Here is a 57,671-nt window from a genome sequence, read left to right on the forward strand (position 1 = left end):
AAATTTTTATCAACCGGCCAATCAACTTTTCGAAAAATATATTTATCGAAATTAAAGTTGAGATTTCCACATACTCCCGGTTTTGGCCTCAAATAAGAAAAACTTTGAAAAGTTGTCGGGTCGAACTGCTGATAAAACAACAGGAAAATGTAGCTCTGTGCGTGTGGGCTATCAATTATTATCTGATCATATTTATCCTGAATACTCTCCAAATAAGGCATACCTTCTTTATATCCACCCGGCTGGTATGTACCATTATTTTCATAGGATGAATACAGCAGCTCATTATTAATTGTATATATTATTGATACCGCTATTATCGTAACAAAGCCAACCAACAACCCTTTTTTAACATTAGGGGACTCTACTATACTATTTATGCTCCTAAATACCTGATACACCCCTAGGGCAACAATAATCTCCAGAGCAGGATAAATATTTAAAGACCGCAACGGGTGGTACCAATTCCATGTCGCCGCCGCCGGAGCAATCCCGGCTACTATCCAGTAAATTAAAAATCGTAAATTGAAAGATCTTAAAATTCTTTTTATTAAATACAGAAAACCAAAAATAAAAAATATGCCCTCTAACCAACCAAGCATCCCCATACCCACAATAAACATTGGTGACATTTCCACCCACTTAAAAATCCTCTCATTTAGATTAATAGGGGAAACATATGAAAAAATATGACCACTTATGATCCCGCCCAAATAATATAGGGAGCTTATCGGATTGGTTATCTCATTCGGTGCATATGGATAAAACCTGGAGAAAACATTTTCTTGCTTAAATCTTGTTAATACATTTCCACCGGTGTTGGCCAATAAAATAGGGACACAAAGAATTACCAGGCCGACAAGTGGTAACACTTTTTGATAATTTTTATTTATGTATTTCGATAACTCTTTTAATAAATTCTTTTTTAAAACTAGTTTTATGGGGTCCAGTGCCCAAAAGACCAAAAACATCGGCGCGCTAAGCCGGGCGGAGTGGTAACTATAAATAGAAAGTGCAAAAAACACCGTCGACCAAAAAACTTTAATTTTACTTTTTGTATTAATTAAAAACCAGCATCCGGCAATAAAAAAAGCTGCCGACAAATTAGCCTCAAAAGCAGTTCGGGAAAAATGAATTCGCCAAGGTTGAAAAGACAATATTGCAAAAGTCAACAACAATAAATTTTTATTCCGAATAAATGTTTTCAAAAACAGAAACAAAAATACCAAAGATACTACGCCTACCACTGCCGATACCATCCTTACCGCAGAATCATTTAACTCACCAAAATATATAAATGGAATTGTTAGATAAGAGTATAAAGCCGGTTTAAAATCATTAAATGACCTCAAAGACAATGGTAGTAGATTCCCATACTCATCCTTACCGGTCTTCAGCAAACTATAAGCGTTGTACCCCAAAGCCGCTTCATCATAACCCAATGATGCCGGAGATTTATCTAGACCGACAAATCGAACAAACGCTGCCGCTAGTAGAATAATTGACACAAAAATAATTAAAAAAGATTTTCGGCTTATCACTACCTGATGGCTAAACCTATATCATTGCCATACTGATTAGCAATCGTGTCCCTCAATCGTTTATGCGCCATAAAACTCCACCCCTGGTTCTGAGCAATTTCTTTCCAATTCTCATCAATATCATTGTTAAATTTCGGCCCGACGAACTCACCTGCAAATCCGGCATAAATACTATTCCCAACCAAAATATCGCTTTTCGCATTAAAATTATTAAAGATAATATTTGGTTGATCGCACTTCTCTCCCAGATAAAACCGACAATAAGCTTTCGTGTTTCCGATTAGTGTAGTAACCTGAATCCTCGAGTACAAAGATATATCCACTGCTCGTAAATTTTCAAACCAAAATTGATATGCCAAAGGTCTGTTGTCAAACCAATACTCTCTCCTGACCGTCATATCATAAAAATTAATCCCAAAACTGTATATGGTTAAAATACCGAATGCTATCAAAAAAAATCCCGCCAATCCGTATCCTTTTATTCTCGAACTATCCAAATTAACCACCGCTTCCGATAATGTAATAGATATTGGCAACATTATAAATACCATTCTCAGCCCCTTGTCGCCCGAATAACTCAAATAATCAATCAGAGAAATAATAAGACAAATAATCAAAAATTTTGTAGTCTGTTTATTCTTTATTTTCATCAAAAAATAAATTCCGAAAATGCACAAATATATTTCCGGCCAATAAAACATTACGATCGATTTTTGTTCCATCGGGTGAACTTCCTGAAAAAAAAGTGTTTCTACATCAAAAAATGGTAATATTTCTTTTATCACATTCCTGTAAATAAAAAAATATTTGTTGTAGCTCACTCGACGCAACCAAAGTGGCGTCATTATTCGAGGAGATAGGGTATCTTCACTCGATATCCTGATAGTAACTTCATCCTGCGCTCCCCCGAGAGACAGTTTTGATAATATCGTAGGCCGATTGTTGAAAAGAATCAGATTGGCACCTAAAACCAATACAATTAGGCCCAGACCAATCGCTACAAATCTAACATTTTTTAGATATACGAAGAAAACATATAACGAGCCGATAATTACAAATAACTTTGCTACAATCAGCGGATGTATTAACCATAAAGCAAAAAAGGTTGGCGAAATCAGTACAAATATGCACGACCACAAAACCACATTTTTAGAAATATATTTTGAGGCCAACTTATACCAAATCCAAAGATAACCACACGAGACTAAAAAAGTCCCAAACCGTAGCCCCCACAAGGACAAATCCCCGCCGATATTAAAAATATTTAATATTTTGAGCTGCTCTTCACCGGGGGGATAACTAATTTCTCTCGCTACAATAAACTCGATCACCGTAATCAAAAGAAAAATAACCACTACCAACCATTTTTTCATTAGCTTTAGTATAAAATATATGGTGTCAAATGGAAACTAGGCGCCTTTATCTTATATTTATCATTGTTTTAGCTTCATTTTTACGATTTGGGAAGCTCACCTCCCTTCCACCTTCATTATTCTCCGACGAAGTCGATGCCGGTTATCAGGCATTAACTTTCACCCAAAAACAAACTGACTATTTTGGTAACAAATTTCCTACTCATTTTCACTCGTTCTCTGACTGGCGCACCTCACTCCAAATATATTCAATCTCTATTTTTCAGAATATTACTAAAAACCACGAAATTTCAGTCCGCCTGCCCTCAGCATTTTTTGGAATTTTTTCAGTTTTTGTACTTTATTTGATAACCAAGTCACTAATTCCGACGCTACTGCTTGCAATTTCGCCGTGGGCTATTCACTACAGCCGCACTGGTTTTGAAGTTTCCGGCATGGTTTTGGTAATTTTATTGGGAATTTATTTTTGGCAACAGTTTCTAAAAACAAATAAATATGTTTTCATTTTTCTTTCGGCCTTTTCTTTTTGTTTATCGCCATATTATTACAGCACGGCAAAACTTTTTTTACCAATCCTGGCCATTTTGATCTTCTTAATCTGGAAAAAAGAAATAATGAGAATCGGCGTTAAAAAATTATTTCCCGTGGTGTGTTTTTGTCTTCTGATTCTATCCCCGTTAATTTCTGACACTGTCTCCGGCCGTTCCGGATTTCGTTTCTCATACATCAGCATTTTTACGCAACCCCATCGGGAACAGGTTGTTGACTCACTCCGGTATCAGGACATTCTCATGGATCACCCAAACCAAATCGGCGTAAAAACACCCCTCCTGTCTTATGTCTTTCATAACAAATTACAGATTCCGGCTAAACGATTTATGGAAAATTATATCTCCTCGTTTTCCACTGAATTTCTGATAATCAGGGGAGATGCTAATTCCCGTCATGGCTTCGGAGGCCACGGACTTATATACCTAATTGATTATTTCCTAATTTTAATCGGGATTTTCGCCACCTTTATCCCTAAAAATAAATTATCTCTCCTCTTCCTGGGATTATTGCTGACCTCTCCAATCCCCTATGCCCTGACGCGGGATTCAAATTCTCCTCATGCCACCAGACTAATTCTTATGCTGCCATCGATCATCTATTTTACCTATCTTGGGATAAACCATTTACGTTCTCAAAACCGACATGTCTTCTACCTCCTGCTAACTTTATATCTACTATCCCTTATAAACTTTGGACATTATTATTACTACCACTATCCTCAGGATAGCGCCCGATATTGGCACACCGGCATGAAAGAAGCCATTCTTGCTTCCAATTTTTACTGGGATAACCCCATTGTATTTTCCGACAGCTACGAACCTTTTCTTCCATTTTTTCTTTTTTACAAACCCCACGAGCTTGACTCAACATCTCTCACTACAAATTTGGTAGAAATTAACAACCCCTCTTTTTCCGGTCAAAGCTTGGACAATACATATTATTTTGGGCATATAAATTGGTCAAATTTATCACAATTCCCAAGTAATTCAGTTTTTGTTGTACCAAAATCAGAATATGATGGACAAAATATTCAGAACACCGTTATTAAACAAGTTATAAATAAGCGATATCTAAACCAGGAAGAATTCTATTTAATCACCTTTAACCAATGAAAAACCCGCTACCTTTCTTTAAAAATTATTTTTGGATTATCCTGGTAATTTCCATTAGTTTTTTTTCTTTTAATTCATTGCTAAAAAGTGGCTATATTCCCATGTATGACGACATGCAACCAATCAGACTTCAGCAACTTGATAAATGTATAAAGGATGGGCAAATACCTTGTCGCTGGACACCAGATCTGGGTTATGGCTACGGTTATCCGCTCTTTATTTTCTATTCTCCCTTTGTGTATTATGTCATGGAGATTTTCCACCTTGTTGGGTTTTCAATCCTTACTTCAATCAAAATTGGCTTTTTGCTTAGTTTTGTTTTTTCTGCTCTCACCATGTTTCTTTTGGGAAAAATACTTTGGGGAAACCTGGGCGGTCTTGTCTCTTCCGCTTTTTACATATACGCCCCTTTTCGGGCAACCGATGTTTATAGTCGTGGCGCGGTCAGTGAATTTTGGGCACTTGGATTTTTCCCTTTAATTCTTTGGTCAATTTTGAACTTTATTCAAAATCCCACCAAAAAAAGAAATAGCCTTTATCTTTCACTTTCGCTTGCCGGTCTTTTACTTACTCATAATTTATCCTCAATTGCTTTTGCCCCGGTAGCGATAACCTGGACCCTTGTCCTTCTTTCCTATTACAAAAAATGGCAAATTGTCCCTCGGTTGTTTTTAAGTGTTTTTATTGGCGCTTTATTGTCGGCGTTCTACATCGTCCCTCTGATAGTGGAAAAATCCCTTGTTCACCTTGACAGTATGACGTCGGGATACTTTAATTATCTAGCCCATTTTACTTCGATAAGACAACTATTTTTCCGGGGCCACTGGGGTTTTGGCAGCAGCGAACTTGGTCCGTACGACGATGCCTCTTTTGGCATCGGAATTATCCACTATCTTTCCCTAATCGTCACTATCGTGTTGTCTCTTAAAAATCAAATTTTTTCTAAAAACAATTTAGTTAAAATTACCCTTCTTTTTTTTACTTTTATTTTCGCGTCTTCAATTTTTCTTACTCATTCAAAATCTTCTTTTGTCTGGCAAACATTCACTTTCTTAAAATATTTTCAATTCCCTTGGCGCTTTCTGACCCTCTCGATCCTCTCGGGTTCAATTCTCGCCGGTTTCCCTATTTTTCTACTAAGAAAAAACAGTAAATCTGCCGTTTTCTACACAATATTTTTTATTTTTGTTGTAATCTATTTCAATGTTGGTTTTTTCAGACCATCAGAATATATCAAAATTGACGATCAACAAAAATTGTCGGGAAAAAGTTTAGAACGACAAGTTACCGCCAGTATCTACGATTACCTTCCGATTTTTGCCCAAGCGCCTCCCTCAACCCCAGCTCCAAACCTACCCCAGATCATAAGTGGCAGTGCCCAAATAATTAGTTACACCAAAGGCACTGATTGGCAAAAGGGAAGTATCATTTCCAATGAAAAAAGTACCATTCAACTTCCGGTATTTTACTATCCTGGCTTTAAATTATGGCTCAATGGTCAACAAACAGACATTTCTTATGGTAATAATCTTGGGCTAATTACTTTTAATGTTCCGGCAGGGGAGAGCCAATTTTATCTCAAACTAACTCGAACTCCGGATAGAATAATTGGCGATATTTTAACCATTATTGGTATACTAATCCTAATCTTTTATGTCTAAAATTAGACTAGTACTCTTTTTTTCCACCTTGTTTATCATAGGATTTCATCTTCAATTTTCGGCCCCTTCACCCCAAATACTCCAACAAACCGAACAATGTTTCCAAGACGGCCAAATCCCTTGCCGTTTCCTCCCGAATGTGAACAATGGCTATGGTTATCCCTATTTTACAAGAGAGTCACCCTTTCCTTATTATTTATCCCTAGTCTTTCGAATTTTTGGATTAAATTATTCATTGAGTCTGGTTATCTCAACCGTTATCGTTTTAGCCGGAACCACCTACCTTCTCAAAAAAATATTGTTTCAAAAAAATCATCTCTTATCAATCCTGGCCCCATTAGGTATCAGCCTATTGTTTTTTTACTTTTCAAATGTTTACTTTCTTTTGCCATTTTGTTTATTAATTATTTTCAATACTTCAAATCCTTTTCTAACCGCCTTAATGTTCGCCTTATTAATTATTTCTAGTTCAAAATTGACACTTGTTCCCTTAATTGTTTTTATAATTATTGTTTTAACACTTTTGTTTACCCAAAAAAAATCATTTTTGTTGTTGTCAATTTTTTTTGGGCTATTGCTTTCTTCTTTCCATTTGGGCCCAATGCTATTTGACAGATTACCACCACTGTCCGGACTTACTTTCTTAAAAAGCTATTATCTTGAACCGTCTGTAGTTTACGGCCGGGCAAATATTTCCCAATACAAAAAAAGGACCAATTTTTGGCGATTTACGATAAATGTCCCCGCAAACCAATCTTCTGTTATCTCAGTTCCTATCGCTTATTATGATGGTTGGACCGTTCTGCTAAATCAAAAAAAAATAAACCCTAACAATCCGGTACTGCTCCAACCCATTGAGTTAACTATTCCCCCGGGAAATCATACTGTAGCTGCCTTTCTTGAAGAAAGCAAAAACCATCTCTTTTTTAACTCTTTAAGTATAATCTCTTTTATCTCCATTTTTATTTTTACCTTTCCCAAGCATGATCCAAAAAATTCTTAAAAACCACATATTTTGGATTATAATTTTTATTGCTGCCCTTTGGCAGGGAAAATATCTTTTTAATTCGGGGTTTTATACTTTTTCAGACGAATCTCATATCGCCAATCTCCATCAAATGGTTCAAGCCTTAAAATCCGGCCAATTCCCTCCTCGTTGGGCCCCAAACTTCAGTTATAACTTCGGTCATCCATTTTTCATTTTTTATTATTTACTTCCGTCTTATTTCGGTAGCTTTTTAAATATATTCTTAGGCCTAAGTCTAATTTGGTCACTGAAAATTACCTTTTTTATATCAACTTTGGGTTCAGGACTTGCTATGTATTTTCTTTCCCGCCAATTTTTTACCAAAACCGTCTCAACCGCCGTGGCCCTAATTTATCTTTTTACCCCGTATCGGGCAGTAGACCTCTATGCCAGAGGTGCTGTCGGGGAATTGTTTGGCTTTCTTTTTATGCCTTTGGTTTTTTTAAGTTTTATTCTTCTGATAAAAAATAAAGATAAAAAATATTTTGCTTTTGCTGTATTTTCACTTTTCTTTCTTATTATTTCCCACCAGTTAACATTGATTATATTTTTTCCGTTTCTTCTATTTTTGTCTATTACTTACATCTATTTTTACTACCCACCCCAAAAAGCAAAATTTCCTTTTTTAAGAATATTTTGGGCCATTTTGCTCTCCTTTTGTCTCGCAACATATTACTTAATCCCGGCTATTTTTGAAAAAAAATACATGCAGGGGGGGACTCCTTTTAACCCCATAGATCATTTTCCATTCATAAAACAGTTAATAATTCCTTACTGGGGATACGGTGCCTCAGTTTGGGGCCCTACCGATCAACTTTCGTTTAATATCGGTATCGCCAATCTCATTGGAGTAATTTTAATTATTCCTTTTGCTATTTTCTCTCGCAATATTAAATACAAGAGTGTCATCGTCAGTCTTTTATTATGTTTTTCTATCGCCGTTTTTATGATGAATATTCGTTCTTGGCCTCTTTGGCAGATTGTCCCCATTGCCTCGTACATCCAATTTCCCTGGCGATTCCTAATTCTAACTACTTTTACCACTCCTCTACTAATTGGCTTCCTTTCTCTCAAAAAAAACTTCTCCTGGCTACCGATAGTTCTGGCTGTGGTAGCTACAATCAGTACCGCAAACTATTTTCGGCCTCACAAAATTTTGAATGTTGACGATAACTATTTTTTAAATCGATTTTTTATAAATCAAAACACTCAACGCGATCCGTCTCTTATTTCCAGTGAATATCAATTAAACTCCGAAGATTACCTGCCATTGACCAACTGGACGATCAAGCGACCAACAAGTCTTCTCTCAAAAATTGATGTTGCCCCCGAAGTCACTGTTTCAAATATAAAATATCTTTCAGAAATCTCGCTTAGTTTTACTGCCAAATCAGCAGCACCAACAATAATTAAAATAAGTAACTACTATTATCCCGGTTGGCAAGCAAAAATTGATGGTCAGATTACTCCGGTTTTCCCGGTTGATGATACCGGTAGAATTGGTATTAATATGTCTGCCGGTGAACACCAGGTTTTTCTCGAATTTAAAAACACACCTCTTCGTACTATCGCCGACGCGATTTCTCTTTTAACTATAGTATTTTTTGCTATCTATCTTGTCTATGAAAAACATTCATAAGATAATATTCAGTCTAATAATTCTATTCTCCATATTTTTTCGCCTTTGGCATTTAGACTCTCTACCTTCCAGTCTAAACTGGGACGAAATATCCCATGGATATAATGCCTACTCACTTTTAAATACCGGAAAAGACCAGTGGGGGACTTCCTGGCCGATTTTTAATTTTCGTGCTTACGGTGATTACCCCACCACCCTAAACATGTACTTAACCATACCGTTTGTCGCCCTACTTGACCCAAACGAATGGAGCGTCCGACTTCCCTGTGCTATCGCCGGAATAATTTTCGTAATTCTTTCCTATTATCTCGGGTTGCTAATTTTCAAAGACAAAAACAAAGCTCTTTTACTAATGTTTTTGGTCGCCATCAGCCCTTGGACATTATTTCCCTCAAGAGCGGTTTTTCAATCCACTATCGCTTCAACTATAATGCTTGCCGGAATTGTTTTAATCATGTCCAAGTTCTCGATATGGGGTTTTGCTTTATTAATCCTCTCGATGTTTGCCTATCACAACACCAGAATTATAGCCCTACCACTGGGGTTGTCGGCCATATATCTCTACGGCTTTAAAAATAAAAACAAGAAAAGCATCCTTTATCTAGCCATTTTTATCGCCGCGGCTATACCCTCCCTTGTTAATTTACTATCGCCGGGTTCCCGCGCCCGCAGTCAATGGGTGGGGATTCTTTCTCCGGCCGCGATCAATCAAATCAACGAAAATCGCCGGCTCTTCACCGGTCATCCGCCGCTAAACAGAATTATCAACAATAAAATTACCTATTTTGTTCCCCGGTTTTTTCAAAATTACCTCAATCTCTTTAACCCCGTCCCTTTATTTTTCACCGGGTCAAATCAATTTCAATTTAATGTAGCCAACCACGGTTTACTCTTCACTGTTAGTCTGCCTTTTTTCTATCTTGGGTTAATAAAATTTTCAAAAAAAATAAAAGCCAATCGGCATTTTCAATTTATGGCTATTTGGTACCTTTTGGCCCTTCTCCCGGCTGCTTTAACTACCGGAGATTTTCCCACCATCCGAGCCGTCACCGTTTTACCCCTGCCCTTCATTTTAATAATCCTCGGGCTTGAATACCTTCCGAATATTATCCCGGTATTTACGATAATTATTATCATTCAATTTGCTCTCTATTGGCAAAAATATCAACAATATAATGTAAATTATTCGTCCTCTTGGCAATACGGTTATAAACAAGTCGTCGAATTTATCAAAGACAAATATCCTGAATATCAACAAATTATTTTAACCAAAAAATATGGCGAACCACACGAATTTATCCTTTTTTACTGGCCATGGGATCCCGCGAATTTTCAAGATAGAAACCCGGTATGGAACTACCATTCCTCGTGGTACTGGGTCGATGCTTTTGACAAATTTGTATTCATAAACGACTGGGAAATCAAAGAAAAAACCTCGAAATTAACCCAAAAAACTTTACTTATCACCTCACCCGGAAACTACTATCCCGAAAACAGCCAAAAACTATCCACCATTAATTTTCTCAATGGTCAACCGGCGTTTGACATCATCACCTATGAATCTGAAAACTAAAATAATTCTAAGCATAATCACTGTCATCGCCTTTGTTCTCCGTTTTTATCAAAGCGGCAACTACCCACCCCTACTTTGGGACGAAGCTGCCATTGGCTACAACGCCTATTCCCTTACCGAAACGGGAAAAGATGAATATGGAGTTACTCTACCACTCATCTTTAAATCTTTCGGAGATTTTAAACCGGGTTTATATATTTATTTAGCCGCCCCTTTCATCAAACTTTTTGGGTTAAACGAAATCGCGGTCAGACTACCATCAATAATCATCGGCTCATTGTTACCACTTCTTCTTTTTTTTACCATTAAAACAATCTATCCGAAATCAAATAATCGTGCTTTAATTGCTACCACTATTCTTGCACTCAATCCGTTCAACATTCATTATTCCCGTATGGCCTGGGAAACGAATGTCCTAACCTTTGAGCTTCTGCTTGCCGCTCTATTTTTCATAAAAAATCGACATCTTCTCTCTGCCTTCATTTTTGGGCTTACCCTCTACACCTACCAAGCCGGAAAAATGACGAGCATTTTAGTAATCATCGCCTTATTCTTTACTCATCTCAGTTTAATAAAACAGCAAATAAACAAATTGACACTAAAATTTATCCTGCCTCTGGGATTAATGGCCATTCCAATTTTATTTGGCCTAATATTTAACCAAAACAGTAACCGGTTGGAAGTAATCAGCCTAACCTCGTACCCCAGATCAGATGAAGAAACGGCTCAAATTATCAACGAGTCCGGTTTAATCGATTACACAATTTTTCATAGCCAACCGTCTTTTTTTATCCGAAGTTTTTTGGGGCGTTACTTTAACCATTTTTCCCCCCGCTTTCTTTTGTTCGAAGGGGATTGGCAAAACCCCCGCCACTCAGCTCCCTATGTCGGCGTAATTCTCTATCCCTCAATCATTTTCCTGCTAATCGGCCTGTTTTCAAAACCAAATAAATTCTTTCTCCTCTGGCTTCTTCTGGCCCCAATTCCTGCCGCCCTCACCAGAGACCAGCTTACTGCCACCCGATCCATGTCCATGTCAATTCCTTTGGTCTTCTTTGTCGCCAGCGGAATTATAATTACAGTTCAAAAATATAATTCCAAACTGATTAATCTCGCCATATTATCTGCTTATTTACTCTCCTTTATTTACTACTCTGATCTGTATTTAAACCACATGGTCAAAAAATCACCCAATGATTTTCTCTACGGATACAAACAAGCCGCTCAATACATTTCGAAAAACCAATCAAAGTTCGACCAAATTTATTTTACAGACTTTTACGGTCAACCATATATCTACTATCTTTTTTACTCACATTATTCCCCAGTTTCATACCAATCAAAAGCAAACTTAACCCAAACCGGGCCTGATATCGGAAAAGTAGAAAAAATAGATAACATATTATTCAAAGGCCCCGACTACAACGGCGTTAAAAGCATTCCGCACACCCTCAGTATCTTCTCCCACGATGAAATTTTAAGGCAGGGGATAGATCTGAAACCCGACTTTAATAATTTTTTCAAACTTAGCCCTATCAATAATATTTCCACCTTTTATGCCTACGAAACACCATAATTATCTTCTAATCACCATATTATTAATGGCCACTATTCTTCGTTTCTACAAAATTGGTTCCTACCCCAGCCTAAATCCGGACGAAGCCGCCCTGGGATACAACGCCTATTCACTGCTTGAAACCGGAAAAGACGAGCACGGTGCCTCCTGGCCTCTTCATTTCAAATCATTTGGTGACTACAAACCCGGCGGGTATGTTTATCTTGCCTTGCCTTTTATAAAAATACTCGGTCTCACCCCACTTGCAGTTCGATTACCAAACCTTATCCTTTCTATTCTCGCCATTTATTATTTATCCAAACTCGTTTTCCTTCTATTCGAGTCTAAAGGTCCGAGGTTGAATCGTTCAAAAGCTCAAAACCTATCGCTTTTGAGCTCTGCTGTTCTGGCTCTCTCCCCCTGGCATATTCACTTTAGCAGGGGAGCCTGGGAGGCCTATAGTGCCCTAAGTCTGATCATTATCGGTATCTATTTTTTCTACTCACATCTTAAAAATCTCAAAAACTTCCATCTCTATCTATCCGTTATCCTTATTTCTCTTTCGCTATATTTCTACCACTCGGCAAGAATTTTAGCTCCTCTAATCGGGCTGTCTCTGGTGACAATTAACTTCAAAAGACTAACTCGATCAGGTATCAGAAAATTATTAATACCAATAATTATTACCATTTTATTGGCTCTACCGGTACTATTTTCCTTTGTCAGAAACGGCGGCGCCGCCCGATTTGGCGGTGTCGGACTAACCGCCGATCAGGGACCAATTTGGCGGTCAAACGAGCTACTGAATCAACACAACAATGTTAAGTTAATTAATCGGGCCATGCACAATAAGCGGATTCTTTATTTCCTCTCCTGGGCACAAAAATATACTTCCCACTTCGATTTAAATTTCCTATTTTTAAATGGTGATGAAGTTCCCCGATCAAAGGTACCGGAAATGGGCCAACTTTATCTTTTTGAATTACCCTTTTTAATTATTGGAATCTTTTTCTTCCTCAAATCCAGGGCAATTAACAAAAAGACAAAAACCCTTATTCTCTCATTTTTACTTTTCGCTCCTCTGGCCTCATCTTTAACCTTTCAGGCTCCTTCCGCCCTCCGGTCTCTCCCGATGACTATTCCGTTATCAATCTTAATTGCCTACGGCCTTTATCATTTTTTTAAATGTCGTCCGCTTCTCATATTAATTGCTTTCTGCTCGCTACTTTCTATCTTCTATTACCTCGATGCCTATTTTGTTCACTCACAAAAACGTTATCCATATGCCTGGAATCTCGGTTTTGACCAAATAGTCTCCCTGGTAGAGTCACAAAAGAATAATTATCAAAACATATTTTTTACCTCTCGGTATGACCAACCGTATATTCTTTACTTATTTTTTTCCAAATACCCACCGCAAAAACTGCAATCTCAAATTAAATTAACCCCAAAAGACCAATACGGTTTTTCTACCGTCGATAGAATTGACAACATTACCTTTATAATTCCCACCGAAATTCCCTCCTCGTCTATGGTCATCGAAGCTTCTGATTTCCAATTAACCGGCCAAAGCTTTAAAATATACACTAAATGAAAAGACAAGCTACCATATCCGTCACTCTGGCAACCTATAACGAAGAAAAAAAAATTGGCAAGTTTCTCGACTCAGTTTTCAGCTGGGCCAACGAAATAATCCTAGTTGACGGCCACTCCCAGGACAAAACCCTCTCAATCGCCAAAAAATATAAAAACATAAAGATTATCGAAACCGATAACAAGCCGATTTTTCATATCAACAAACAGCTCGGCATCGATGCTTGTAAAAGCGATTGGATACTTCAGCTGGATGCCGACGAAATTGTCACCCCGGCACTACTTCAGGAAATTAACCAACTGCTTTCAAAGAAACCAAGCGACATCAGCGAAAATGGATTCTGGATTAACCGCTCAAATTACTTTCTTGGAACTTTTCTAAAAAAAGGCGGTCAATATCCGGACTCCACCCTCAGACTTTACAAAAAGGGCATGGGGCGCCTTCCCTGCAAAGATGTCCACGAGCAGGCCGAAGTAAAAAATCCCGTAGGCCATTTGACAAACGATCTGCAGCACTTTGCCGACATTTCATTTTCCCGATACCTTTTAAGAGCCAACCGTTACACTACACTTTTGGCACAGGAACTTTCTCAACAAAAATTAAACATTAATTTTGTTAATTTTTTGACTTACTATTTGATAAAACCGCTTTGGTGGTTTCTAATGGCTTTTTTTCGTCACCGCGGTTATGTTGACGGGTTTCCGGGATTCGTTTTTGCCTATTTTTCGGCTCTGCGTTTTCCTATTGCCTATACCAAATATTGGGAGCTCCAAAAAACCAACCGTTCTATAAACATGTCAGATGATTGGGACACAAAATGAAAAAAAATGTCAAAATTGCCATCGATATCTCTCCTCTAAATGACGGAAACATTACCCGCGGCGTTGGCCACTACACTCAGCACTTAGTCTCGGCCATCCAAAAGGAAGTCAAAACAAATCCAAAATACGTCAATTATCAAATAGATCTCATTAAAAATTCAAAATTAGAAATTAAAAATTACGATCTAGTCCACTACCCCTATTTTGATCCTTTTTTTCTCACTCTACCCCCACAAAATAAAACTCCGTTTCTGGCTACAGTTCACGACTTGATACCACGTCAATTCAAAACCCACTTCCCGGTAGGCATAAAGGGAGAAATTAAGTGGTTGATTCAAAAACATCGCCTTCGCCAGGCAAAATATATAATTACCGTTTCCCATTTTTCCAAATATATAATCAATGATTTAATCGAATATCCCAAAGACAAAATATTTGTCACTTATGAAGCGGCAGACGATAATTTTAAACCACGCACCGATAAAAATCTTTTGTCAGAGATTAAAGCAAAATACAATTTACCCGATGAATTTGTGCTTTATGTCGGCGACCTCAATTGGAGCAAAAATATACCCAAACTAATCGATGTCTGTCTAAACCTAAAAATCCCTCTCGTCCTGGTTGGTTCCGCCGCCACCCGTAAAAATGTAGTCGACCACCCCTGGAACAAAGACATTCTTTGGGTTCAGTCTATAGCACCATCGCTCCAATCCTCTAAAGCTCTAACACTAACGGGCTTCGTTCCCGACGGAGATCTCCCCCTAATCTTCAACCTCGCCACAATTTATTGTCAGCCATCCTACGCCGAAGGTTTTGGCTTACCTCTTGTCCAAGCGATGAAATCCGGCTGTCCAGTCGCATATAGCCAGGAATCAAGTATCCCCGAAATTATGGACTACAATGGCGTTTTTTTTGATCCGTATTCTCAAAAATCCATGGAAAAAGCGATTGGCTCCCTTTGGAAAAGTAGAAAACTCAGACAAAAATACGCACAGCTTGGCCGCAAAAGAGCGGAAATTTTTGACTGGAGCTACACCGCCATTCAAACTCTATCCGTTTACGAATTAGCCCTAATCGACCAAAATGGGTAACAAACCACACTTTCTGTCTGTCATTATCCCAATCTACAAACAGGAAAAGACTCTATTTCAAGATTTATGTAATATTAGCCAAACACTCGAAAAGATTCGCTATGACTATGAGATTATCGCCGTCGTTGATGGAAAATATATCGACAAGTCTTATCAGATAGCCAAAAAATGTCAAATCAAAAAATTAAAAGTTTTTGCTTATAAAAAAAACCGGGGCAAGGGCTATGCCGTCCGTTTTGGGATGGCACACACAAGAGGGGATTATATCGCCTTTATTGACGCCGGTATGGAAATAGACCCCAACGGAATATCAATGGTTCTCGAGCATATGGAATGGTATAACGCCGATATTGTTGTTGCCTCTAAAAAACATCCAGCCTCCAGAGTTAACTACCCTCTTCAAAGAAAGGTAATAAGTTTTGGTGCTTTTATCGTTGCCAGAATTCTTTTGGGAATCACCATCCACGACACCCAAGCCGGTCTTAAAATCTTTAAAAGGAGAGTTCTAAAAAAGGTGCTTCCCAGATTATTAGTTAAAAATTACGCTTTTGACCTGGAAATCCTGTCGGTCGCCAATCACCTCGGATTTAATCGTATATACGAAGCTCCCGTAAAACTAACATACTGTTTTGATAGCTTAACTCATGCCACAGGATTAAAAACTATTTATAATAGCCTACTCGATGCCTTGGCAGTTTTTTACCGTCTCCGAATCCTGCATTATTACGACAACCACAATAAACGGGAGTGGGTGTACGACAAAGATTTAGATATGAGAATTAATACCGGAAAATAAAATGACAATTCCTATCTTTTCAATTATTATTCCCGTCAAAGTCCCCACTCAATATCTCAAAGAAACCCTTAAAAAACTAAAAAAACAAAGTTTTAAATCCTTTGAGATACTTGTTATTACCGATAAGATTTCGAAAAGCTCCAATCCCTCTGTTAAGCGAAATCTTGGGGCCAAAATGGCCAAAGGAAAGTATTTGGCTTTTTTGGACGACGATTCGTATCCGTCAAGAAATTGGTTAAAAAACGCCAAAATAGTTCTTGATAAAAAATCAACTGCAGCCGCTGCTTGCGGCCCCTGTTTAACCCCGCCCAAAGACACTGTTGGACAACTTGCTTCAGGATTATTCTGGTCAAGTTGTCTCGGAAGCGGGGGAGCCGGAAACTATCGAAGCTCAGTCCAAGCTAGCCGATCGGTTGATGATTTTCCGTCAGTCAATTTGATTGTCAAAAAAAAAGACTTCGACAAAATTGGTGGCTTTAGTACCAAGGACTGGCCGGGAGAAGACACGGTGCTCTGTCTCGACTTAACAAAAAAACTCAACAAACAAATTATTTATAATCCAAAAATTGTTGTTTATCACCACCGCCGTACTATTCTCAAACCGCACCTCCAACAAATTGGCCGCTATGCCAAGATGAGGGGCTCTTTTGTCAAAAAATATCCCGCCACTAGCGCTCGTCTCGGTTATTTCCTCCCTAGCCTATTTTTTTTGTACCTCATTTCACTCCCAATCCATCGCTTCCTTTTTCCCCTCTATCTGTACCTACTTGCCCTTTTTATAACTTTTTTAATTTTTATTAAAAACAAAAGTAATCCCACAGCCTCCTTTTTGGCCATAATCATCACCCCGATTACCCATCTTTATTATGGTATTTTATTCCTAGTCGGCCTTTTTCAAAATGAAAAATAAATTCTCTGTCTCCATCTCTTACCCACCTCTCGAATCTACCAAAGGTTCAGCTTTTTTATCTCAAAACCGCCAATTTCAATGGGGCAACACCGACAGTGTTTTCTATCCGGTAATTATGGCCTATGCCGCAACTCTTCTAAAAAAAAACGATTATCAGGTTTTTTGGGATGATGCCATTGCTGAAAGACTCAGCTACCAAAAATGGCTTTCCAGGCTAATCACCAACAATCCCGACCTGGTTGTAATCGAAACAAAAACTCCGGTTGTCAAAAAACACTGGCAAATAATCAGTGATATCAAAGATAAACTCCCAAAAACTAAAATCGCCCTTATCGGCGACCACGTAACCGCCCTGCCGCAAGAATCGATATCAAACTCCAAAGTTGATTTCGTCTTAACCGGCGGTGATTACGATTTTATGATTCTAAACCTCGCCGATCAGTTATCAAAAAATATATGCCCCGACAAAATCATTAACACACCACCCACTCATCTTCTCACTCCCCTCCCCATAATCGACCGCAATCTGACCAAATGGTATCTATACTCCCAAAACAATACCAACTACAAATACAAACCCGGCGCCTACATAATGTCTGGACGTGATTGTTGGTGGGGCCGATGCACCTTCTGCTCCTGGACAACTCTTTTTCCGGGTAGAAATTACCGTCGTTTTTCTGTCGACCACACCATTAAGGAAATTAATAACCTGGTCGTAAATTTTGGAGTAAAAGAAGTCTTTGACGATGCCGGGACTTTACCGGTAGGGGACTGGCTTCAAAAACTGTGTCAAAGACTAATCGATACAGGACTAAACCGAAAAGTCAAAATTAGCTGCAATATGCGATTTGGTGCGTTAACCGAAAATGATTATCAGCTGATGGCCAAGGCCGGTTTCAGGTTTATCCTCTATGGCCTTGAATCTGCCAACCCTCAAACTATCGAAAAAATTAACAAAAATATAGATCTGAAAAATGTCCCCAAAGAGCTTAAAATCGCCAAAAAATGCGGTCTGGAACCCCATATAACCATAATGATCGGTTATCCCTGGGAAACAAAAAAAGATGCCCAAAACACTCTCAATTTTGCCAAAAAGTTATTTCGCCAGGGAATAGTGGATAGTATGCAGGCCACCATTGTCATTCCCTACCCCGGAACCCCTCTTTTTGACTATTGTCAAAAAAATAATCTGTTAAATACTAAAAACTGGGATAATTTTGATATGCGCCAACCGGTTATAAAAAGTCCGATTTCTTCTGATGACCAGAAACAAATTGTTCAATCTTTATTCAAGGGCATCATCACTCCCAGATTTATGTTTAACAAAATTAAATCAATAAAGTCCCTCTCTGATCTAAAATTTCTTCTGGGATATACCTACAAGTTTTTCCGAAAGCTTAAAGACTTCAAAAAAGATTTATGACACCGCTTGTTTCAATTGTTATTCCTACTCTAAATTCCCAAGCAGTTCTCTCCGATTGTCTGAAATCCATTAAAAAACAAATCGGGGTATCCCTAGATATAATTATCGCCGACGGGGGATCAACTGATAAAACGATTTATATTGCCAACCAATACAAATGTCAAATTGTTAAAAACCCTCTCAAAACCGCCGAATCCGGAAAAGCTATTGGCCTAAAACATGCCTCCGGTGAATTTGTTGGTTTAATCGATTCCGACAACATCCTTCCAAAATCCAATTGGCTCAAAAGCATGATTTCTCCTCTAATCAGAGATAAAGCCCTAATAGGTTCCGAACCGTGGAAATTTACTTACCGAAAAAATGGCGGTTTTATCGAAAGATATTCGTCACTTATTGGCGCCAACGACCCATATGCATTCGTTACCGGCATATATGACAGAAAAAATTATATCAATCATAAATGGACGGAGATGAACGTCAAAACAACCAATTATCCCAAATATCTAAAGCTCAAACTTACCAAAAATCAACCAATCCCAACAATTGGCGCAAACGGTACAATTTTTCGAAGTTCTTTCATAAAAAAGCACTTCTCCGGTGATTATTTGTTTGACATAGACGTCATCAGTCTCGCCATTACTAAAACCAACTTACCACTCTACTTTGCCAAAGTAAAAATCGGCATTATCCACACCTTTTGTGAATCCTCAATTTCAAAATTTATCAAAAAACAACAACGTCGGCTCACCGATTATTACACACTAAAAGAAATAAGGGCATTTAATTGGGACCAGACCAATCGATTTGGTATTGTTAAATTTACTTTCTACACTTGCTGTATAATCTGGCCAATTGTGGACTCATTCCGTGGATTTTTTCATAAGCCTGATTTTGCCTGGTTTTTTCATCCATTCGCCTGCGTAATAACCTTATTTATATATACTCAAATAACAATCAAAAATAAAGTCGGATTATTAAAACCCCTAGATCGTCAACAATGGCAACAGTAGATATCCTTATCCCCACCTACAACGGTGCCATCTTTGTCAAAGATACTTTACAAAGCATCTTGTCCCAAAGTTACCCAGATTTTCGTATCTTAATCTGCGATGACGCTTCTAAAGACGACACTCTCGGGATAATCAAAAAGATAAATGACAAAAGAATTGCAGTAATAAATAATAAAAATAACCTTGGCTACTCCGCCAACTTAGAAAGGGCCAGAAAACATGCTACCGCCGAATTTATTTATTTAATGGGTCAAGATGATATTATGGCAAGAGACACTCTGAAAAATACCATTAAAGCCTTCTCACTCTCGTCGGATATCGGAGCAGTCACCCGTCCGTATTTCTGGTTTGATAAAGACATTCGTCTTCCGGTTCGGGCCAAAAAAAAGCTTGATCCGACAAACGATACTATTGTCAACATCACCGATAATCCCTTCAGAGTCATCCGCGTTTTTGAAACCCTTGATCAACTTTCAGGCCTCGCTTATCGCCGCCGATTCATGGATTTACCTTTCCATCCGGATATTTTCCCCTGCCACATTTACCCCTTTGCCTCTATTTTCAAAAAACATCCGATAGTATTTTTAAAAGACTATAATATTGCTGTCCGAATCAGTAGCAGCCAAACCCGAAGCCTATCCTCAATTTACGATAAATCACCACTCTTAAGTTGGATCGAAATGGTTAAATCTGTTTATTCAGAAAAAGAATATCATCCCGTCCAAAAATATTTAATCAAAAATTTTATAACCAAAAACTATATCGGTTTGGTTCAGATAAGAAACTACGCCAAATATCGGTATTTAATCCGGGAAATTTGGTATCTCATTAAATTTAATCCCCACAATCTTCTCAACCCATTATTCTGGTTTTTTTCCATCGGCTGTATAATTTCTCCACCATTTTTATTGATCCCCATGGTCGAATGGTATAAAGAAGCTATCTATTCAAAGACTCTGACAAAAATTAGCTTTGAACACAATAATTTTCAATAAATACCATGTTTTTAGAAAAATTTAGACCAAATTTTTTGTACACAGAACTAAAACGAATTTTTCCAAAATACTTTAGTGTTGTTGACATCGGTTGTGGACCAAATTCAATTCTTAGATTGTTTAAAAATAACATCACATACTCCTATGGTTTTGAAATACACCCACAGTCAGTTTATACATCAAAAGCAAACAACATTCATTCAGAATACATCCTGGATAATGTTTTGAATCTTAAAAAACATTTTAAAAAGAAGAGCATCGACATCGCATTCTGCCTCGACACAATAGAACATTTAAAAAAAGTTGATGCAATAAAACTTATAAAATGTATGGAATATATCGCCATTAAAAAAATAATAATTCAAACCACTAACGGGTATATTCATCAAAATACTTATAACAATAATTGTTACCAAAAACATCTCTCAGGTTTCGACACGAAATATTTTCGAGAAAAGGGTTATAAAGTTTTAGGGATAGATGGTCCATATTTTTTACGGGTTACTAAAAATAAAACAATAAAAGAAAGAAATATTTTCACCTCTATTTTGGCAAATCTACTCGATCCAATTTTTAGGTATTTTCCCAACCACTCATTAAACTTTCTGGCTTACAAAAATGTTTAATATAATTTTTGGGATTTATAATTATTTTATTAAAAAAGGCTTTTATCACTTCGGGAAAAATTCTTCAATTAAACCTTTTTTAAATACAACAAATAAAAAATACATTTCTATCGGAGACAATGTTTCTATCGGTTCCTTTGCATGGATCGGAGTGGACACCGACTTTGCCGGCATAAAGTGTAAATCCAAAAACAAAATAAGACTAAAAATAGGTGACAACTCCACCATAGGTAACAACTCAATCATCACAGCAAACAATTCTGTTTTAATCGGGAAAAATTGTATTTTATCCGCCTACGTTTTTATTTCCGACCATGTCCACGAATATAACAATATTTCAAAAAATTTAAATCAACAACCACTAAGCGAAAACGGCAGTGTAATCATCGGCGATAATGTATTTATTGGGACAAAAGCCTCGATTATGCGTAATGTTACTATTGGCGAAAGAAGCGTAATCGGAGCAAACACCGTTGTAACCAAAGACATTCCTTCATATAGTGTAGTGGTAGGAAATCCGGGAAAAATCATCAAAAGATATGATTTTATTAAAAAGGATTGGATAAAATTTTAGAAGCGGTATGAATCTGGTAAAAAAAATTTACTCAAACACAACTATCGGGAAAATTTTCCACACATTAGTAAATTGTCTACAAAATGAGCTTCTGGATTGCGAAACGGTTTTGGATTTAGGGTGCGGACCTGATTCTCCAATTAAATATTGTAAAAATATTAACAATAGTATTGGTGTTGAAGCGTTCAAGCCATATCTGACAAGATCACAAAATAGTCACATCCACACAAAATATCTCCACGACAAAATCGAAAATATAAACTTTCCCGAAAAGAGTTTCGATGCAATAATATTAATCGAAGTTATTGAGCACCTAACCCAAGAGGAAGGCCAAAAAATAATCGTGAAGGCGGAAAAGTGGGCCAAAAAAAAGGTAATCATATCTTCCCCAAACGGTTTCCTCCTCCAACATGCCGTCGATAACAATCCACATCAAAGACATCTCTCTGGCTGGACTTACGAGAAAATGCAACTCCTAGGATATAAATGTCACGGACTTGCAGGGTTAAGGGTTTTTCGTAGGGAAACCCAGAGCAACACAATGGGTGATGATTTACTTGTATCTATCCGCTGGTGGCCAAAACCTTTTTGGTTTGCCATTGCTACCCTTAGTCAGCCTTTAAGCTACTATCTTCCCCGACTTGCATTTGAATTATTTTGCGTAAAAAACATCAAAGCATAAAAGCAATGAAGCCTACAATAATCATACCCGTATACAATAATCAAAGTACTCTTAACGATACTCTAAGGTCGCTTCTAACTTATAAAAAAGAAATAGAGAAAATTATCATTATAAATGACGGATCTACGGACAGTTCGCTCAAAATTATCAATATATTTTCTAAAATATTGTCCAACAAGTTTTTTAAAATTATCAACCACAAAAAATCTCGGGGACTAGCTTACAGTTACAACGAAGGTATAACTAAAAGTGAAACAGAGATTGTGATAACCATGCACGCTGACATAATTCTAAAAAAAAACGCCATCAATCTAATCCTCTCTCCTCTAAGGAAAAAAGATGTGGTTGCCTCAGTACCGATAGTTGAATATCCCAGAAATATCTGGAAAAAATATAGTTTTTGGCAAAAATGTCATTTTTCCAGATTAGTAGGTAAAAGTTATTCTGGTCTGGGAGGTAAATTTGATGCCGTCAGAAAGGATACTTTTATGAAAGTCTATCTTTTTGACGGAAATACCTTCTTGCGTGCCGGTGAAGACGGAGATATGGCCAAAAAACTTTCAAAAATCGGCAAAATTGCTAATAGCGATGCCCACATTATTCACGTCCACAGCAAAGAATTAAACTTTGGTCTGAAAAAATATATCCATAAAAACGCTCAATACGCCGAAGCTCAGGGAGCCTCATTAAGAAAATATGGTATTTTGAATTTCAAATATTTTGTACTTTCCTTTTTTAGAGAATTTTTGGTTGTCTCTTTATTTATTCCTAAAGTTCGTGTATTATCGATAATCCTTATCATTATATATTCTGTCGCTTACACCAAAGAGGTATACCTATCTGAATATAAAAACCCTAAAATCATTATTCTCCCGATAGTCAACACATATCTTTTATTCATAAGTTGTTTTTATTCTGCCAGGGGATTTATATCCGGGAAACAAAAAATATGAAAAACCTATTTCCTCCGTTAAAAAGATTACTTTTTTATAATCGTTTTCTTGGTTACAGCAAATATAGGCTAACAAAATACGTTCAAAATATATCTAAGTCCTTAATTCCACATAAAAAAATACTTGATGCCGGAGCCGGAGAGTGCCAATATAAACAATATTTCAAAAACATGAATTATGTTTCCCAGGATCTCTGCATTGGAGACATCCGGTGGGATTTTAGCCAGATTGATATAAAATCAGAAATTTACGACATTCCAGTAAAAAATCACAGCTTCGATTACATACTTTGTATTGAAGTTTTGGAGCACCTAAAATACCCCGATCGCGTTTTCGCTGAATTTTCACGAATATTAAAACAAGGTGGAAAATTATTTTTGATTTGTCCCTTGGTTTGGGGTGAACACCAAAAACCACACGATTATTTCAGATATACTCAATTTGCCCTTCAGCTGCTCGGAAACGACAATGGTTTTACATTAAAAAAAATAGAAAAACAGGGCGGGAAATTTATTTGCTTAACTCAAATAATCACTGAAATCGCCCCTTCTTTCTTTATAGAAAGAAAACTCATTTTATTGGGATATATTTTCAAAATATTACTATATCCCATCAATTTTACAATTGGATTCATTTTCTATTTTTTGGATAAAATAGATAAGGACAAAGACCTGACTTCACAATATGAGTGTACTTTTATCAAAAAATAAACATCCCAAATGAAGATATTAGTAAACCTAACCACTGTTGGAAAAAATGGCACTTATCCCCGTGTTATCTCTAAAATTAAAACATTTTTAGATTTAAAGGCGACCGTATCTATACATTGCGGCAACTTCATCGCCCCCGTCAACAATATCAAAAACACTCTCACTTTCAATCAAACCTTCCCTTGGTTCCAAAAAATACCCACCTATAAACTAACCAGGCTCAATTTCATTGTCGATGCAATAAAAAAAAACTTTAATTCCATCGTTCGTCTCTCACAATTTAAAAATTTTGACGTAATCTACACTACATCATCAGTTTTAGACCTAGTCATCACTCCGTTTTTTGCCAAAGTTTTCTATCCAAAAATAATTTGGGTAACTGTTTTTGACAATATCGTTCCTTTTACCGACCCAGGTAATAAACTTATTCGGCTATTGGCCTGGATATTTTTCCAAATAAGTCTGGTCCTTATCAGATTTTCTGACAAAATATTTGTCTCCACCCCGGAATTAATGACTTTTCTCATATCAAAAAAGTACCCACCAAATATACTTTATCAAACTCATTTAGCTATCGAAAATGATCTAATTCGCGATGCGAAACCAAATCCAAAAATTAAAATCGATTCTCTATATATTGGCCGTATCAACGAAACAAAAGGTATCTATGATCTACTAGAAATGATGAAAATCGTAACCCGAAAATTTCCCCATTTTCAGCTGGCCATAATGGGGGAAGGAGACGAAATCACCGTTCGGAAATTCAACGATAAAATTACCCAATTCAAACTCTCCAAAAACATAAATTTCCTTGGCTTTGTCCCTGAATCCGAAAAATATAATATTATAAAAAGTAGTAAGACCTTCGTCTTTCTCAGTAAAAGTGATTGTGAAAGCTTTGGATTAGCTCTTTTTGAAGCCGTCTGCAGTGGCTTACCCGCTTTTGCCTATGACCTCCCGCCGTTCAAAACAATTTATCAAAACAACGAAGTTGATATAAGTCCAATAGGTGACTACAAAACCGTAGCCAACAAAATCATAAAGACATTTGAAAATAATAATTTTACAAATCTCAAGGGTAAGATATTATTGGGAAAATATTCCTGGGAAAATATTGCCAAAAAAGAACTGCTAGAAATAATAAAACTAATTCATGAAAAAACATAGCCTAAAAAGAATCTTATCAACAGGACTAATATTAGCCATAATCAACTATACTAGCGCATTCAGTAACTATCTCTTTCATTTAATATCGGGAAGAATATTAACTCTTGATTCCTTCGGACAGCTACAGAGTCTGATAAATCTAAACACCATCGTCGGTATGTTGGTGAGCGCTGTCGGACCTGCAATCATCCTGTTCTTCAGCAGTATCGACGACAATAATATCAAAAGCAATCTCAAATTAGTAGAAAAGAAAATATTTTCGATCTCTTTTTTCACCTCCATCCTTCTCATTGTTCTCTATCTACCGTTAAAGTTACTCTTAAAAATACAATCCGATATATATCTTATTTGGATAGTTCAGGTTGCGGCCTCGGTTTTCTATCTTCTCTATCTTTCTGTTTTTCAATCAAAACTAAAACTCATTATTTACGCCCTCTCAGGCTTATTTTTTTCAATACTCAAAAATATTTTCTCTATCCTTTTTTCTTTTACTGCAATAAGAGCCCTCGGCCCATACCTTAGCCCGGCACTTACCACCGTTATTATGGCAATATGCCTTAAAATATTAATTTCGGAAATATGGCCATCAAAAAATTACACCGCCATTAAATCAGACACCTCTATTTCTTTTTGGAAATACTCATTCTCTGCCCTCCTTACCAACACCTTTCTTATCTTTGTGATATCTCAGGATATTTTTATTGTCAGATATTATTTTTCTGAAACTACTTCCGGTATTTATTCGTCGGCGTCTATTATCGGGAAAATAATTTTATACGCTGTTTCCCCGATTACTATTTACCTTTTCCCTTTATATATAAAATATCGCAACGATATCCAAAAACTAAAATATATGTTATATACATCAACTCTAGCTATAATTGCAGTCACCACCATCGCCTCGATTATCTATAAACTTTATTCCGATGCCATTATAAACCTGCTTCTTGGGACAAAATTCTCTGAATCTGCAAAAATTCTACCCGTTTATGCCGTTTTTATATCAATCTACTCAGTTCTTTTCCACGTTTGCCAGTTTTTTCTTTCCCGAAAATCATCGTTATCCTACAAAATACCGATCTCAATTTTTTTGACCCAATCCTTACTTCTGTATCTTTTTCATCAAAACTCAAAACAAGTTATCTTAATGTCAACTATCTCAATGCCCCTCGGAGTTATATCTTTATCGTTATTAACTTTGTTGCGTCAACTGTATCATCGCGTCCTTGGCCGGTTTGTAAGTAGGAGATTTCTGTAAAATCATGGAAAAAATCTTTTCTGCTTCCTTCGTAAACCCCGCCTGGGCATTTACCACCCCATAAACATACCACGCCTGTAAATCATTTGGCTGCATATCTAAATATTTTTTCGAATGTTCCAATGCCTGATCATATTTCATCTCGGCCAAATCAATTTGGGTTAAACTCAAATAGGTCTGGAACAGCCCCGGAGAATACGACAAAGCCGTATTATAACTGTCCCGTGCCAAGTCAAACCGGCCCATTTTATAAAAAATATTAGCCCGATTGTGGAAAGCATCGGCATAGTTTGGCTTAACAATTGTTGACTGGGTAAATCCCTTTATCGCATTTTCGTATTGCGCCAACTTATCATAATCATCTCCAATATTATTCCAAGCATTGTGACTATTCGGAGAAACCTGGCACGTATTTACCCATAAATTATGGTTAGTCTGCCAATCAATATTTCGAAGATAAACCCTTGCCCCATACAAAAACACAATCGACGCCAACAAAAAGTATTGAACCATAAAAAACTTGTTCCAAACCGAATCCAAAATTAACGCCAAAAAAGCCGCAAATCCCAGTGATCCTAGAAAGGCATATCTTTCGGCCACTAACCAACTTACCTTAACCGGTGCCATTGACGGCACCATTGCGAAGATCACATAAGCGAGCACAAACGCAATCCTTGGCTTCCTAAATAAGAAGTAAATAACCAACGCTACATACATCGTCAGCACCACCCAATTTAACCAAACGGGAATTACATACATTGTATGATACAAAGTCAAATCAATCGGCACAAACATTAACTGCAAATATTTAGTTATCGCTGTCGGATATTGAAAAAAAGGACTATAAAATACGCTTTCAGAAAAATTGTATCCACTATTAACTGTCGAAATACGATTCTGTATCATCCTCCACAAAATTAATATGGCAACAGTCAGTATTGCCGCAATACCCGGAAGTACGGTAGTCCAATTTACCCGTCTCAATCTATCCCTACTAAAACAAAACAGATAAAGCATTATCAGAAACGGTAAGGATAATGACCGCACCATCTCAAACCAAAACACAATCGGAATTGAAGCAAAAAACCAATATAAATACTTCTTTTTGTTTGTTTTGTCATACATTGCAAACAAACTCATGGAAATCAAAATCATTAAGGCATTCATAAGATATGGTTTACCGGAAATCCATGAAACGGCCTCAACGTGAACAGGCATAACCGCAAAGATCAACATCGCGATCCTGGCCACCCTCTCTTTAAACAAAATTGTTAAAAAAACAAAACCTGCCAGGCATGTTCCTAAATACAGAACTAGACTAAAAAGGTGAAACGGGGTAGAGCTCGTAACTCCAAACACCTTTGCTATCACATAATTCATCATCGTCACTGCAAAAAAACCTTTGGACATATAAGAAAAATCTTTTACCTGCGGATTTTGGCTAATTGTGGCATAATCATCCGACACAAAGTCACCCTTCATCCCGTTCATATACAAAAGTACAATTCCCAACAGCAATCCGGCAAGATATATCCAGTTCTCCCCCAAAATCTTTCTTATCCCGATAGATATATCATATTCAATCCCGCTATCTTTTCGAGCAATTTCCTTAATTCTCTCTTGTTTATGCCTCTTTTGCGACATAGATTTATTTTAGCAACAGACACTCCTTATCAAAAGTGCTCAAAATTCTACTAATTACCCTTCCTCACCAAGACCAACCATAATTATCTGCAAGTTACGAAACATCCCGACTATTATATAATGAACTACATGTCAGAAATCATCAATGAATTCGGTGCCATTATCAAAAGGAGAGAATTGTTGTGGCAAATGGTTGGCCGAGAAGTTAAATCCCGATATAAACAATCAATCCTGGGCTATTTCTGGGTAATTCTAAATCCGCTAGCACAGATGATGGTTATGAGCTTTGCTTTTTCTCTGATTCTTCGCATCCCCACTAATGCCGCCGGCAACATCCCATATTCTATTTTCCTCTTTGTCGGCCTCCTACCCTGGAACCTGTTTTCTAACTCCCTAACCTTTGCCTCGAACTCCCTGGTTGGATCAGCTCCTCTCATTACCAAGATTTATTTTCCCAGAACAATCCTCGTCATCTCTACCATTATTGCCAAAATTATTGACTTCCTTTTTGCCCTGTCCATTCTGGTGGTCTATATGGTCATTTACCAAATCCCGATTAACACCAATATCCTCTGGGTTGTCCCCATCTTCTTAATCCAACAGATTTTCACCATGGGTTTATCCTTATTTTTTGCCGCCGCTAATCTTTTGTACCGCGATATCCAATACCTCTTAAGCCTTATTATCACCTTGTGGATGTATGTTACTCCCGTCATTTACCCCGCCGATCTGGTCCCGGAAAGATTAAGATTTGTCTTTCAGCTTAACCCGATGGCAGTTATCATCAACGCCTACCGCCAAACCATCCTGGGTGGGGGACCCCCCAATTACTCCAGCATCTTTATTGCCCTACTCGTTTCCCTCATTACCCTTTTGCTTGGCCTCTCTTATTTTAAATCCCGGGAAAAAATCTTTGCAGACAATATTTAGCGCATTAGCACTTTAGAACTTTGGAACGTTAGAGCTTTAGTGCCGTAGATCTTTAAACAAAAATATGAATTTTACTAATCTAAAAATCTGGGAAGAAAGTCACAATCTGGCTCTAAAATTTACAAACTTTGTAAACAATTTCCAAAAACAGAAACCTTCGGAATCATCTCACAAATACAAAGATCATCTTCGTCAGTTCCCGCCAACATTGTTGAATGATTTGGCAGAAAGAGCAATAAGGAATTTATTCAATTCCAATATCAAGCCAAAGGCTCTTTAATAGAAACCGAACGTTTTTTAATACTTATAAACTATCTAAATTATGCCAACAAATTAACAATAGAAAATTTATTAAACGAATACGAAATACTAGCTAAAATGCTAAACTCCTTTATCACTCAGCAAAAAAACAAATCTCATGTCCAAATTTAACGCTCCAAAGCTCCAAAACTCTAATACTCTACCGCTCCAAAGTTCTAACACTCTAACGCCCCAAAGTTCCAAAGTTCCAAAGCTCCAACCCTCCGACGTTCCAATCATCCAATTCTCCCACGTCACCAAAGACTTTAGTCTTCAAAACCAAAAAACATTCAAAGAGTTTTTACCTGCCCTGTTTTTAGGTGAAAAAACCGTCAACAAATTCACCGCCCTTTCCGACATCTCTTTTGAAATCCAAAGAGGGGAGTGTGTCGGCATCATCGGCCCAAACGGTAGTGGCAAATCAACCATTCTAAAGCTTGTAGCCGGGGTAATGTCGCCTACCTCCGGAAAAGTTACGGTAGAAGGAAAAATCTCCCCTCTCATCGAGCTTGGTGCTGGCATGCATCCGGAACTATCAGGCAAAGAAAACATCTACCTCAACGGCTCCATTCTCGGCCTGAAAAAATCAGAAATAAATAATTATCTTCAAAGTATCATTGACTTTGCCCAACTAGTGGATTTTATTGACCAACCGGTTAAACATTACTCATCCGGCATGTACATGCGCCTGGCCTTTGCCGTCGCCGTCCACGTTGATCCAGAAATTTTAATTGTCGACGAAATCCTGGCTGTTGGCGATTCTGCCTTTCAGGAAAAATGCTTCCAAAAGATGGAAGAATTCAAAGCCAAAGGAGTTACCATACTTTTTGTTTCCCACTCCATGACCCAAGTCCAATCCTTTTGTTCCCGGGTCATATACCTAAACCACTCAAAATTAGTCGACCAGGGAACTCCGGAAAAAATTATCGAAAGATATCAAACTGACCAAGTCAAATGAAAGTTTTACTTTTTGCCAATATCGGCGGCGTTCCAAACGGTTTGTATTACCATGTTGGAGATGAAGCTATGTTCCTCCAAACTTATCACTTATATCAAAAATATTTTCCAAAAATAGAATTATCAGCTTTTGTAAGTTATCCCTCTCACACTGATCTAAAAATTACAGAGCAGTCACTTCCTCCTTTCCCTTCAAATCGGTATCTTGTTAATTTTATAATCAAATTTCTAAAATTATTATCATTAAAATTATTGCACTTGAATTTTTTCTCCCCAGAAGATATTCGTTTTATAGACTGCCTAAAAAAACAAGACGTAATCCATTTCTGCGGTGGTGGTAATCTATCCAGCTTGTTCCAAAGCTGGCTCTATCTATCTGCCTTTACAATTATTACCGCTAAATTATTAGGCAAAAAAATCATTTTGACAAACCAAACAATTGGTCCATTCAAATTTAGAGACTTACCCTTTATCATCCCGATTCTGAATCTGCCAGAAAAAATCGTTATCAGAGAACCTAGCTCTACACTCTCACGTTATGGAATTTTGATCCCAAAAACCTCCGGGGCACCTGATATTACCTGTTTTTTAAAAAATAATCCTGTAAAAATCCAACCTAAAAAGCATATCCGCATCGGAATCTCCATCCACAATTGGGGCAAATACAACAAAATACTTATAGACAGTATTGCCCACTCTCTAAACACTGTTTCCCGATCAAAAAAAATAGAAATATTATATTTACCTCATATAATTACAAACGTTAGTGATGAGCTTGATGACTCAATTTTTATGGCTCAGTTAAACCGTCTTTTCAACCCAAAAATTAAAATCATTTCTCTCGATTTAAAAAATATTATTTATCCTGAATCAAAATTAGCAGCAAAAATTAAGTATCTTACCTCCACTTGTGATTTAACAATTTCTACCCGATACCATAATCTTATATTTTCTTTGTCAGAAAACGTGCCGGGAATTACCTTCACCTCAGAGTCATACTATTATCAAAAGAATTCCAATGCTCTAAAATTTTATTATCCATTATCATACGGCAATTATTTAGTTCAGTTAGATCGTCATCCCCAAAAAAGAGATGCTTTTAATACTACTCTTTCCAAAATAATAACCCGGATTCATTCCAATCAGGCAGAGAAAAAACACTTATCAAAAATAAACAAAAAATTAAATTTAACAGCCAAAACTAACCTATCAAATTTTTTATATTCCGAATCTGCTTAGCCCACCTTATTTTTTTGGGTACTGACACTCGTTTTATCAGGCCCTTTACCAGATATCTATCTGTTTTTCCCTTTAAACATAATTTGTTGTATTCATCAATCAAATTTCCCGCTTTATAAATTTTGTACCACGCTTTCCAATGCCATCCAATATTTGGGTCGTTTAGCGGATTTTTTTCATAAGCCGTACCGCCATTAATAACCTTACATTTAAAATGTTCAAATGATCTTATAGGAAAATGATGTATAAATATATCGTTTCTGATGATTTTTTCTTCATTTAATCCTCCGCTTCCTCTTTTAATTTCGTGATTACCATACCCAATTTTCCGGTACTCGCGAGTAGTTATCACCTTCGGAGCGTATTCATACAATAAAAATTTGTCACTATACATCTTTAAAAGAGTCTTCGGATATTTCAATGGTTTAACCACCATTAAATTCATTGCCGCAATGCCTTCTCCTTCATCTCTCTCTGGCGGCAAATAATTTAGCACATTTACGTAGTTCACCCCAACCATATCTCTTATAGTCTCCCTCAAACTTCCATTATTCGGAAACCACATTTCATCAGCATCACAGTGAATTAAATGTGTCGCCCCCAAATTATCAATAGCCTCCTCCGCCATCGACGACACCCATTTGTCTTGCTCATAAGTGTGTTCTTTTACAATTCTATAGTTTAAAATTCCCTTTTTAGAATATTTGTCTAAAACATCTGTAGTACCATCGATCGACCCATTGTCTATCACTACAATATGGTCCACCCCATTGTTCAAATGAAAACAAATATTATCCTCGATAACATCCTCTTCGTCCCGAACTAACAAAGTCATTATTAATTTCATCTTTTTACTATATCCACTTATAGCACACTTCCAAGGAAGAATATATCAACATGCTGATTGCTCCATAACTATACCATTTGCTTACACAACAATATTTGTCGGATTCACAAACCAAATACACCACCTGAACTATTATTGGTAAAAACGATAAACTACCGATTTTTTGCTATAATCTTGAAAGTATGAAACGTTTTATTGATGTCTTAGTTCCATCGCCAACATGCAACCTATGTTGCCATTATTGTTACGTACCCCAAGAGATAAAACAAAGTAAAGTATCATCTTTTTTATATGAGCCAAAGCATATTGGTCTGGCATTATCAAAAAAACGATTGGGCGGAGTATGCCATTTTAACATTTGTGGAATGGGCGAGACATTGATTCCAAAGCAGGTTTTAGATATCACTCGAGAAATATTGAAAAATGGTCACTACGTCATGATAGTTACTAATGGCACTTTGACGGAGCGATTTCATCAATTTACTAGACTTCCGATGAAATTAAGAGATAGGTTAGGTTTTAAATTTTCATTTCACTACTTGGAGTTGGTCAAACGAGGATTGTTAGATCTTTTTTTTGACAACATTGACTTAGTAAAAAAATCGGGAATGTCGTTTTCAGTGGAAATAACTCCGTCTGACGAACTGGAACCATATATTGAAGAAATTAAAAGAATTTCAAGGAGTAGAGTCGGGGCATTGCCCCATTTGACCATTCCTCGTGATATGAAGGTATCTGATATCGTGTTACTCTCAAAATATTCATTGGATGAATTCATAAAGAAGTGGAAAGGGTTTGATTCGGAAATGTTACGTTTTAAAAAATCTACCTGGGGAATTAAGCGATGTGAATATTGTTATGCAGGAGCCTGGTCCGGTCTGTTGAATATCGGAAACGGGATTTTGACAGCATGTTATGGTAGTAAAATTACTCAAAATATTTTTGAGGATCTTAAAAAACCAATTATGTTTGTAGCCGTAGGCAAGGGATGTAATTTACCCCATTGTTATAACTCACACTCACTGTTGACATTGGGTAATATTCCAAAAATAAAGGGTGTATACGCCAACATAAGAAATCGTAAAAATGAAAAAGATGGAAGTGAATGGTTAAAACCAAATATGAAAAAATTCTTAAGTCATAGGCTTGAAAATTACAATAAGCAATTTACATTGATAGAAAAATTAAAGAACTATACGAGAAAAAAAAGAATCGAAAATAAAAAATGAAACTACCATCCGTTTTCATAGTTGGCGACAGTATTTCGATCGGCTATGACCCATATCTTCGTAAATATTTAAAAGGGAAGTTTTGGTATTCACGAAAACTAGGCACCAAAGAGACTTTTTGGAACCCCGGTACACCCATGAGTGCAAACGGAGGAGATTCTTCTCTTGTACTAAAATACCTTCAAAACAACCATAAACATAAAGAGATTCCAAAAGTTAATTATTTATTATTTAATTGCGGTTTGCACGATATTAAGACAAACCCCATCACTGAGAAAAAACAAATTACTATATCAAGATATAGGGAGAATCTACGCCTCATTCTCCAAAAGGCAAATAAGTTTACTAATTACATTGTTTGGGTAAACTCAACGCCAGTCAATGATACATGGCATAACACCAGGTGCAAAGATTTCTCTCGCTACAATAAAGATGTGTTGGAATATAACTGCGCTGCAAAAAAAATAATGCAAAAGCACAAGATACCCACTATCGACCTTTACTCACTCACACTAAAATTTGGACAAAATCTCTATACCGACCATATACATTTCAAAAAAACAATATATCAGAAACTAGGCAGATATATTGCATTTTTCCTCTATAAACAACACCACCTAAACATCACCTAACACGATACGCTCATTCTAATTTTTCTTCTAATTCCTTCACCATCCGAGTGTCAGACCAAATATTTTTATTTCCAATAATTATCATCATTATATATCACCACAATAAGATTAATATTTGGTTACCTTGACTTTTGCTTGTTCAATCGCATAATGATAAACCATCATGTGACCCATACCCACATACCAAACATCAGCTCGGTTCTTTACATAGTCTAGATGAAGGGGAAAATATCCTCTACCCCCCCAAGATACTTTTTGTAAGTGAAACCCTAGGTGGTAAATTTTTCCCAAAGCATAATCACTGTCAAACCTAGCATTCATGATCTCCAAACTTGCCGATTCGGCAAATCCATATCTATCCCAAAGCTCGCATAGTCCGTCTACCCCATCCCACTCGGAGAAAAGACCATCATGAATATTAGTCCCGAAACCAGCAATATTAGTTAAATATTTATACTTTCCTGCTTTTGCCTACATTGTTTCACCATATTCACTAAAGGGTGCTATCCATGAAAAAATATATTCATCAGCGCCTTTTTTATTCAAAAATGGCATAGTGAGGTTATCCAATATCATTTGTCTTGATTCTCCCATCTCCACATCAAAGTCGTATGGCATATGCAAGTGAGACATACGGTGTGAAGTTAGCTCGACATATCCATTGTCAATTTTCGCCTGAATGTTCACCCAGGTCTCGGTAGTAAAATCTCCCATTTTAAAAAATCCTGCAGTAACCCAAAATTTTTAGAGGGATCTCCATCGTTGTTTTTCTTCCAGACTTCTATACCGCTTGAAAAAGGTGAAATCTGGAATTTATATTTTAATGGATAAGTTAGTCCATAATCTGTTCTCGCAGTGGTATCTGAAATTATTCTAAATTGTAAGTTATTTTATAATTATTACTTTCCTTATGTTTGGCGGGAGGGGAGAAAACATAATAAAGCACTATCAGGAATGTGGTAACTGGCAAAATAACTAATGACAGTTTTCTCAAATGGATGCTACATATAGGCATATTCTTTATTATCATGCAAATTAAATTAATTGTATCAAGGCCCAATCATAGTCTGTAAAAACAAGGTCCTCTATATTTGATTCTATTTTTAGATCTTCTTTTTTCGCGACACCAAACATTAAGTTAATCTTATGTATAATATAGGCATTGCAGGATATGGTCACAAAAAGTTTAGGTAATTATCTGGTCTCGAAAAACTCTCAATTCAAAAAAGAGCTTGCCGACACAAGGGCCAATCTCACTCAGATCAATTTGGATCTAGCCAAAGTCAAATCATCAAAATTTTACCGTCTCTGGCGCATATATCGCTATATTATAGAAAATGGACAACCCTAAAAAAACAACACCACCAGACCTTTTCAAAGTCATCAAAGAAAATGAAAAACTCTTAACAAAGATTATCTCCTTAAAATATAAAAAACAGGATCGCCAAAAAGAACTATCAATTATCGTAAATTCCAGGGCTTATAAAATTTGGCGACTTTTTATTAAACTTAGGAAATATCTTTTACTTATTCCCGCCCAACTATTATTCAGATTACCAATAAGTGTTTTTTACACCGCTATTTTTACCTTAATTTTTATTTTCTCTAAGTTTGTCTCCATATTTCAAGTATTTACCGGCAAAAAACTGACACTCACGACTCGGGAAACAATACTTGACGGCATTAGTTTTATTATTCCCACCTGGAACAAAAAAAATATGGTTCTCAAATGCCTGTCCCTATTAGACCAAATTGCCACCGCCGAGAGGTCCGAGTTACCAGTTGAAATTATTGTTGTTGAAAATGGCTCAATTGACGGTACCTTCGATGCTCTAAATAAGCTCAAGACCAAAAATCGCCTACTTGTTCTAAAACAAAGTACCAATCTGGGTTATGCAAAAGCCGTCAACCTGGCCGTTCAAACCGCTCAGTACAATTACGTCTACCTCCTAAACAACGACATGGAACCACAAAAAAACTTTTTGTCCGAACTAATTAAGTTGACTCGAAAACTGATCGATAAAAATAAACTATTTTTTGGTATCGCTTCACAAATATTCTTTTATGATAAAACTAAACGTCGGGAAGAATCCGGTAAAACCTTTTTTCATATGCACAACGGTTTTCTAGATGTTGCCCACGTCATTAATAAGTATAATCTTGAGGATATCAGTATAATCGCCTATGCAGGAGGAGGATCATCACTCATAAACAAGCATCTCCTTGTCAAACTGGGTCTACTTGATCACAAAACTTACACCCCACTTTATTGTGAAGACATGGACATAGGATATCTGGCCTGGAAATATGGATATCCTTCTTATTTTCTTCCATCATCACAAATTATTCACCACCATCAATCATCATCAAAAAACCTTAGCCGCGACCCCAGATACTATATGTACAAAAACTTTGTTGCCTTTATTTTAAAAAATACCATGTCGTCCAAACTTTTCTTTAAATACCTTACCGTCTTTATGTTCAGGATAAACTTGTCTGAGGATGCATATAACTACGCCACCGAAAATTTACTAAACGTCTTTAATATCTTTAAAAGCAGAGTTAAATCCAATAAATATTTATCTGTATTTTCAGATAATAAACTTTTTGATTTTGTTAAATTTGAAACTAAATATGGAAGCAGATTCCTCTAAAAAAAATATATTAATCATATCGGCCATTTCACCTTTTCCCGCAGACAGTGGAGGAGCCACCCGCATCTATAACACCATAAAACATCTGTCCGGCCATTACAATTTGTATTTCTTATTACATAAAAATCCCAAATACCGGCTTAAAACAGACGAATTAGACTTTCTTCTAAAAAACACCATCGAATATTATGTTTTTGACCTCAAAGAAGAAAAAACCAATTGCTTTTTTGGCTGTAAAACCATCCCTTACTGGTTTTCAAATTGGTTTGACAGTGAGCTGATTCTGGGGATAAACAAAATCATTTCAACCCACGCCTTTGACTTTATTCAGGTAGAAACCACCCAACTTGGGTACCTTATCGATTATCTACCGGCTGATATTCCCAAATCGCTTACCGCCTATGATGTTTGTTTTGTCTCTTTTTTGCGCCGATTAAAGGAAACAAGGGGCATAAAAACAAAATTTACTCATTTTTTTCTCTGGCTACAAATATATATTTTTGAAAACAAATATCTTTCTAAATACAATTTTGTCACTGCCATGTCGTCAGCAGACGATAAATTTTTTAAGCAATATTTAAACCTGAAAAACACTTTTATTGTTCCAAATGGAATTGAAAAAATTGAACCAAAAATATCAGCTAAAAAATCAACGCTAAAGCTAGGCTACATTGGCTCATTTAACCATCCTCCAAATTACCATGCTTTCAAATTTTTTGTCAATCAGATCGCCCCTCTTCTTGAAAAGAAAAATATAAAATATGAATTTATCTTAGCCGGTAATAACAAACCCGAAGATGTAAGATATCTTGTCAACAATTCGCCCATAAAAAATAAAAAATCTATCAAGCAAGTTGGTTTTATAAAAGATTTAAGAGATTTTTATCAACAAATCGATTTGTTAATCACCCCGATATTTTCCGGCTCGGGCACCCGCCTTAAAATCCTTGAATCTTTAAGTTTCAGCACCCCCGTAATTTCCACCACCATCGGCGCCGAAGGTATCAACAGCATTGATCCAAAATATCTAATGATTGCCGACACCGCCCAAGATTTTTATAAGAAAATTTCTACTTATCTTTTCCCCAAAACAACCCAATCTTTGGTTAAATCACCCGGTCTTAGAAAGTATCTTTGGTCAAATATTTTTAAAAGTTATTATCAAGTTTTAAATCACCGATTTCAATGAAACAATATCAAAAATACCCAATTGTAGACCACACCTCATTTATTGAAAAAGCAATTATTTATTTAGGAAAATTCCCAGTTTATTGCCCCGTCTGCGGGAATATTTCCTTTATTTCAAAAATTAATAAAATCAATCTCCGCGAGAGCTGTCAGAGTTATTGTTGCAATTCCACAAACAGACAACGACAGATGGCCATAGCAATTTGCAAATATCTGAGAACTTCATCGTTAAAAAAGATTTCAAAATATCAGGGATCAATTTATAACACAGAGTCGTTTGGTCCAATCCATAATGAACTTATTAAGGCAGGACATTACACGTGTTCCGAATATTTTGGCAATAAATATAAAAGCGGAAAAGTTTATAACGGTACGTTACACCAGGATTTAATGAATCTTTCTTTTTCTGACCAAACATTTGACATAGTTTTGTCCTCAGACGTCTTTGAGCACATTTCAAAACCGTATTTGGCACACAAGGAAATTTATAGAGTCCTAAAACCAGGCGGGATACATATTTTTACAGTACCATTCAGCTCCAGTGGTTATCACGATGAAAAAAGAGCATCAATTGTCAAAGGCAAGATAAAACACCATCTCGCCCCTATTGTCCATCTTGATGGTATCAGACCCGATAGCGGCACTCTTGTTTATAATATATTTTCTCTTGAAATGGTGGTCCGATTAGATAAAATAGGTTTTTCGACAAAAATTCTTAACATCAAATCCTTAATCAATGGCGTAATAGGCGAAGGAAACTTAGTCTTTATTTCATCAAAAAATACTTTTTAGCGGCTTCCACCAATCCCCTTAACACACTTATATAGAAGTGTGTCTCCGAAAATAGTAGGGCTCTGGAAATACCACGCCGACGGGTCAAAATCCACTATGGTGCACTGCCGACCTTTCGTCCAATAAATAGAATCTGGGGCTAACCATTGTTTATTACCCACCAACAAAAAACTATTTTCATCATCTACTTTTCTAATTACTGATTTTATTTTCTCATCAATTTTATCACTGGCAACAATCTCATTGTATTTTCCCATATCAATTGCCGACACAACCGACATTCCTGCTATATTTGCCAAATATGCTAATAATGTCTCCGGGCCACGATTTCTAACTACCATTACTTTATTGGAGTCAAAAACTGTTTTATAGCCGTCGGTCATTTCCGCCAAACGATCCCTGCCAAGCAACTTTAAACCGGCAATATATTGTGAAAAAAAGTATCCACGGGGTTGAGCTCTTGTCAATGACCGCAAATTAGGGCGCCAACCAAAATCTGTTTGAATCGAGCTAAAACAAAAAAATATAAAAAATAAATAAATCAGCAATCTCCTCTTCCTCTCCAAAACTAGACGTAAAAAACGATCGTCAAGACCCTCCTCGTTTATAAGCCACAACCAATTTACACCAACAAAAACAATAAGATAACGGGAATATCCAAACAATACCGACCATAAAATATAACCTAACAAAAACAATCCGTATTTCAACTTCCTTCTTCTCAACAAAAACCACCACGATAAACAATAGGGAACCGCACTAAATGCCGAAAAAAAATATTTTGCCATTGTATTTACGATTCCTTCTCCATATCTAAGAGTAAATTGGCCAATTACTGGCCACAAAAAAACCTCCACCAGTCCTTTCGGGCCCCATCTGGTATCTTTAAAATTAGCCAGTGAATACAAAGGCGATTTAAAATAACTATTATACAAAAAAGCAATTGGATTACCGGTATTTACATAAGAAACCACAAAATATATCACTATTAGAAACAAAAACAATACTACCCATCTCCACTTTATATCCTTCTTCTTCTGCCAAACAAAATACAAAAATATGGGCATTACTACAACTCCCGATGACTGTTTAATAATCATTGCTAAAAATCCCACTATTACCCCCACTGTTCTGTTACCCCTCGCTGAAACCAATTGGTAAAACATCTCCAAGCTCAAGATCAGAGTCAAAAAATCCACCATAAAAGTAACATGCGTCGCCATTAAATGCGGTACAAAAAATATGTACAAAAATATTATGTCCCACAACATCCTCTTGCTTGCACTTTTTTCCCCAGACTTTAGTCTTAAATTTATTGAGATATACCAACCAATCAACAACAGACCATTAATTAAGAGACTTAATCTAATTCCAAAAATTTCTAGCAAATACGGATACCCCAATTGAGCTACAGGATAAACATAAGTACCAAAATCCAGAGGCAAAAAATTAACAGCCTGCCAAATATCACTTGCGTAACCCCCAATGACTAAATGGAAAGCAAAATCATCATACACCGGAAAATAGATTGGAAATCGGCTAACTAACACCAACCATAAAGGGATGGTCCATAACAATTCAATTTTTGAGAAAATAATTTGTCGATCTACAACAAATTTCCATAAAACATACCACCACGTCAGCCACAAGACCAATAAAGTCCAACCAAATATTTGACGATCACTCATCAAGGGTAACACCGAACCAGCGGCCAGCAAAACCACTCCCGCAATTAAAAAACTGATATACCCAAGATAAAAATTTGCCAAAAAATCCTTCATGATCCCTTAGCTTCATGATATCATCACATCAAATGCTTTTCAGCTCCAATCTCTTCCTTTTTCTTTTTTTACCAATCATCCTTTTAGTCTACTTTGGTATCAATAAAATAGTCAAACCGCCTATTCTTATCTCCAACCTTATCCTAATTATCTTTAGTTTCTTCTTTTATCTCTGGGGTAGTGGTTTATTCACCGCTATCTTTTTAGCCTCTATTTTTATCAACTATCTATTCGGTCGACTAATGGCCAAACACGCACGTTTAAAAAAAATATTTCTCTTTTTGGGTATAACCGCTAATCTTTGTTTGCTAGGCTATTTCAAATATTTTAATTTCTTCTGTCAACAAATCTCTACCTGGTTACACCTTACTCCTCCAACCATCGTCCCTATTTTTCTCCCCATCGGTATCTCTTTTTATTCATTTATGGCTATCTCTTATCTTGTTGATGTTTACCGTCAACAAAAATCAGCCAACTTTATCGACTTTGTTTTGTACCTTAGTTTTTTCCCCCACTTAGTCGCCGGACCAATCGTCCGCTACCAGGAAATTGCTGAAGAAATAAAAAAACGCCAACCAAGCATCGACCAGTTTTTTGAAGGTCTTTGGAGGTTTTCTCTGGGTCTTAGTAAAAAGGTGATTATCGCTAACTCCGTAGGGCAGCTCACCGACAAGGTCTTTTCCCTGCCTCCAAACGAAGTCGGTTCACTTTTGGCTTTATCGGGGATAATCGCATACACCATTCAAATCTATTTTGACTTTTCCGGTTACTCCGATATGGCAATTGGTCTGGCTGGTTTTTTTGGTTTTAAATTCCCCGAAAATTTTTGCCATCCCTATATGGCCAGTTCCATAACTGATTTTTGGCGGCGCTGGCACATGTCTTTATCACGTTTTTTCAGAGACTATCTCTATATCCCCCTTGGAGGAAATCGTCTTGTCTCAATACGAACTTATTTCAATCTTATTGTTGTCTTCACCCTCTGCGGGCTTTGGCATGGGGCCTCTTGGACATTTGTCGTGTGGGGACTTTATCATGGAGTATTACTCGTAATCGAACGGATTCTCAAAAATAAATTTCATTATGAACCTAAGGGTATTTTCTCCATAATCTTAACTTTTTCTTTAGTTTCTTTAGGTTGGATTATTTTTCGCTCTCCTACGTTATCCTTTGCCATAAATTATGTCAAGACATTGTTTGCTTTTTCTGACAGATTACCTCCATTCTATACCCTCCGCTATTTTATCCCACCCAACGTTGCCTTTTATCTGGCAATAGGGCTAATATTTTCTTTCTTCCCGCTGACTAAACCTAAAAACGCTTATCTTCGCGGGCTAATAATATTAACCTTAACCCTAATCTCACTCTCCTTTCTTTCTAAAATATCATTTACCCCTTTTATCTATTTCCAGTTCTAACATCAATGGCCATTCATAATCTTAAAGTCCTCATTATTTTTTTAGTAATAAATTTTTTGGTTCTCAAAATATATGCAAAGGCCAAAGGACCTAAATTTTACTTTAACCCAAAAACACCGTTCGTTGCTTTTTTTCTTTATTTAATATGTTTCCCGTTTTTTCAGGAAAAGACCAACATTTTCCGTTATCAATCCGTCGAAGAAAACCGCAAAAAAATTTCCCATCCTCTCGGTAATCCTATTGTTGAGCTTCTCAATACAAAAAATAATTACTCCTCCGCCTACGAAAAATATTTTAACGACAACTATGGCTTGCGGGATCTTTTTATTCGTCTCAAAAACCAAATCGATTACTCGGCGTTTGGAGTTTCCGATGAAATTATCATCGGTAAAAACCACTGGCTATTTTACAAAAATGTCGTTGAACGGGAACAATTTTATCTTGAACAGCAAACCGAAGCTCAATTCGAAAATATTCAAAATAAAATTCTTTCACTAAATCAGTATTTCAAAAAGAGGGAAGTCCTCTTTGTAGTAATGCCTATTCCTATGAAAAACTCCGTCTATCCAGAACATTACACCAACCGCACCACCAATAGGCCATCGCCGACCAAATTTGAAAGATTTATAACTTTTTTAAAATCACATCCGGAAGTAGCCTTTATTGACGCCCCTGCCATCTTGCAACAATACAAAAACCAATACCAATTGTTTCACAAAACAGACTTCCATTGGAATGACACTGCCGCCTTTCTCGTTTCCCAAGAAACTATCAGCTCTATTAACAAATGGACAAACCGTTCCGTCCGCTGGCAATACCCGCTCAAAACACAAAATGATACTGACTTTACCGGAGGCCAAACCAATTCTCTTGCTATCCTTATTTCCCCAAAAGAAAACATTTTACGAATCAGTAACTCACCAAAAAGCGCTATCCCCGACCCAATCACACCTCTACCATTTCTATATTATTTTAAATCTCCGGTTTCTTCGCAAAACCTATTCCCAAAAATGCTTTTGATCGGTAACTCTTACCTTCTTAATTTTCTCAACACAGGAATTTTTGATCATTTTAGCGAAACCCTGATCATCCATAGTAACGACATGCAAAAAATTCCGACTGCCGTTCCCAAAGACGTCAAAATTGTTATTTGGGAAATGATAGAAGTCGATCTTCTCAAAGAGTCTCTTTTTAAAATAAATTACTAACGGAAATTCCTATCATCTTTTCGGCAGTTTACCAATAACAGCCACATTCTCAATAACCTGAGGATTATCTAAGTCAAAATTATTTTTCCTCATCCTGGCCAAAATACACGTATCCCAGTTTTCAGCCTGTTGTCCATAATTTATTGAATAAAATCTAGCATCACCGATTTTATTCTTATCAAATAGCATTATTACTTTATCAACTCCGTCCAACTCAACAGGATAATAAAATATCTCTTGTTTTAAAAATGGGTAGGCTAACGCTTCTGGTAAAGAAATCATATCATTTATACCGACACTGGATTGAAACTTCATAAATTTATCAATTATACCTTTTCGGCTTAAGTACAAAGTTTCGTAACTCTTATATATTTTGTCAAAAACATAACTTGATTCACCGATTTTATAATTATCGACATTAAATTTGGAAATGAAAACTAAATACCCAAATAAAAATAAGGTCAAAAATACTTTATTTTTAAATTTGATTAAAGATACGGAATAAACAAACAGCCACAATGTAGGAACAAAATACGATATATGATAATGGGTAGACCATGCAAGTTTACCAATCTGTATCATTATATTTGGCATTAAAAAAAATATCCAAGCAATAAAATTTTTCGGTTTAAACAAAATTATAAAACCGCTAAAAATTATATTAACTAAAATAAATATACCGGAAGAACGAGAGATAATTACATTATAGAGATTTACTACGATACTAATAATTCCCCCCGAAAACGTATTGTTTATTACACTATTTTGTGTTGAACCTGGTTCGGCAGTTTGTTTGATTATTGTAATCATAATCAAACTTATAATCAAAGAAAACAAACCGATAATTAATATTTTTTTATCTCTTTTAAATAAAAATAAATAAACCAAAAAAACCATAAATAACGAAATACCATAAATCTCATTTGACGAAATCGCCAACAAAGAGAAGATAGAAATCAATAAATAGTTTAACTTTTTACGAGACAACAATAAGATGGTCAAAGAACAAAACAACAAAAAAAATCTATTAAAATAAAATTGTCCGTAAAAACCCTGCAACCAAAGAGGATGCTGCGATGCAATTAAAACCAATATTGCAGAATTTAAACTATCCACCATGTACCTTCTCGCCGCCAAATAAACAAACAATAATACCGTTGAATAAATAATCGCCTGCGTTAAGGCTATAAACCAATAAATATCAAAAAATCGAAGCAAAAATCCCAACGGAAAAGCAATTAGATAGAAATGACCCCAGGGGGGAAACTCTTTTGGGGTAATTAGCGAACGGCCACAAACATATTCGGCACTTCTATACCAAACGTCGTTAAGTGAATAAGTAATAGACCTGGCATAACTACTTTCAAACCCCAAACCTTTACTGATATTCAACATTATCTGGGCTGCAAAAGTTGTATCCCCAAACTGAGATTGCATATTCCGATAAAATAATAACCTAGTAAGAATCAATGATATTAAGATATAAAACACTACCACGATAAATACTTCATATTTTTTACAACACATAATCTCGATTTTGAAAAATAGCTCTCTAAGCTTTTTCAAATAGGCCGTGAATATTTTTGTACTCTTAAACGTAAAAAAAAATATATACAAGTAAATTACAACAAAGATTAATAAATAATTTACCAAGGAAACATTACCAAAAAAAGACCTTATTTTATTGAAAACAAATCCAATAATTTCTTCTTTATGCTCCAATAAATATTCTTTTGGAAAACTATGCTTACTCAAAATTGAAGAACCTTTAGCCACCATTTGAACCGAGTTCCCGTTTACCCCATCCAAGGACTCTATTTCTATCTGATATTTTTTGTTTTTTGAATCTTTAATTCCAGGAAACCCAAAGGGAAAATATTGATTATTTTGGAATTGGTCAACCTTATATTTATTGCTGTAATACCAATCACCACTACCTATTTCCTTTATCCTAAATTGTAAGTAATCATCGTTAATTCTTCCATGCGTGTCAAACTTGACTGCGACTATACCTAAATTATTATTTTTAGCCGCAAATTCCTCCGAAACCTTCACACCCTTAAGTAATTCTCTGTTTTGACTACCTACAAAATCATGGCCTTCAACAATCACTGTAAAATTGTAATCCTGAAATTCACTAACTTTCATAAAACCTATCCCTATCAACACTAACACCGCTAAACCCAAAACAATTGCCAATTTACTTTTAAAATACATAATATTCAACTATATTTTTTGAAGCACTACCGTTAAACCCAGTCCTATTGGCGGTCTTATATACTTTTCCACAAATTTTTGAAAGGGAACGACATAACTATCATAAAATTTCCCCTGATTCTTGACCAGATTAATCCCGGAACCCGAACCAAGAGTTATTTTTTTAAACTTAAAATATAATAAAGACCCTAACACACCAATAAAATCCTGATACCAAATATCTACGACGTTAAATCTTTCTCTATTTATTAAACCCAACATATATTTTTTCGAGTATCTCCGGTAATGACCCAAAAATTTATCGTGAGATGAATACAAAAAAGGTAAGGCAGGGACTTCAATTAAAATCATACCACCAGGTTTGAGAAGTTCATAAGCTTTTTCTATGGCTTTAATATCTTCTTTAATATGTTCCAACACATGAATAAACAAAATCGTGTCAAAATGTCCGACTGTTTTATCCTTTAGCTTAAAGAGATCTTCCATTTGAAAAGAGACATATTTAGGAAAAACGAATCTCTTCTGATGAAGCTTAAAAAGAGTTTTTGAAGGTTCTATCGAGACCAATCTTTTTATACCCCTCGCATTTTTAACAATTTCGTTTGTAAACCCCTTTTCTCCACTTCCTACTTCTAAAATTTCCCTCCCGACATATTTACCAATTAGATCATATTGATATTTTCGGTAATTATTTAGTTCATAATCTTTCACTTTCTTAGTCCAATCCATACCACACACATAATTATCGTCTTTCTTCATATTATTTTTTTAAAGATACTAGTAATTCAATAATTTTTTCGGCCGCGCTAATTGGTAGTCCTCCGTAAAATGGCAATGCTAACACTTCTTGTACTACACGATGGGCATTAGGTAAGTTCGTTGGGTTTGATGAAGGTAGGTTTTTATAATACGGGTATTGACTGCAAAGTGGAAAAAAATACTTCCTCGGATATATGTTATACGTCTTTAAAATTTCACTTACCTCATCACGGGAACGCCCAAATACTCTTTTGTCAATTCTAATAACAAAATATTGGTAACTTTTTTTTACATTAGGCCGATCTTTCAGGTAGGTTATTCCTTCAATTTTATCAAGATGGTTCTGATACATCCTGCTAATTAGCATTCTTTTTTTTCTTTCAGTATTTACTAGTGATAAAACTACAAGACCAAGCACGGCCTGAATCTCATTCATCTTACCGTTGATTCCAGGAACAAGCACTTCTTCCCCGATTATCCCAAAATTTCTAAGCAAATCAATTTTTTCTTTTAACAATTCATCTTTACAAATCAGAGTTCCACCTTCCCCTGTGTGGAACAATTTTGTCGGGTGAAAACTAAACATTGAAATATCCCCAAAATTCCCGATGCCCACACCATCGATTTCGGTTTCAAAAGCATGGGCAGCATCATATATTACTTTTAAACTACGATCGTTTGCTATCTTCTGGATTTTTTCTACATCACATGGCGTCCCAAAAACATGAACAGGTAAAATAGCCGTGGTTTTCTTGGTAATATTTTTTTCTATTTGGTCAGAGTCAATATTCATTGTTAAAGGGTCAATATCACAAAATACAGGTTTAATATTGCACCAGGTCAAACAATTTGGGGTTGCCGGAAAAGTAAAAGGTGTAGTGACAACTTCCCCTTTAAGATCAAGACTCTTAATGGCCGTTAATAGAGCTATTGTACCGTTATTAAATATTGATACTTGGGGAACTTTAAGTATTTTTTTAATTTTCTTTTCTAAGGTTTGAAGTTGTATTCCATTATTTGACAACCATTTACTTTTCCATACCTCTTTTAATTTTCCATTAAATGCCGCTAAGGGCGGAAAAAGAGGCCTTGTAATATAAATAGGTTTCTTAAACGGTTTCATAGGTATTTCTTCCTAATGACATAATTTGGTTTCTTTCGAAGCTCACTATAAATACGCCATGTATATTCACCTATCACCCCCAGCATAATCATTATCAAGCCTCCCACAAATAAAATCGCCACCATAATCGGTGCCCACCCCGTAAAAGGTGTTTTACCGACAAACCAAGCGTAAATAATGGTTAACCCATATATAACCCCGACAATAGAAGTGATAATGCCAGACAAAGAAATAAAACGGATGGGAAGATAAGAGGCGTCAAGAAAAGCATCCAAGAAATTTTTTAACTTTTTTGAGAAATTGTATTGCGATTTACCAATCGTTCGTTTCAGTCGAGTATAGGGGATAAAGCATGTTCGATAGCCAGTCCACAACAAATCTCCCTGAAAAGACCTATTCCGAATATCTATTGTATTGTATTCATCCAATGGTTTTCGATCTATAAGGACATAGTCAAATCCACCTATAGGTAACTGAGGAAAAGAGAGCTTTAAAGCTCCATATGCCAAACGGGAAAAAAATTTAGCCGCAAAAGTATCTGAACGACCCACCCGGTAACAAGCAACTATCTCTGACCCTTTCCTCCAACTTTTAATCATTTTCGGAATCATCTCCACCGGGTCCTGCATATCCGCCGAAATGTTAATGACCGCATCACCACTAGCCTCTTTTAACCCTGCGAGAATAGCTGCCATTTGACCAAAATTTCTGGTAAATGATATAGCTTTTACCCGTGAGTCTTCTTTTCTTACATTAAATATTTCTTTCAGCGAATCATCATCTGAACCATCATCAACAAAGATAATTTCGTATTCATAACCCGCTAATGATTTTGCAAAAACTGATTTAATTTTCTCATATGTTTTGCAAATAGATCCCTCGTTGCGATATACGGCAATAACTAATGAAATTTTCATTGTTCTATCCTTTTTCACAAAGTAAAAAAATACTGGAACACAAATCCGGATACTGTTGACCTAGTTGATAACAGCCCTCTAGATATTCCAATGAAATAATATCTGTTTTCAATAATCTATCCCATTGAAAATTGGCTAAAGCCTTAAAAAAAATACCAGAGCGATAAACCACTTTCAGCCCAGCAGTTTTTACATCTCGCTCGAGAGTGTCAAAAGTATAAGATATTTTATGCCCATGTTCCGATTCACTTTGGGTAATCGCCGTGTTATGACTTATTAGACCCATTTTTACCGCAATTTGTCTTGAAGGAGCATTGGCATTAGGACAGACCAAAAATAGCCTCCCTCTGTCAGATAGCCATTTACTATTTATTTTTTTCAATAAGTCAACCGGAATGTCGATGTGTTCTAAAACGTGGGTTAATATAACATTATCATATTTTACCGGCAAATCAACAGTTTCAAAAAGCGAATTATATACGATTACCTTTCCCCGTAACTTTCTTTCGGCTTCAGAAACTGCTTCATCTGAAGCTTCCACACAGGTAATATCGGTAAAATATGGAAGAAGTCTTTTAGTGAAATCACCCTTAAAACTCCCTAGTTCGAGTACGTTACCTTTATTGAAAAAGGGGATAAATGATTTCAACATAAAAGAATGCATGACATCAAAATCAAAACTATATACATATTTATGACTTGGTGTATTTTTAAGCTCTTTATTATAGTCTCTTACCTTATTCATTTTATTTATTAAATATTGTCTAATGTTACCATCATCTTCAATGAGTCGTCTTCAGTATCATACTGTCTAAAATTAAACTTTTTATACAAACTAATCGCCAAACTATTGTGTTTATTTACTTCCAACAATATTTTACAAAACTTATTCTCTTTTACGTATTCGATACATCTTAATAATAACCCGGAGGCAATTCCTTGACCCATATACTCTCTTATTACACTCACATTTGTGATATATGCTAAATGGTTAATCTTGTCATTGATATAAGCGGCCACACACCCCACCAAAACTTTACCTGACCACGCCTCAAATCTAATTGCTTTTGCAAATAATTTTTTTGAATACTTTTCGATATTAACTGTTTTGGATAACGAAGGGACAAAATCACCATCACATTTGACCAAATGTGAATATATCTCTTTTTCGGAAGCGGTATTAATTTCATATCTTATATTATTAGCCATATTGAATTACTCCTCAAGCACAGCCATACCAAATCCACATCGTCCAAATTCATTCCCGTTATATAACAAATATATTTTGTCCCCACTTCGAAAAACATGTGGATAACACAACATGTCGCTATCCCAACCATTTCTTGAAACTTCAATACCAACTTTACTGTCATCTCTGATCCAATTGGTCAAATCCTGTGAAAAAGCATATCCAAGTCGATACCCCCTGTCTTTGTTTTCTCTAAAACCAATCGCCTCTCTATAACAAAACAACATATGGTACTGATCATCAAAATTAATAATTGTCGGAAGTGCCTGACATTCCTGTAAATTTAATTTGTCAGGGATTAATTGCCTGCCCTCTTTTTGCCAACGAAAACCATCCTCAGAAGTTGCGTGACCAATTTTATAAATACGTTGCGGTTCTTTACCCTCTGTCTCTTTCAGCCATTTAATACCATAGATGTACCACATATGATATTTATTATTATAGATTTGAACAAAAGGATCGCCTACCAAAAAAGGTTCATGTTGCGATGAGGTCAACACTGGACCGTCTCCTACTCTTTTAAAAGTCAGACCGTCATCATCACTTATGGCCAAACCAATAGAAGTTTCAACTGATACAGACACCCTCCTGCTCCACCCACCGATATACCCCAATATCTTATTTTTTGTCCTTAAAATATTTAGAGGAAAAATACCATGTTCATCAAAACAGCCTAAATTCCCAAGTTTAATTACTGTTTTTTTTGACACATTAATAATATTTGTAAAATTTTTGTCAAAATCAATAAATGAAATATGGCTCAAAAATTTACCGGTCTTGTCCTTTTCCCTAGTCGAAAAATAAATCCTCACAAAATCATCAAACAATAAAGTTTGTGGTGACTGAGCAAACTCAACACAATTATTTAATAATTTATGATCGCGGGGATCAAATATCTTCCCCAATTTTTTCCATTTCATATATTTTTACACTTTATATGACTGAAGCTCTGCTAACCCAAAACCAAACCTCCCGACTTGATTTCCAAGATATAACATAAAAAGATTACCATCTAGTTCAAATACGTGGGGATAAGCAATTGACTCATCGTCCCATCCTTTTTTTGAAATGTCTATACCGACTTTGGTATCATCTCGGACCCAATCGACAAGATTATCAGAAAATGCATATCCAATGCGGTAACCTCTCCTATCACGATAATCTGTACTATACCTATAACAAAAAAACATGTGGTACTTACCTTTATAAAAAATTACATCCGGGCTAGCTTGAGCTTCATTCTCTTCCAATTTCACTTTAATTAGATCTTTGCCATGCTTCTTCCAGGTCGCTCCGTCCTTTGAAAATGCCACTCGAATTTTATACACTGGCTCTGGCTTACCGTTATCTAATATCCATTTCTTACCGGCAATATACCACAAGCACCACATATTATTATACTTTTTTATTTTTGGACCACTTATGATGTACGGTTCGTCAAGATCAAAAGATAATATCGGTCCCGGACCAAGCTTTTCAAACGTTATCCCATCGTCATAACTTATTGCTTTTCCAATAGCTACATTAAACGGCACCGATTCACATCTTGTATAACCAGCATAATAAGCTATTATTTTTTTTCCGTCTTTTATCACCGACACCGGATAAGTTCCAAATTCATCAAAAGTACCCGTTTCTCCTAATTTTAAAATTGGTCTTTGGGATATATCAATTATTTTAAATAGATTATGCCGACTTAAATCAACATAACCGGTATAACTCACATACTGTCCATTTTCATCTCTAGGAGGTCTACAAGAAAAGTAAACTCTCACAAATTTTTCAAATATTAAAGTAGCCGGCGCTTGGGCAAATTCATGCATCCAATCCAAACCTTTATACTCTGTCGGATCAAAAACCTTCCCTAATTTTTTCCATTTAAACATTTTCTGAGTTCACTTTTTACTGTAACGTAAAGTTAGAATTTAAATATTTCTTTATTTCCTCTATGGAATTAAACATCATCACATCGACAATTGATAAAAACGGAATATATTCATTCTCAAACTGCTTATAACTAAAATTACTTGTTTTTATAAAATGTAAATCTATACCTTGTTTTTTAAATTCCTCTTTATTATATAACTCAACTCCCCCAATCGGATTTATATATATATTAGCTTTCCTAGCTTTACAAATTGCTAATACTTTTTCTGCCGACTTAAGAGTATGATCAATCTCTACGCTAGAAGACACGATAAAAGTAGTCTTTATCTCTAAATACTCTTTTATTTTTATCAGGGAATTATAAATAAATAGAAATAAGTTCTTTTCTTCAAACAAAACACAATTTTCTATTAACGGATACACCATTTCAAAATATGGTGCTTTTCGATAAGACTCTTTTATCCTATTTAAGAGCTTACTTTTATCCGTCACCCAAGTATCTGCCAAAAACCTGTCTTTCACATCAGAAGTATCAGGGTCTTTTCTTAGTGGAATTGTAATGTAGGAGTCCTTCCCATTTACCAAAATTCTATTACGATTAATCCATCCTTTTTTTGTATATTTGATATTATCGTAAACCACAAACTCATCGACCGCATTGATTAACTGAAAATATCCTATATAAGGAAAGAAATATGGTTGCATAATACCTACTTTCATTACTATACTTTATAGCAAAAACATTTCCACTTTGATATAACTAACATTGGCACTACTAAAGCCCGACCTTCTAAACTTCTATCTTTATAAGAGTATACTACCAATTTTTTAGGGAATTATCCGTCAATATGTCTACAAAATCATCCCGATGTCCAAGACCAATTATACTATTATCTGCCAGTCATCGACGCTACCAATAATCATTTAATTACCTCAGGTTGCTTTACAACAATAACGATCAGATTATCCCCCTCATCCTTATCACTCAAATATACCTTTGTCTCGGATAATATTTTTCTATAATTTACTTTCATCCCTCTCATCAGCCATTCACTCCCCAATCTGGCAACAAGGTCTTGTAATTTCGAGCTACTCCTAATCAATGAATAAACAAAAAATCTTATTTTCCCAAATAAGTTACTAGCCGGCTTCACCCTATTAGTAGAATCGACCATTAGTCTTCGATTCATTTTGTTATATGACTGCCAAATCTCATATGTCCCGAATGCCTTAACTTTTTCAAATAGTTTTCTAATTTCGTCATGATAATATTCATGTTCGTGAGGAAGAACAAATCTATATTTTCTTTTGTCATCTTTGTTAATTGCAAATAAATCCTGACAAAATTTTCTATTCGGTGTCCCGATCACCGCCACCCCACCTTCCTTCAAAACTCTGGATACTTCTTCTAAATAAAACTCAGCCTTATCTTTTGGAATATGCTCAATCACATGCGAAGATACAACAAAATCAAAACATTTATCAGGAAAGGGTAAAATAGGACCTTGATATTGAACATATTGTACCCCTTTTTTCCCATATTGCTTTCTGGCAAAATCTATACAGGATTCTGAATAATCTACTCCGTAATAACTATAATTTTTTTGTACAGTATCTTTTACAAAAGAAATATTTCTGCCAGTACCACATCCAAGATCCAACACAAAAGCATTGTCTTTTTTAGACCGTTCAATAATCCCTTTAAAAACAAGATATACAGGAACCGAGTTGGCATAATGTGTCAGAGGTATTCGGTTTTCACCCGCACCCTCTTTTGCTACACCTAATGGAATCTGACCATAAGGATTTTTCTCCCCCCAGTCAATAAACTGTTTGCCTGATTTCCCTAATTCAATTATTTTATGATCCTTTACTTTCATAATTGACCAACAAATGATAAATTTGAAATTTTTATATATTCCGTCACCACCACATTCTTTATATTATTGGGAACATAAATTATTAGTTCGCTAGGAATAGTCGGAATACTACTTAAAAATTTGATCATCGCCCCGATGTTATAAGTTTTTATCCCCGGCAAATAACCATACTTTTTTGACAAAAAGAAAAAATATGTCATCATTCTCTTGTTGTCCAACGCCAGAGCCATATCAGCCATCTGGTTGTGTAGAATTACCCGCCCAAGCTTTTCTGATTCACTAAGCTTTAATATTTCCAGTTCACACAAAACCTTTATTCCCACGGCAAAATCCATTCTAGCCAAAAGCGGCAAAAATGGTAGATTGTTAATCATTAGTTTTAATTTACTCATTAAATTTAATCCCAAAAAACGACTCAATATTATCCCCACCTGAGATCTGCTTGTCATTTCCCTGGCAATCAACGCCACATCTGGTACTATTTTTTCATTCATAGGATTTGTGAATAATTGATTCCGTATTTATCGCAAACTCCAAATCACTAATTAACAATTTTTTGTCATTATTTCTCACAGCCTTGACAAACAAACTATTTTCTATTGCGTACGCCTCTCCGTTTGCGTCTGGGTTAATATTAAAAACAACTGACTCCATGATTGGTTTCAGGTCAGATTCTTTTTTTACTTCGCCTTTTCCGTCGCCAACAACCCACAACACTCTACCGTCAGTTTTTATTTCTCCTCGCTCAAATTCTATTATTAATTTACTTTCGGCGATCCATTTTCCCGGTACTGACCAAGATAAATTGGCTTCGCCCTTGAAAACTCCATAATCCAAAATTACTCTGGCCTCATCGTCAACCTCCTCCGAATAGATTTTTTTGACTTGTGCATTTACAATTTTTGGCACACCAAAAAGAAAGTTTACTATAGAAAATAAATGTGGCCCGGGATTCATCAGCACTCCTCCTCCTGACTTGGCCTTTTCAAACATCCAACCTTTTTTTGGAGAAAGCACCTCACCATGCTCATAACTTATCAAAAATTTCTTTACTTTTCCCAATTTTTCACTGTCAACAATTCTTTTTATCTCTTTGTAAACTCTGGTATGTACCAGGGTATAACCTACCGATATAATCTTGTTGTATTTTTTTTCCAACATTCTTAATTTTTTCAACTCCCCAACGTTAAGCGCTGCCGGTTTTTCCACAAACACGTTAACTCCTTTTGACAAACATTTTTCTATTAACTTCACATGTGTAAACGTTGGAGTTAAAACCCAGACCATATCTAATCTTTCTTGCTTTAATGCCTCGTCAATATCCTGATAATAATTCCCCTCAATTCCCATACTTTGAATCGTCTTAAATAACTTTGGATTGTTATCAACTAAGGCTAGAATTTTGACTTCTTCAAATGTTTTTAAAATAGACAAATGCAATAAACCCATTTTCCCCAGACCAACCACTCCAACCTTTAATTTATTATCACCAAAAACTATTGCCAAACCCTCCTTTATCCCAACCGTCTTTATCCCGGATTCGCGAATAATCGGCCGGGAGTCACATATGATTTCTTGTGTTGACCCCAGTACATTGTCAATATAAAAAGGGGGATTTTTCATCTTTAAAAACTCAAACACTCTACCGGCCACAATTCCCACCCATACGGGGATGTGCAATAAGGTTACCTTCTTTCCCTTGTGGCTCATTAACAGCTTGTAAAAATAATTATAACTAATTGGTTTTACCGATCCTGCATCGTATATTTTGCCATCACCATTGGCAAAGAGCCATTCAACATATTTACACAAGTCTTTCACATAAACCGAATACACCTGAGTTTCACCATCACCAAACACAGGAACCACAGGCAAAGAAGACATTAACTTCATTATTTTCCCCACCAACCCCTTTTCCCCCTCGCCATACACCAAACTTGGCCTTAAAATTGAATATTTTATTCCGGATCTTTTTACAATTTCATCTGCCAATAGCTTCGTTTTTGAATACACCCCTTTTCTTTTTATTTTTGTTGCCTGGGTACTAAAGTGAATCAGCTTTGCTATCTGTCTTTCTTTTCCCGCCTTTATGATATTTTCTAAACCTTTTACATTTACTTCATAGCTCAAGGTCGGATGATAGCCATTTACTGCCAAATTAACCACAATGCTTTTTTGGGGAATTGCTTTTTTTAAAGAACCCAAATCCAAAACATCCGCATAATCCACCTTTAGAGATCCTTTTAAGTCAAACCCGGGGAGAGATCCTCGTCTGATCAACGCCACCACCTCGTAACCGCTACCGGCCAAGTAATTAACTAAATGCTGGCCGATAAAACCATTGGCCCCTATTACACAAATTTTACTTTTTATCACAGTTATAAATTCTAGCAATCATTAATCCTTTTAGCCACATTCTAGAACCTTTTCCGACCTATTGCTAACTTTCTCACTAATTTCTCCAACTGCTCCTCATATTTTTTCATTTTTACATTATTTTCAAAAGTTAAATATGCCAAAATCATAAACGCCACAATTACCGCCAAATCCATTACCCTCACTATAAAAAGTTCTCTTATCAACGGTTCTAAAAGCTGTGGAAACAATGCAAAAAAAGAAAACATAAGCCAAATCAGTGCCCAGGAACCAAACATCCGGTTTGAAATATTTCTCTTTTTCCAATGCAGCAACAGCACATACATCATAAAAAAAGCAAAACCAAGCAAAACTAATTGAACACCGATTATATTCATAAGTTAGTTATCAAGTTATAACTTTCTACTTTCTCACATACCAAAAGGGGATATTAAAAAGAATTTTTAACGCATCTAGAATCGTAACCCCTTTGTATTTATCAATGTAGATTGTATCAACATTTATTTCAGAAAATGGTATCTTATTTTTTCCCACCCGAGTCGCCATTTCCGTCTCTATCCCGTATCGGGGTGACTGCCACAAAATCTTTTCATAAACCTCTTTTTTCATTCCTAAAAACCCACACAATAAATCTTTTCTTTTGATATTAAACAAAAACTCGACCAACTTTAAAGCTATAATATTTCCGTATTTTCTGATAAAGGGCATCTTGCTGTTAAAACTACGATAACCAAAAACCAACTCGTTTGCCCGCAACGATTTTTCAAAATCCGACAGATGCGCTGGATTGTGTTGACCATCGGCGTCAATATAGATTATTGCTTCTGCCCCCAATTGCCAGGCTTTCTCCGCTCCGGTTTTCATCGCCGCCCCTTTCCCCAAATTAATCACATGACGAAGTAGTGTGACCCTCTTTTTATTAGAATAATTTTTTTTCAACAAACTCCATGAATTATCAACGGATCCATCGTCTACCACTACCAAATTTTGCTCTGATAATTTCAGAATTTCTTTGATTGTGTTAACCGCCCTCTGCCCCTCATTATAAACCGGAACAATTATCGCTATTTTCATTTTTTGTTATTTTACAACAATAACATCTCCAGATTACTTTCTGATCTCCTCCAGATACTCGGCTTCGTTATTTACCAAATTCAAATCATAAATATTTTTCCCGGCAACGAAATTTTTGGCCGCCAAAATTCCCGTATAGATCGAGTGATCCAAATTATTATAATGAAACATCCCGTTTCTGCCTACTAGCTGGACATTCTTCAGATGCTTTTTTGCATACCCATAAATATCCTCTAAGGGTTTTACATAACTCAAATCATACTTCGGATAAGCCCCGGGTATCCAATATACCTTGCTACCCAAAATGTCACTCATTTTTACCCCCTTCGGAGCAAAGTATTTTAGAAAATCGGATATGGTTGTCTCGACCAGTTCATTATCAGACATTTTTTCAATTTCATCACCCTTTTGGTACGGATATTCAAAAACTAAACTTGTTTTGCCCGGCGGAGACATAGCAGGGGACCAGTTATTGGTTTCCATAAAACGGAAGGTTTTTATATTTTTTGGATGGACATAAACCCAGGTAAAATTGGTCAAACGCTTGCCTTTTGCAAAAAGTACCACTATTTTTTGGTCAATATACCGTAACTTGCCGGCTCCGATATCAGTAAAGTTTGCCATAAATTTATCAAGCGGAATGGAAGATATAACATGTTTTGCCAAATATTGCCCTCTGGAGGTTTTGATTACATATTTGTCTCCCTGTTTTTTTATTTTTAAAAAG

General features: G+C 36.1%; 53 protein-coding genes (2 of these 53 only partly in view). 32 read left to right on the forward strand and 21 right to left on the reverse strand.

Features of this window, described 5'->3' with window-relative positions; genetic code table 11:
- Both WC841_01515 and WC841_01520 read right to left on the reverse strand, forming a co-directional pair.
- A protein-coding gene (locus WC841_01515; protein ID MFA5828028.1) for a hypothetical protein crosses the window boundary here: on the reverse strand, positions 1–1,508 show its 5' portion. It extends 127 nt beyond the left edge of the window; the window shows 1,508 of its 1,635 coding nt (coding positions 1–1,508); the start codon lies at positions 1,506–1,508; its stop codon lies off the left edge, out of view.
- Between the two features lie 32 nt (positions 1,509–1,540).
- On the reverse strand, positions 1,541–2,914 hold the full coding sequence (locus WC841_01520; GenBank protein ID MFA5828029.1) for a hypothetical protein: 1,374 nt from the start codon (positions 2,912–2,914) through the stop codon (positions 1,541–1,543).
- Positions 2,915–2,943: 29 nt separating this feature from the next.
- Here WC841_01520 and WC841_01525 point away from each other — a divergent pair, with 29 nt between their 5' ends.
- From WC841_01525 to WC841_01625, 21 genes are read left to right on the forward strand one after another with little or no spacing between them, the layout of a single operon-like run.
- Entirely contained in the window at positions 2,944–4,578 is a 1,635-nt protein-coding gene (locus WC841_01525) for a glycosyltransferase family 39 protein (protein MFA5828030.1), read from the forward strand.
- The gene (locus WC841_01530) at positions 4,575–6,239 is read left to right on the forward strand and encodes a 6-pyruvoyl-tetrahydropterin synthase-related protein (protein MFA5828031.1); all 1,665 of its coding nucleotides are present in this window, start codon (positions 4,575–4,577) and stop codon (positions 6,237–6,239) included. The genes WC841_01525 and WC841_01530 overlap by 4 nt, the downstream gene beginning before the upstream one ends.
- Positions 6,232–7,242: a hypothetical protein gene (locus WC841_01535; protein ID MFA5828032.1), complete on the forward strand. Its 1,011-nt coding sequence runs from the start codon at positions 6,232–6,234 to the stop codon at positions 7,240–7,242. Before WC841_01530 ends, WC841_01535 begins: the two co-directional genes overlap by 8 nt.
- Complete coding sequence (locus tag WC841_01540; GenBank protein ID MFA5828033.1) at positions 7,223–8,905, forward strand: hypothetical protein; 1,683 nt, start codon at positions 7,223–7,225, stop codon at positions 8,903–8,905. Before WC841_01535 ends, WC841_01540 begins: the two co-directional genes overlap by 20 nt.
- The gene (locus WC841_01545) at positions 8,889–10,478 is read left to right on the forward strand and encodes a glycosyltransferase family 39 protein (protein ID MFA5828034.1); all 1,590 of its coding nucleotides are present in this window, start codon (positions 8,889–8,891) and stop codon (positions 10,476–10,478) included. Before WC841_01540 ends, WC841_01545 begins: the two co-directional genes overlap by 17 nt.
- Positions 10,462–12,054, forward strand: a complete 1,593-nt coding sequence (locus WC841_01550; GenBank protein ID MFA5828035.1) for a phospholipid carrier-dependent glycosyltransferase — start codon at positions 10,462–10,464, stop codon at positions 12,052–12,054. The genes WC841_01545 and WC841_01550 overlap by 17 nt, the downstream gene beginning before the upstream one ends.
- On the forward strand, positions 12,035–13,627 hold the full coding sequence (locus WC841_01555) for a hypothetical protein (protein MFA5828036.1): 1,593 nt from the start codon (positions 12,035–12,037) through the stop codon (positions 13,625–13,627). Before WC841_01550 ends, WC841_01555 begins: the two co-directional genes overlap by 20 nt.
- Positions 13,624–14,448, forward strand: a complete 825-nt coding sequence (locus tag WC841_01560) for a glycosyltransferase family 2 protein (protein ID MFA5828037.1) — start codon at positions 13,624–13,626, stop codon at positions 14,446–14,448. The genes WC841_01555 and WC841_01560 overlap by 4 nt, the downstream gene beginning before the upstream one ends.
- On the forward strand, positions 14,445–15,539 hold the full coding sequence (locus tag WC841_01565) for a glycosyltransferase family 1 protein (GenBank protein MFA5828038.1): 1,095 nt from the start codon (positions 14,445–14,447) through the stop codon (positions 15,537–15,539). Before WC841_01560 ends, WC841_01565 begins: the two co-directional genes overlap by 4 nt.
- Positions 15,532–16,335 (forward strand): glycosyltransferase, encoded by an 804-nt coding sequence (locus tag WC841_01570; protein ID MFA5828039.1) that lies wholly within the window; start codon positions 15,532–15,534, stop codon positions 16,333–16,335. Before WC841_01565 ends, WC841_01570 begins: the two co-directional genes overlap by 8 nt.
- A gap of 1 nt (position 16,336) precedes the next feature.
- Positions 16,337–17,245, forward strand: a complete 909-nt coding sequence (locus WC841_01575; protein ID MFA5828040.1) for a glycosyltransferase — start codon at positions 16,337–16,339, stop codon at positions 17,243–17,245.
- Positions 17,235–18,668: a radical SAM protein gene (locus tag WC841_01580; GenBank protein ID MFA5828041.1), complete on the forward strand. Its 1,434-nt coding sequence runs from the start codon at positions 17,235–17,237 to the stop codon at positions 18,666–18,668. The genes WC841_01575 and WC841_01580 overlap by 11 nt, the downstream gene beginning before the upstream one ends.
- Positions 18,665–19,678 carry a glycosyltransferase gene (locus tag WC841_01585; GenBank protein MFA5828042.1) on the forward strand — a complete coding sequence of 338 codons (1,014 nt, stop codon included), beginning with the start codon at positions 18,665–18,667 and terminating at the stop codon, positions 19,676–19,678. The genes WC841_01580 and WC841_01585 overlap by 4 nt, the downstream gene beginning before the upstream one ends.
- A complete protein-coding gene (locus tag WC841_01590; protein MFA5828043.1) occupies positions 19,666–20,673 on the forward strand; it encodes a glycosyltransferase in 1,008 nt (335 codons plus the stop codon). The genes WC841_01585 and WC841_01590 overlap by 13 nt, the downstream gene beginning before the upstream one ends.
- A 5-nt stretch (positions 20,674–20,678) precedes the next feature.
- Positions 20,679–21,299, forward strand: coding sequence for a methyltransferase domain-containing protein (locus WC841_01595; protein ID MFA5828044.1), 621 nt, complete (start codon positions 20,679–20,681; stop codon positions 21,297–21,299).
- A complete protein-coding gene (locus WC841_01600; protein ID MFA5828045.1) occupies positions 21,292–21,873 on the forward strand; it encodes an acyltransferase in 582 nt (193 codons plus the stop codon). Before WC841_01595 ends, WC841_01600 begins: the two co-directional genes overlap by 8 nt.
- 7 nt (positions 21,874–21,880) lie before the next feature.
- Positions 21,881–22,555 carry a methyltransferase domain-containing protein gene (locus WC841_01605; protein ID MFA5828046.1) on the forward strand — a complete coding sequence of 225 codons (675 nt, stop codon included), beginning with the start codon at positions 21,881–21,883 and terminating at the stop codon, positions 22,553–22,555.
- A gap of 5 nt (positions 22,556–22,560) precedes the next feature.
- Entirely contained in the window at positions 22,561–23,508 is a 948-nt protein-coding gene (locus WC841_01610) for a glycosyltransferase (GenBank protein ID MFA5828047.1), read from the forward strand.
- Positions 23,505–24,218 (forward strand): class I SAM-dependent methyltransferase, encoded by a 714-nt coding sequence (locus tag WC841_01615; protein ID MFA5828048.1) that lies wholly within the window; start codon positions 23,505–23,507, stop codon positions 24,216–24,218. Before WC841_01610 ends, WC841_01615 begins: the two co-directional genes overlap by 4 nt.
- Before the next feature lie 9 nt (positions 24,219–24,227).
- Positions 24,228–25,385: a glycosyltransferase gene (locus tag WC841_01620; protein MFA5828049.1), complete on the forward strand. Its 1,158-nt coding sequence runs from the start codon at positions 24,228–24,230 to the stop codon at positions 25,383–25,385.
- Entirely contained in the window at positions 25,372–26,643 is a 1,272-nt protein-coding gene (locus tag WC841_01625; protein MFA5828050.1) for a hypothetical protein, read from the forward strand. The genes WC841_01620 and WC841_01625 overlap by 14 nt, the downstream gene beginning before the upstream one ends.
- Here WC841_01625 and WC841_01630 read toward each other — a convergent pair.
- On the reverse strand, positions 26,578–28,287 hold the full coding sequence (locus WC841_01630) for a tetratricopeptide repeat protein (GenBank protein ID MFA5828051.1): 1,710 nt from the start codon (positions 28,285–28,287) through the stop codon (positions 26,578–26,580). The genes WC841_01625 and WC841_01630 overlap by 66 nt on opposite strands.
- A gap of 129 nt (positions 28,288–28,416) precedes the next feature.
- On the opposite strand from WC841_01630, the gene WC841_01635 reads away from it, so the two are divergent.
- The 4 genes from WC841_01635 to WC841_01650 all read left to right on the forward strand — a co-directional run bounded on the left by WC841_01635 (position 28,417) and on the right by WC841_01650 (position 31,713).
- Positions 28,417–29,217, forward strand: a complete 801-nt coding sequence (locus tag WC841_01635; protein MFA5828052.1) for an ABC transporter permease — start codon at positions 28,417–28,419, stop codon at positions 29,215–29,217.
- A 64-nt stretch (positions 29,218–29,281) separates the two neighbouring features.
- Positions 29,282–29,497: a hypothetical protein gene (locus WC841_01640; GenBank protein ID MFA5828053.1), complete on the forward strand. Its 216-nt coding sequence runs from the start codon at positions 29,282–29,284 to the stop codon at positions 29,495–29,497.
- Between the two features lie 138 nt (positions 29,498–29,635).
- Positions 29,636–30,475, forward strand: coding sequence for an ABC transporter ATP-binding protein (locus tag WC841_01645; protein ID MFA5828054.1), 840 nt, complete (start codon positions 29,636–29,638; stop codon positions 30,473–30,475).
- The gene (locus WC841_01650; GenBank protein MFA5828055.1) at positions 30,472–31,713 is read left to right on the forward strand and encodes a polysaccharide pyruvyl transferase family protein; all 1,242 of its coding nucleotides are present in this window, start codon (positions 30,472–30,474) and stop codon (positions 31,711–31,713) included. Before WC841_01645 ends, WC841_01650 begins: the two co-directional genes overlap by 4 nt.
- Here WC841_01650 and WC841_01655 read toward each other — a convergent pair.
- Positions 31,676–32,560 (reverse strand): glycosyltransferase family 2 protein, encoded by an 885-nt coding sequence (locus WC841_01655; GenBank protein ID MFA5828056.1) that lies wholly within the window; start codon positions 32,558–32,560, stop codon positions 31,676–31,678. The two genes, WC841_01650 and WC841_01655, sit on opposite strands and share 38 nt — an antisense overlap.
- A gap of 182 nt (positions 32,561–32,742) precedes the next feature.
- On the opposite strand from WC841_01655, the gene WC841_01660 reads away from it, so the two are divergent.
- Positions 32,743–33,789 (forward strand): radical SAM protein, encoded by a 1,047-nt coding sequence (locus WC841_01660; GenBank protein MFA5828057.1) that lies wholly within the window; start codon positions 32,743–32,745, stop codon positions 33,787–33,789.
- On the forward strand, positions 33,786–34,421 hold the full coding sequence (locus WC841_01665; protein ID MFA5828058.1) for an SGNH/GDSL hydrolase family protein: 636 nt from the start codon (positions 33,786–33,788) through the stop codon (positions 34,419–34,421). The genes WC841_01660 and WC841_01665 overlap by 4 nt, the downstream gene beginning before the upstream one ends.
- Before the next feature lie 471 nt (positions 34,422–34,892).
- On the opposite strand, the gene WC841_01670 is transcribed toward WC841_01665, so the two are convergent.
- Positions 34,893–35,054, reverse strand: coding sequence for a hypothetical protein (locus tag WC841_01670; protein MFA5828059.1), 162 nt, complete (start codon positions 35,052–35,054; stop codon positions 34,893–34,895).
- Between the two features lie 704 nt (positions 35,055–35,758).
- Between WC841_01670 and WC841_01675 the strand changes: the two genes are divergently transcribed.
- From WC841_01675 to WC841_01685, 3 genes are read left to right on the forward strand one after another with little or no spacing between them, the layout of a single operon-like run.
- Entirely contained in the window at positions 35,759–37,075 is a 1,317-nt protein-coding gene (locus WC841_01675; protein ID MFA5828060.1) for a glycosyltransferase family 2 protein, read from the forward strand.
- Entirely contained in the window at positions 37,056–38,264 is a 1,209-nt protein-coding gene (locus WC841_01680; protein MFA5828061.1) for a glycosyltransferase, read from the forward strand. The genes WC841_01675 and WC841_01680 overlap by 20 nt, the downstream gene beginning before the upstream one ends.
- Positions 38,261–39,055 (forward strand): class I SAM-dependent methyltransferase, encoded by a 795-nt coding sequence (locus tag WC841_01685; GenBank protein MFA5828062.1) that lies wholly within the window; start codon positions 38,261–38,263, stop codon positions 39,053–39,055. The genes WC841_01680 and WC841_01685 overlap by 4 nt, the downstream gene beginning before the upstream one ends.
- On the opposite strand, the gene WC841_01690 is transcribed toward WC841_01685, so the two are convergent.
- Positions 39,052–40,836 carry a hypothetical protein gene (locus tag WC841_01690; protein ID MFA5828063.1) on the reverse strand — a complete coding sequence of 595 codons (1,785 nt, stop codon included), beginning with the start codon at positions 40,834–40,836 and terminating at the stop codon, positions 39,052–39,054. The genes WC841_01685 and WC841_01690 overlap by 4 nt on opposite strands.
- A 32-nt stretch (positions 40,837–40,868) precedes the next feature.
- Here WC841_01690 and WC841_01695 point away from each other — a divergent pair, with 32 nt between their 5' ends.
- Positions 40,869–42,254, forward strand: a complete 1,386-nt coding sequence (locus WC841_01695) for an MBOAT family O-acyltransferase (protein MFA5828064.1) — start codon at positions 40,869–40,871, stop codon at positions 42,252–42,254.
- A gap of 5 nt (positions 42,255–42,259) precedes the next feature.
- Positions 42,260–43,462: a hypothetical protein gene (locus WC841_01700; protein ID MFA5828065.1), complete on the forward strand. Its 1,203-nt coding sequence runs from the start codon at positions 42,260–42,262 to the stop codon at positions 43,460–43,462.
- Positions 43,463–43,474: 12 nt separating this feature from the next.
- On the opposite strand, the gene WC841_01705 is transcribed toward WC841_01700, so the two are convergent.
- The 15 genes from WC841_01705 to WC841_01775 all read right to left on the reverse strand — a co-directional run.
- Positions 43,475–45,679 (reverse strand): hypothetical protein, encoded by a 2,205-nt coding sequence (locus WC841_01705; protein MFA5828066.1) that lies wholly within the window; start codon positions 45,677–45,679, stop codon positions 43,475–43,477.
- Between the two features lie 9 nt (positions 45,680–45,688).
- A complete protein-coding gene (locus tag WC841_01710; GenBank protein ID MFA5828067.1) occupies positions 45,689–46,438 on the reverse strand; it encodes a methyltransferase domain-containing protein in 750 nt (249 codons plus the stop codon).
- Position 46,439: 1 nt separating this feature from the next.
- Complete coding sequence (locus WC841_01715; GenBank protein ID MFA5828068.1) at positions 46,440–47,561, reverse strand: DegT/DnrJ/EryC1/StrS family aminotransferase; 1,122 nt, start codon at positions 47,559–47,561, stop codon at positions 46,440–46,442.
- Positions 47,558–48,478: a glycosyltransferase family 2 protein gene (locus WC841_01720; protein ID MFA5828069.1), complete on the reverse strand. Its 921-nt coding sequence runs from the start codon at positions 48,476–48,478 to the stop codon at positions 47,558–47,560. Before WC841_01720 ends, WC841_01715 begins: the two co-directional genes overlap by 4 nt.
- A 4-nt stretch (positions 48,479–48,482) precedes the next feature.
- Positions 48,483–49,223, reverse strand: coding sequence for a class I SAM-dependent methyltransferase (locus tag WC841_01725; protein ID MFA5828070.1), 741 nt, complete (start codon positions 49,221–49,223; stop codon positions 48,483–48,485).
- Positions 49,224–49,231: 8 nt separating this feature from the next.
- Positions 49,232–49,687 (reverse strand): GNAT family N-acetyltransferase, encoded by a 456-nt coding sequence (locus WC841_01730; GenBank protein MFA5828071.1) that lies wholly within the window; start codon positions 49,685–49,687, stop codon positions 49,232–49,234.
- A gap of 6 nt (positions 49,688–49,693) precedes the next feature.
- Positions 49,694–50,647: a hypothetical protein gene (locus tag WC841_01735; protein MFA5828072.1), complete on the reverse strand. Its 954-nt coding sequence runs from the start codon at positions 50,645–50,647 to the stop codon at positions 49,694–49,696.
- A 6-nt stretch (positions 50,648–50,653) separates the two neighbouring features.
- Complete coding sequence (locus tag WC841_01740; protein MFA5828073.1) at positions 50,654–51,613, reverse strand: glycosylase; 960 nt, start codon at positions 51,611–51,613, stop codon at positions 50,654–50,656.
- Between the two features lie 16 nt (positions 51,614–51,629).
- Positions 51,630–52,334, reverse strand: a complete 705-nt coding sequence (locus WC841_01745; GenBank protein MFA5828074.1) for a WbqC family protein — start codon at positions 52,332–52,334, stop codon at positions 51,630–51,632.
- Between the two features lie 200 nt (positions 52,335–52,534).
- A complete protein-coding gene (locus tag WC841_01750; protein MFA5828075.1) occupies positions 52,535–53,494 on the reverse strand; it encodes a class I SAM-dependent methyltransferase in 960 nt (319 codons plus the stop codon).
- Positions 53,491–53,988, reverse strand: a complete 498-nt coding sequence (locus WC841_01755; GenBank protein ID MFA5828076.1) for a hypothetical protein — start codon at positions 53,986–53,988, stop codon at positions 53,491–53,493. Before WC841_01755 ends, WC841_01750 begins: the two co-directional genes overlap by 4 nt.
- Positions 53,981–55,870, reverse strand: coding sequence for a Gfo/Idh/MocA family oxidoreductase (locus tag WC841_01760; protein MFA5828077.1), 1,890 nt, complete (start codon positions 55,868–55,870; stop codon positions 53,981–53,983). The genes WC841_01755 and WC841_01760 overlap by 8 nt, the downstream gene beginning before the upstream one ends.
- Before the next feature lie 41 nt (positions 55,871–55,911).
- On the reverse strand, positions 55,912–56,247 hold the full coding sequence (locus WC841_01765; protein MFA5828078.1) for a DUF2304 domain-containing protein: 336 nt from the start codon (positions 56,245–56,247) through the stop codon (positions 55,912–55,914).
- Positions 56,248–56,272: 25 nt separating this feature from the next.
- Positions 56,273–56,944: a glycosyltransferase family 2 protein gene (locus WC841_01770; protein ID MFA5828079.1), complete on the reverse strand. Its 672-nt coding sequence runs from the start codon at positions 56,942–56,944 to the stop codon at positions 56,273–56,275.
- A gap of 33 nt (positions 56,945–56,977) precedes the next feature.
- Positions 56,978–57,671: the end of an FAD-dependent oxidoreductase gene (locus WC841_01775; protein MFA5828080.1), read on the reverse strand. Its footprint extends 713 nt past the window's final position; only the last 694 of its 1,407 coding nucleotides appear in the window; the start codon falls outside the window, past its right edge; its stop codon occupies positions 56,978–56,980.

Source organism: Candidatus Shapirobacteria bacterium (assembly GCA_041659325.1).
Classification (GTDB): Bacteria; Patescibacteriota; Microgenomatia; order UBA12405; family UBA12405; genus JBAZYN01.

What these genes read in the sequence shown, in the direction of transcription:
- WC841_01520 (MFA5828029.1), bottom strand. Translation starts at nt 2,914, where the DNA reads ATGAAAAAATGGTTGGTAGTGGTTATTTTTCTTTTGATTACGGTGATC.
- WC841_01525 (MFA5828030.1), top strand. Translation starts at nt 2,944, where the DNA reads ATGGAAACTAGGCGCCTTTATCTTATATTTATCATTGTTTTAGCTTCA.
- WC841_01530 (MFA5828031.1), top strand. Translation starts at nt 4,575, where the DNA reads ATGAAAAACCCGCTACCTTTCTTTAAAAATTATTTTTGGATTATCCTG.
- WC841_01535 (MFA5828032.1), top strand. Translation starts at nt 6,232, where the DNA reads ATGTCTAAAATTAGACTAGTACTCTTTTTTTCCACCTTGTTTATCATA.
- WC841_01540 (MFA5828033.1), top strand. Translation starts at nt 7,223, where the DNA reads ATGATCCAAAAAATTCTTAAAAACCACATATTTTGGATTATAATTTTT.
- WC841_01545 (MFA5828034.1), top strand. Translation starts at nt 8,889, where the DNA reads ATGAAAAACATTCATAAGATAATATTCAGTCTAATAATTCTATTCTCC.
- WC841_01550 (MFA5828035.1), top strand. Translation starts at nt 10,462, where the DNA reads ATGAATCTGAAAACTAAAATAATTCTAAGCATAATCACTGTCATCGCC.
- WC841_01555 (MFA5828036.1), top strand. Translation starts at nt 12,035, where the DNA reads ATGCCTACGAAACACCATAATTATCTTCTAATCACCATATTATTAATG.
- WC841_01560 (MFA5828037.1), top strand. Translation starts at nt 13,624, where the DNA reads ATGAAAAGACAAGCTACCATATCCGTCACTCTGGCAACCTATAACGAA.
- WC841_01565 (MFA5828038.1), top strand. Translation starts at nt 14,445, where the DNA reads ATGAAAAAAAATGTCAAAATTGCCATCGATATCTCTCCTCTAAATGAC.
- WC841_01570 (MFA5828039.1), top strand. Translation starts at nt 15,532, where the DNA reads ATGGGTAACAAACCACACTTTCTGTCTGTCATTATCCCAATCTACAAA.
- WC841_01575 (MFA5828040.1), top strand. Translation starts at nt 16,337, where the DNA reads ATGACAATTCCTATCTTTTCAATTATTATTCCCGTCAAAGTCCCCACT.
- WC841_01580 (MFA5828041.1), top strand. Translation starts at nt 17,235, where the DNA reads ATGAAAAATAAATTCTCTGTCTCCATCTCTTACCCACCTCTCGAATCT.
- WC841_01585 (MFA5828042.1), top strand. Translation starts at nt 18,665, where the DNA reads ATGACACCGCTTGTTTCAATTGTTATTCCTACTCTAAATTCCCAAGCA.
- WC841_01590 (MFA5828043.1), top strand. Translation starts at nt 19,666, where the DNA reads ATGGCAACAGTAGATATCCTTATCCCCACCTACAACGGTGCCATCTTT.
- WC841_01595 (MFA5828044.1), top strand. Translation starts at nt 20,679, where the DNA reads ATGTTTTTAGAAAAATTTAGACCAAATTTTTTGTACACAGAACTAAAA.
- WC841_01600 (MFA5828045.1), top strand. Translation starts at nt 21,292, where the DNA reads ATGTTTAATATAATTTTTGGGATTTATAATTATTTTATTAAAAAAGGC.
- WC841_01605 (MFA5828046.1), top strand. Translation starts at nt 21,881, where the DNA reads ATGAATCTGGTAAAAAAAATTTACTCAAACACAACTATCGGGAAAATT.
- WC841_01610 (MFA5828047.1), top strand. Translation starts at nt 22,561, where the DNA reads ATGAAGCCTACAATAATCATACCCGTATACAATAATCAAAGTACTCTT.
- WC841_01615 (MFA5828048.1), top strand. Translation starts at nt 23,505, where the DNA reads ATGAAAAACCTATTTCCTCCGTTAAAAAGATTACTTTTTTATAATCGT.
- WC841_01620 (MFA5828049.1), top strand. Translation starts at nt 24,228, where the DNA reads ATGAAGATATTAGTAAACCTAACCACTGTTGGAAAAAATGGCACTTAT.
- WC841_01625 (MFA5828050.1), top strand. Translation starts at nt 25,372, where the DNA reads ATGAAAAAACATAGCCTAAAAAGAATCTTATCAACAGGACTAATATTA.
- WC841_01630 (MFA5828051.1), bottom strand. Translation starts at nt 28,287, where the DNA reads ATGTCGCAAAAGAGGCATAAACAAGAGAGAATTAAGGAAATTGCTCGA.
- WC841_01635 (MFA5828052.1), top strand. Translation starts at nt 28,417, where the DNA reads ATGTCAGAAATCATCAATGAATTCGGTGCCATTATCAAAAGGAGAGAA.
- WC841_01640 (MFA5828053.1), top strand. Translation starts at nt 29,282, where the DNA reads ATGAATTTTACTAATCTAAAAATCTGGGAAGAAAGTCACAATCTGGCT.
- WC841_01645 (MFA5828054.1), top strand. Translation starts at nt 29,636, where the DNA reads ATGTCCAAATTTAACGCTCCAAAGCTCCAAAACTCTAATACTCTACCG.
- WC841_01650 (MFA5828055.1), top strand. Translation starts at nt 30,472, where the DNA reads ATGAAAGTTTTACTTTTTGCCAATATCGGCGGCGTTCCAAACGGTTTG.
- WC841_01655 (MFA5828056.1), bottom strand. Translation starts at nt 32,560, where the DNA reads ATGAAATTAATAATGACTTTGTTAGTTCGGGACGAAGAGGATGTTATC.
- WC841_01660 (MFA5828057.1), top strand. Translation starts at nt 32,743, where the DNA reads ATGAAACGTTTTATTGATGTCTTAGTTCCATCGCCAACATGCAACCTA.
- WC841_01665 (MFA5828058.1), top strand. Translation starts at nt 33,786, where the DNA reads ATGAAACTACCATCCGTTTTCATAGTTGGCGACAGTATTTCGATCGGC.
- WC841_01670 (MFA5828059.1), bottom strand. Translation starts at nt 35,054, where the DNA reads ATGTCTCACTTGCATATGCCATACGACTTTGATGTGGAGATGGGAGAA.
- WC841_01675 (MFA5828060.1), top strand. Translation starts at nt 35,759, where the DNA reads ATGGACAACCCTAAAAAAACAACACCACCAGACCTTTTCAAAGTCATC.
- WC841_01680 (MFA5828061.1), top strand. Translation starts at nt 37,056, where the DNA reads ATGGAAGCAGATTCCTCTAAAAAAAATATATTAATCATATCGGCCATT.
- WC841_01685 (MFA5828062.1), top strand. Translation starts at nt 38,261, where the DNA reads ATGAAACAATATCAAAAATACCCAATTGTAGACCACACCTCATTTATT.
- WC841_01690 (MFA5828063.1), bottom strand. Translation starts at nt 40,836, where the DNA reads ATGAAGGATTTTTTGGCAAATTTTTATCTTGGGTATATCAGTTTTTTA.
- WC841_01695 (MFA5828064.1), top strand. Translation starts at nt 40,869, where the DNA reads ATGCTTTTCAGCTCCAATCTCTTCCTTTTTCTTTTTTTACCAATCATC.
- WC841_01700 (MFA5828065.1), top strand. Translation starts at nt 42,260, where the DNA reads ATGGCCATTCATAATCTTAAAGTCCTCATTATTTTTTTAGTAATAAAT.
- WC841_01705 (MFA5828066.1), bottom strand. Translation starts at nt 45,679, where the DNA reads ATGTATTTTAAAAGTAAATTGGCAATTGTTTTGGGTTTAGCGGTGTTA.
- WC841_01710 (MFA5828067.1), bottom strand. Translation starts at nt 46,438, where the DNA reads ATGAAGAAAGACGATAATTATGTGTGTGGTATGGATTGGACTAAGAAA.
- WC841_01715 (MFA5828068.1), bottom strand. Translation starts at nt 47,561, where the DNA reads ATGAAACCGTTTAAGAAACCTATTTATATTACAAGGCCTCTTTTTCCG.
- WC841_01720 (MFA5828069.1), bottom strand. Translation starts at nt 48,478, where the DNA reads ATGAAAATTTCATTAGTTATTGCCGTATATCGCAACGAGGGATCTATT.
- WC841_01725 (MFA5828070.1), bottom strand. Translation starts at nt 49,223, where the DNA reads ATGAATAAGGTAAGAGACTATAATAAAGAGCTTAAAAATACACCAAGT.
- WC841_01730 (MFA5828071.1), bottom strand. Translation starts at nt 49,687, where the DNA reads ATGGCTAATAATATAAGATATGAAATTAATACCGCTTCCGAAAAAGAG.
- WC841_01735 (MFA5828072.1), bottom strand. Translation starts at nt 50,647, where the DNA reads ATGAAATGGAAAAAATTGGGGAAGATATTTGATCCCCGCGATCATAAA.
- WC841_01740 (MFA5828073.1), bottom strand. Translation starts at nt 51,613, where the DNA reads ATGTTTAAATGGAAAAAATTAGGGAAGGTTTTTGATCCGACAGAGTAT.
- WC841_01745 (MFA5828074.1), bottom strand. Translation starts at nt 52,334, where the DNA reads ATGAAAGTAGGTATTATGCAACCATATTTCTTTCCTTATATAGGATAT.
- WC841_01750 (MFA5828075.1), bottom strand. Translation starts at nt 53,494, where the DNA reads ATGAAAGTAAAGGATCATAAAATAATTGAATTAGGGAAATCAGGCAAA.
- WC841_01755 (MFA5828076.1), bottom strand. Translation starts at nt 53,988, where the DNA reads ATGAATGAAAAAATAGTACCAGATGTGGCGTTGATTGCCAGGGAAATG.
- WC841_01765 (MFA5828078.1), bottom strand. Translation starts at nt 56,247, where the DNA reads ATGAATATAATCGGTGTTCAATTAGTTTTGCTTGGTTTTGCTTTTTTT.
- WC841_01770 (MFA5828079.1), bottom strand. Translation starts at nt 56,944, where the DNA reads ATGAAAATAGCGATAATTGTTCCGGTTTATAATGAGGGGCAGAGGGCG.